Genomic DNA, 55,232 nt, shown 5'->3' with positions numbered 1-55,232 from the left:
AAGTTATCCTCGCTCACAAAGGACAACTCAGCCGGCTAAATCCTGAGATTTGCGTCAAGCCCTGGAGTCTTTACTTGAGCGTGGAAAACCATACAAAACGTCCTGAAACGATCTGCGTCTTTCCCACGGGGTTTTCCACATGACTGCCCACATAGTGCTGGCTTCCGGTTCCGAAATCCGGGCGCATCTATTGCGCCAGGCAGGCATTGAATTTGCCACTGACATCCCTCGGCTTGATGAAGACGCGATCAAGGCCGCGCTTCTGGCTGAACAGGCGCCGCCGCGGGACATTGCCGATGCGCTGGCTGAGGCAAAGGCGCGCAAGATCAGCGGTAAACACCCGGGAAAACTGGTGCTGGGATGTGACCAGGTGCTTGATTTTGAAGGAACCCTTCTTTCCAAACCCATCAGTGAAGAGGTGGCGCTGAAGCAGCTCAAGGCGATGTGCGGCAAGCGGCATATGCTGCTGTCGGCGGCAGTGATCTACCGCGACGGAGAACCTGTCTGGCGCCATGTGGGGCAGGTCCGGCTGGTAATGCGGAAATGCTCCGATGCCTATCTGCAGGACTATGTGTCCCGGAATTGGGACAGCATCCGCCACGCGGTGGGCGCTTATAAACTGGAGGAGGAAGGCGTGCGCCTGTTCACCTCCATTGACGGAAGCTACTTTAATGTCTTGGGATTGCCGCTGATGGAGCTTATCAGTTATCTGGGTCTGCAAGGGGTAATCGAGCAATGACAGAAGCCAAAATCCCGCTGGCCGGCGTTATCGGCTGTCCGGTTGCGCATTCCAAATCCCCGCAGCTGCACCGCCACTGGCTGAACGCTCATGGCATTGCCGGTCATTACGTGCCGATGCATGTGGAGCCTGAGGATCTGGCCGACACCATCCGGATGATGCCGAAAATGGGGTTTGTCGGCGCCAATGTGACGATCCCGCACAAGGAAGCGGTGATGGAAATCGCCGATAAGGTCACCGACCGGGCCAAGCTGATCGGCGCGGCCAACACGCTGATCTTCCGCAAGGACGGCACCATTATGGCCGACAACACCGACGGCTATGGCTTCATCACCAACCTGCAACAGGGCGCGCCGCTGTGGGAACCGCAGTCCGGGCCGGCCGTGGTGCTGGGGGCCGGCGGCGCCTGCCGCGCGGTCGTCGCGTCGCTGTTGGAGGCTGGCGTGCCCGAGATCCTGCTGACCAATCGCACCCGCGGCCGTGCCGAACAGCTGCAAAACGATTTCGGCAGCCGGGTCAAAGTGTCTGATTGGGTCCAGGCCGGCAATATCATCGAAGAAGGCGCGCTGATCGTGAACACCACCTCTCTGGGCATGGTCGGCAAGCCCCGTCTGCGGGTGCCGCTGGACGGGTTGCAGCGAAATGCGGTGGTGACAGACCTGATCTATGCGCCGCTGAAAACCGACCTGCTGCAATCCGCCGAAGATGCCGGCTGCACCGTGGTCGACGGGCTTGGCATGCTGCTGCACCAGGCGGTTCCGGGGTTCGAGCGCTGGTTCGGCCATCGTCCCGAAGTGGACGCAGCCACCCGCGCGGCGGCACTCAGATGAGTTTCAGCCTCGGTCTCACCGGATCCATCGGCATGGGCAAAAGCACAACTGCCAGACTGTTCGCGGCCCAGGGCTGCGCTGTTTGGGATGCTGATGCGGCTGTTCACCGGCTTTATGGCAAAGAGGGTGCGGCGGTCGCACCGATGCAGGCCGCTTTCCCTGAGGCAATTGAGGACGGCGCAGTCAGCCGGGACGCCTTGAAGAAGATCATTGGCGCTGATCCAGACGCATTGAAACTCATCGAAACCATCGTGCATCCGCTGGTTGCGCGGGACCGGGCCGCCTTCCGGGCGCAGGCAAAAAGCGATGTCCTAGTCTTCGACATCCCGCTGCTTTTTGAAACCGGCGGCCACGCCGAAATGGATGCGGTGGCCTGTGTAAGCGTTGACGCGGAAACCCAGCAAAGCCGTGTTCTTTCCCGCGGCACAATGACGGTTGAGCAGTTCCGGCAAATCCTGCAAAAACAGATGCCGATTAAGGACAAAATCGCCCGCGCCGACTACGTGATTGAAACGGACACGCTAGAGCACGCCGAGGCGCAGGTGGCAGAGATCCTCGCAGACATCAGGAGCAAACTGGCCCATGCGTGAAATCGTTCTTGATACCGAAACCACCGGGTTTGATCCCTTTTCCGGCGACCGCATCGTCGAGATCGGCGCGGTGGAGCTCTATAACCACATGCCCACCGGCAAGACGTTCCACGAGTACATGAACCCGGAACGCTCCATGCCGGCTGAGGCGTTCTCGGTGCATGGCATTGGCCCGGATCTTCTGGAGCCGCCGCAAAAACCGGAACCCGGCGCGGTGACGCTGCGGGACAAGCCGGTGTTTGCCAAGATCGGTCAGAAGTTCCTGGATTTTGTGCAGGATTCCAAGCTGGTCATCCACAACGCCAGCTTCGACATGAAATTCCTGAACGCGGAGCTCGGCTGGATGGGATTGCCCAAACTGCCGATGGATCAGGCCATCGACACCCTGGCGATGGCCCGCCAGCGGTTCCCGGGCTCGCCGGCAACGCTGGATGCGCTCTGCCGCCGTTTCAATATCGACAACTCCAACCGGACCCTGCACGGCGCGCTGCTCAACTCCGAGATCCTGGCTGATGTCTACCTGGAGCTGATTGGCGGCCGTCAGCCGGATTTTGGCTTGTCGACGCAAGCCTCCTCCAGCTCGGTCCAGGTGGAAGATGATTGGCGCCCTGCCCCGCGGCAAACGGCCCTGCCGGCGCGGATCACAGCTGAGGAACAGGCCGCGCATGACGCTTTTGTGGCCAAGATGGGCGATGATGCTTTGTGGAAGGCCTCCTGACCTAAGCAGCATGGGCCACGAAGGTTGACCCAAGCCGGCCCGGAAAAAGAAAAACGCCGCTGATATTCAGCGGCGTTTTCTGTTTCAAAACTCTGAACCCTTACTGGGTCGGGGCAGCTGCCGCTGCCTCTTGCTGACGGCGGGCCAGCTCGTTACGGTAGATCGCCACGAAATCAATGTTGTCCAGGTTCAGCGGCGGGAAGCCGCCGTCGCGGGTCACGTCGGACACGATACGGCGCAGGAACGGGAAGGTCATGCGCGGGCATTCGATCAGCAAGAACGGGTGCAGCTGGTCTTCCGGCACGCCCACGATGTTGAACACGCCGACATATTCCAGTTCCAGCACAAACAGAACCTCGCCGCCTTCCTTGTTTTTGGACTCGACGGTCAGCTTGGTGACGACTTCATACTGGTTTTCAGCTGAGCGCTTTTTCGCATCCAGGTTCACCTGAACGCTGACATCGGGCTGAACGTCGCCGCCGGTGCCTTTCTGCGCCATCACGTTTTCAAACGACATGTCGCGGATGAACTGGCCCAGAATGTTCATCTGGACCTGTGGCTGCTGCTGGGCTTCGCCGTTTTCGGCCATGGAGATACTCCTGAAAATATGCTTTTGACCGTGCTTAGCAGCTTGGTCCGGCTAGCTCAACGGGGGCCTTCAACCCAGCCCGAAGGGCCTTCGGGACGCTTCCCTGGGGTCACATCTTCGTAATCGCCATCAATAATGTCATCCGGTTTTCCGGCAGCTCCGGGGTAGTGCCGCCCGTGCATGCTGCCAGGACCCATTTGGAACTGGGCCACAGTGACACGGGCGCGCAGATACCAGTACACAGCCAGCCGCACTGGCGGCATAAGCAAGGCAAAGCCGAAGGCATCCGTAAAGAATCCCGGCGTCAGCAGCAGCGCACCGGCAAACAGGATCATGGCTCCGTGGGCCAAAGGCTCCGCAGGATCTGACAATTGCTGGAAAGACGACCGCAGCTGGCCCATTGCCATGCGCCCCTGGGTTTTCACCAGCCAGGTGCCCAGCACGGCGGTCAGAACAACGATGGCCAGGGTCGGCCACAGCCCGATGGCGCCCCCAACTTGAATAAACAAAGCGATTTCAATGATGGGAACCATCAGAAAGGCCAGGAAAAGATACATCAGGGTTTCCTTGCGATCATACACCCGGGCGGTAGACTTGCCCCCGCCCGTCACCTACATAAGACGTGACCGCTTTGGTTTCAAACAAAGTACGAACGCCTAGCATGAGGTATCCATGGAGTCGCCTGTGATTCAGCTTTTGGTTCTGGCCGGTATTGCCGTGTTTCTGATCCTGCGCCTGAAAAGCGTATTGGGAACACGTGAAGGCTTTGAAAAGCCGCCGTTGCCGCAATCCGAAGCGCGGGGACGCCGCCCCGACCTGGAAGTGATCGAAGGCGGCCCTGACCGCGACATCACTGACTATGTGGCTGAAGACAGCCCGCAAGCTGCCGCTCTTGCGGCGATGAAACGGGCGGAGCCATCGTTTCAGGTGCAGGACTTTGTGCAAGGTGCGCGTGGCGCATACGAGATGATCCTGATGGGGTTCGAACATGGAAACCTGGACGAAATCCAGCCCTTCCTGGCGGAAGACGTGTTTGACAGTTTTGTTGACGCCGTTGCGCAGCGCGAAGATCAGGGATTGAAGATCGAGGCTGAATTCATCGGCGTCCGGGAAACGTCTCTGGCAGATGCCCAATTCAACCCGTCAACCGGCCGCGCGGAGATCACCATGCGTTTTGTGGGTGAGCTGACTTCTGTAGTACGTGACCGCGGCGGCGATATCGTCGAAGGCGATCCCAAAGCTGTGAAACGCCAGAAGGACACATGGGTCTTTGCGCGCGGCATGGGAAGCGACGATCCGAACTGGCAGCTGGTCGCGACGGACGCATGATTGCGGCGCTTCGGGGGGCACTTGGGGCAGCTGCAATTGCAGGTGCCGCGATGACCGCCTCTGGGGCGCAATCCGAAGCCGTGTCCAGCCTGCTGGATTTTGCTCAGCTAGACGGTTGGGCAGACGATGACCATGCAGCGGCTCTGACCGTTTTCCTGGAAACCTGCGGTGATCTGAGGGATCCGGATTGGACTGCTCTGTGCAAGGCGGCTCAATCACAGGCGCCCGAAGGCGCCCGGGCATTCTTTGAACTGTTCTTCCGCCCGGTGTTGATTGAGGATGGCAATCCGGCCCTGTTCACGGGCTATTTTGAACCCGAGCTGGACGGCTCCCGCTATCCCACAGGACGCTACCGGTATCCGGTCTATAAGATACCGCCAGAGGCGCGCCGCACGGATCTTTGGCTGCCGCGCCGGGACATTCTGACCAGCGATGTGATGCAAGGCCGCGGGCTGGAAATTGCCTGGGTGGACGACCCGGTTGAGCTGTTCTTTCTGCAAATTCAGGGATCGGGGCGGATCCGCCTTCCGGATGGAACAATGATCCGCGTTGGCTACGGCGGGGCCAATGGCCATCCGTATAAATCTATTGGCAAAGAACTGGTGCGCCGGGGCGTGTACAATGTCCACCAGGTAAGTGCCCAGGTGATCAAATCCTGGGTGCGCCGGAATCCAGCCGATGGCAAGGAGCTTTTGTTCCACAACCCGTCGTATGTGTTTTTCAGGGAAGTGCGCAAAGTTGCTGCTTCCAAGGGGCCGCTTGGTGCAATGAACCGCTCGGTAACGCCGATGCGGACCATTGCGGCGGACCCTGCATATACGCCTTTGGGCGCGCCTGTTTGGGTCGAAAAGCAAGGCAATATGCCGCTGCGCCGTTTGATGGTTGCACAGGATACCGGATCTGCCATCAAGGGCGCGCAACGTGCAGATATTTTTGTTGGCACTGGCGATGTGGCCGGCGAAACCGCCGGTACAATGAAAGATCCCGGCCGGATGGTGGTTCTGCTGCCGATCCAGCGGGCCTATGCGATGCTGCCGGAAGATCTTTGAATGACACGGCGGAAACTGACAGGGGAGGAAATCGACCTTTGGCATAAGGTCGTGAAGCACACTGAGCGGTTGCATCCGGGCGCACATTCAACGCCCCCTGCCCCGCCGATGCCAAAACCCAAGCCAGTCAAGCAGCAGGAGCCGCGCCTGGCGGCCTTTGAGATTGGCAGCAGGGCAAAACCCAAACCTGTTAAAAACGACCTGAAACCCTCGATCGCACGCAGCCTGGCCAGCGATCCGCTGCAAATGGATGAAAAAGCGTTCCGGCGCATGAAGCGGGGCAAGATCAGGCCTGAGGGAAAACTGGACCTGCACGGTATGCGTATCGACACGGCGCACCCGGCCCTTACACGGTTCATTCTGTCTGCGCAGGCGTCAGGAAAACGGCTGGTGCTTGTGGTGACTGGCAAGGGCAAGGACCGGGATGAGCCAGGCCCGATGCCGGTGCCGCGCGGGGTGCTGCGCCACAAGGTTCCCCAATGGCTGGCGCTGCCGCCATTGTCACAGGCAGTATTGCAGGTAACGCCAGCCCACATCAGCCATGGCGGCGAAGGCGCTTATTACATTTATCTTAGGCGGAACCGCTGACCGCCTGCTACCGGCTGTCTGCAGCTGTGTTTTCCAGTGCCACCTTTACCGCGTTGTCGCGAATAACGATTTGCCCGGGCAAAATCTTCTGCAATAGGTCCTGGCCTTGGGTAAAGGTGTCAGCCGTCTGCCGGGCGCCGTTGAGCAGAGCCAGAAGCGCAGGGGAGGACGCAGCCACGAAATGCTGCGATTCCGCTTCATCGGCAAAGGCAGTTGTGTCGATGACTTCAACCGGCAACCCCTTTATCTCCTCAATATTGTCGAGATTACCCAGCCTCTCACGCCCATCAAGCCCCCGCAGCCGCTGGGACAGGGTCAGCACATTATCCTTGCGTGAAACAAAGATCAGAAATGGCTGCGGCACTTGGGTAAACCGCTGCATCTGGGATTTGAAAACATCGACGTCCAGGTCCGGTGACATGAGAACAACGCCGCCCAGGTTCCGGGCTGTCCACCCAGGCGTTTTGATCTCCATCTGCCGCAGTGCTTCCATGGTGAGCAGCCCGCCCATGGAATGGGCAACCACAACAATCCGTTCAACGCCGGATGAGCGCAGTTTACGCAACAGCATTTCCAAACCGTCGCGGGCGAACAGCACGCTATCACCATCATAGGCATAGCCAAGCGGACGGCCTTTGCTTGGCCAGGAATAGATCACCGTTGCGCCGGGAACATCTATATCGTGGGTCAGCTGTGCAGCGCGGAAAGCCGTCTCCGCCTGGGTCGAATTGAAGCCGTGGACAAAGACGGTAACATCTCGTTCTTGCGGCGGGAATTTAGCCAGTTCCTGTTTCAGGCGGGCAGAAAACGCGTCTTCATCTTCAAACTTCCTGCGGCCTGCCATGGTGAACTCTGTGGCAGGATCCGGGTCGTTGTAGCCGAATTTCAGAGACCCGGGCTTGTGGTCCGGCGGAATGGAAACTGTCAGCTCCAGCAGGCTGAAACCGTCTGTCCGGTCAGTGCCAAAGGTGCCGTCCGGCAACGCATCCCGGTTGGTTGCCGCAAAGATCGTTTTTGGGGTGCCCAGTTGCAGCGCTTCTGGAACTGTTGGGGAAAGGGATCTGTCAGTACAGGCGGACAGAAACAACAGAAATCCCCCAAAAAACAGCTTCAGCACCTGCATTTCATCCCACCTCAATCAATGGCGGCAGGCTACTGTGCCAGCCGCCAAAGTCCATAGCGGGTGCGAGGCAGAATGCTATTTAAAGCACGTACCGGCTGACATCTGCTGAACGGCCAAGCTCGCCCAGGTTCTTTTTGACGAAAGAGGCGTCAACGGTGACGGCCTCACCGGAGCGGTCAGGTGCGGTAAAGGACAGCTCCTCAAAGACACGCTCCATCACGGTGTACAGCCGGCGCGCACCGATGTTTTCGACAGTCTGGTTCACTTCCGCCGCGATCTTGGCCAGCGCCGCGATCCCGTCTTCGGTAAAAGTCACCTCGACCTCTTCCGTGCCCATCAAGGCAGTGTATTGGCGGGTGAGAGCATTGTCAGTTTCAGTCAGGATCCGGACAAAGTCATTTTCAGTAAGAGCACGCAGGTTGACCCGGATCGGCAAACGGCCCTGAAGTTCCGGCAGCAGATCCGATGGCTTGGCTATGTGAAAGGCGCCCGAGGCGATAAACAGGATGTGGTCGGTCTTTACGGGGCCGTGTTTGGTGCTGACGGTGGTGCCCTCGATCAGCGGCAGCAGGTCGCGCTGCACCCCTTCGCGGCTGACATCGCCGCCGCGGACCTCCTGCCTGGCGCAGACCTTGTCGATCTCGTCAAGGAACACGATGCCGTTCTGTTCGACAGCCTCCAGCGCGGTGCGGGTGACGGTTTCGTCATCCAGCAGCTTGTCCGCCTCTTCGCTGATCAGCACCTCATAGCTTTCGGCGACGGTCATCTTCTTGCGGGTGGTGCGCCCGCCCATTGCTTTGCCGAACAGGTCGCCCAGGTTCAGCATCCCCATATTGCCGCCGCCGGGCTGGCCGGGGATGTCGAACATATTGCCCATCGGGTTGGAGGTATCGGCCACGTCCAGCTCGATCACGGTGTCGTCCAACTCACCCGCCTTCAGCTTCTTGCGGAACATCTCGCGGGTGGCATCGCGCGCCTCTGTACCGGCGATGGCCTCAACCACCCGGTCCTCGGCGGCCTTGTGGGCGTTGGCCTTCACCTCTTCCCGCATGAACTCGCGGGTTTGGGCAATGGCGCTGTCGACCAGATCGCGGATGATCTGCTCCACGTCGCGGCCGACATATCCGACCTCGGTAAACTTGGTGGCCTCGATCTTGATGAACGGCGCGCGCGCCAGTTTCGCCAGCCGGCGCGAGATCTCGGTCTTGCCGACGCCGGTGGGGCCGATCATCAGGATGTTCTTAGGATAGACCTCGTCGCGCAGGTCATCGGCCAGCTGCTTGCGCCGCCAGCGGCTGCGCAGCGCCACGGCCACGGCACGCTTGGCCTCCTTCTGGCCGATGATAAAGCGGTCCAGTTCGGAAACGATTTCGCGCGGGGTCAGATCGGTCATGTCACTCAGCTTTCTTGTTTCACCGGGAACCTAGGGTCACGGCCGGCCAATCACAAGCCAATCACGGAAACCTCACGCCGGAACACGGGCGAAACACGCCAGATAATAGGCCGGTGAGCCCCGGTTTCTTTTTAAAACCGAACCTGACCAGATGAGGTCAGCGTTTTGTTCAGGAGCTAAAGGGAGACACAAATGCTGAACCGCCGATCATTCTTTGCCGCCGCCGCTGCAACCACCGCCGCCGTGACCCTCACCGGTGCAACCGCTGCCATTGCCGGCGGCGCCAAAGGCCACTTTGAGGGCCGCTCGAACCACGTGACCTCAGGCGCGGTCAAAGTGGTCGAAGAAGGCGGCCGCTACATCGTCGAGCTGGGCGACGATTTCTCGCTGGACGGCGGCCCGGACCCGCGTGTCGCCCTGGGCAAGGACGGCAAGTATGACCCCGACACCAAACTGGGCGCCCTGCTCAGCCTGACTGGCAAGCAGCGTTACGCGGTGCCCGCCACCTGGGACATTTCCAAGCACAACGAGGTTTACATCTGGTGCGAGGTTGCGGGCGTGCCGCTGGGTGTTGCCAAGATCAAATAACCGGTCCCGCCACTCACGAAGCAAGGCCGAATTGAGGGCTGGGCATCTGCTCAGCCCTCTTTCTTTGCCGGCCCTTAATGGGAGGGCGGCAGCCGGTGCAAGGGCAGCACCTGGGAAAGCGGTGCCAGCAGCGCAGCCCGGATCCGGCTCCAGAAGGCGCCCAGGGCGACCAGGAACACGCCAAGCGCCAGAATGGTGATCGCCGTGCCCTCGCCGTTGAACACGGTGCCCGCCAGGGTGACGCTATAGCCGATGGCGGCAATCAGGAACGACCGCCGGTCGATGATGATCGCGATCAGCGCAAACAGAAGCAGCACGCCCAGCAGCAGCATGTGTGATCCGGAGCCGCCGGTGTCCAGCAAGCTCAGCGCGATGGTGTTGACCAGGGCCGGCGCGGCCACCACGTGCAGCCAGAACCCCTGCGCCGACCGCCGCGTCACCCGATGCGGGTCGCTGAGGTCAAAAGCCATCGCTACGGCAAAGACGGCAAAGCCGACGGCCAGGGTGATCCACGCAAAGGGCCCGCTTGCCGACAGCAGGAACAGTTCGCTGATCCCGGCCGGCGTGCCGCCCCGGATCGCAGCGGTCAGAAAGGCGAAGACAAAAACCCCCAGCGCAATCAGCGCCATCGCAAAGGGCACCCGGAAGCGCAGCCAGAACACTGCAATGGCAGCCGTGCTCAGCGCAAAGGGCAGCGGCAGGCTGGAAAAGTCGTTCTGCGCAATCATGAAGGGCTGCGAGAAATGCGCGGCAAAGCCGGTGCCCGCATTGCCGGCCCACAGCAGCGACAGCGCAATCGCCGGCGCCACCATCCGGCGGCGGCGGATGAAATACTCTGACAGCAGCCATAGAACCGCGGCGCCGGCGACAGCGGAATAGACTGCTTTTTGCTGATAGCCGCCCAGCGAGCCGGCCAGATCCACCGCCGTAAAGGCCATCCAGCCGGAAGCCAGGATCAACAGGCCGATGACAATGAAGATCTCGTTGAACCCTTTGAACAGCTCAAACGGCTCATCGCCCGGGGCCAGGTTCTCCCGCGCGCCGCGGCGGCTGTCTGCCAGTGCCAGCAGTGAAGCTGCCTGGGCCTCGCTCAGCAGGCCGGAGCCAACCGCCGCCCGCAGATCATCCTTGCCGATCTCAGCCACCTCAGCCCTCCTGGCCGATGGTTTCGACGGTCAGATTGCCATTGGTATAGACGCAAATATCAGCCGCAATTGCCATCGCATCGCGGGCCACGCCTTCGGCGGATTTATCGCTGTCCATCATGCCGCGCGCCGCAGCCAGGGCGAAATTGCCGCCCGAGCCGATGGCTGCCACATCATGTTCAGGCTCCAGCACATCGCCGGCACCGGTGATCACAAACATGTCCTTGCCGTCGGTGACGATCAGCATCGCCTCCAGCTTCTGCAGGTATTTGTCGGTGCGCCAGTCCTTGGCGAGCTCAACACTGGCACGGGCCAGCTGGCCGGGGGTGGCTTCCAGTTTCGCCTCCAGCCGCTCCAGCAGGGTGAAGGCATCCGCGGTCGAGCCGGCAAAACCGGCAACCACGTCAAAGCCGCCGGGCGACAGGCGGCGCACCTTGCGGGCGGTGCCCTTGATCACGGTTTGGCCCAGAGACACCTGGCCGTCACCGGCGATGACCACCTCACCACCCTTTTTCACGCCAATGATCGTGGTGCCGTGCCAGCCAGGGAATTGATCGTCTGCCATTCATGCCTCCAAATTTCTGCCTCCTATATGGAACCATCACTTGCAGGGCACAAGGGATAGACGGTGCCGGGATCCGGCCGCATACGCTATGCAATACGTGCAGATCGGGGCTGAGATTCCAGCAATTGTGGGACTCAGGCCCTTATCCTACATGGGGCTCACAACCGGCACAGGGTCGGCTGTTTCTCAGAAGGATATGCGCAATGACTACCGCAAACATCTACGCGCCGCTCGGAGCAGTCACCGTTCTCCGCGTGGTCGATGCACTGATCAACGTGAAAAGCACCATCGTGGAATGGCACGAGACCCGTGAAACCCGCAAAGCCCTGTCGCAGCTGACCGATGCTCAGCTTGCCGACATCGGCCTGGACCGTTCAGACATCGCCAAGATCTGATTTCCAAATGTCCCAGAGCATTGAATGAGCCGCCCGCAGACCGGGCGGCTTTGTTCATTCTGAAGGCACAGCTTTGTATTTTCCCGCCTGATCGGGCAGCCAGGCCTCAATCGCGGCAGTGGCAACCACATGGCGGCTGCCGGCCTCGGCATCCTCCACATCCAGACCGCCCTTGACTGCCCGCACGCTGGCCCGGCCCCGCGGCAGGTCCTCAGCCACCAGACCGCAATCCACCATCTCCGGCTGTTGCACGCCGATGGTCACGTCAACGCGCATTTCGCTGTGGTCGATCCCCAGCTTGGAAAACAGCGTGATCGAGGAATGATGCAGCGCGTCCTGCACTGCGCGTCGTGCGGCCTTGGTATAGTCCTGGCCATACAGGTCATTGCCCATGCCCATTTCCAGGATGATGCGTTTTTCGCTCATTCCGCGGCCTCCATGTCAAAGGACACCACAACGGCCGCATTGGCGATCACCGTGCGCCCGCCGTGGGGTTTCTCAATGTTCAAACCGCCCTCGGCAACCCGGATGCTGGGCCGGCCATATGGAAAGATCTCCTTCAGCGCGTCCGTATCCACCGCCTCCGGCTTCTGCACCCCGATCTCGGCGTCGATGATCATGTCTTCCTTCTGAAACTCAAACAGCTCCGCCATGCTGACGGAGTTGTGCCACAGCGCGTCCTTGATCGCGCGGCGGGCGGCCTCGGTATAGTCTTCGCGCCTCAGCGACGTGCCCATGCCGAATTCCACCAGTACCCGTGTCTTGGCCATAATGCCTCCTGTACCTGTCCTGATGGCGACCGTCGCAGGGCGGATGCGCAATGAAAAGAGCCAGTTTGCCGCCACCTGCAACACCAGTGGACGCGGCACAAAAAAAGGGCTGCCCCCGGGGACAGCCCTCTGATACCCTTCGCAAGGGAACCGGCTCAGATCGCTTCTTCGATCCAGCTCTGCAGCGCGGCCTTGGGGGCGGCGCCGGCGCGGTTCGAGATCACCTGGCCGTCCTTGAAGATGAACAGCGCCGGGATGCCGCGCACGCCCATGGCAGCGGCGGAGTTCGGGTTGCTGTCAACGTCGACCTTGGCAATTTTCACCTTGCCGTCGAATTCCGCGGCCAGCTCTTCCAGAGCCGGGCCGATCTGCTTACAGGGACCGCACCACTCAGCCCAGAAGTCCACCACTACGGGGATGTCTGAGTTCTTGACTTCGGCGTCAAAGGTGGCGTCGGTGACGGCAACGGTGGACATATGCATGTCTCCATAGAGTTATGTGGCAACTGGAGTTGGAACCTAGGTACGGCTTAACGGATCGTCAAGGTTCCATCCGACGCATCAGCGCCGCTGTCACGCGCTCGTGCGGCAGCGGCATCAGCATTGCAGTGCGGGTCCACAAAAGCGCGGTTTCAACGGTGCGGCCGGGAAAAATCTGTGCCAGCGCATGGGCATAGGCGCCCATCTGCCGCAGCAGGCCTTCGGGGCATTGCCCTTCTGTTTCAGGCACTGTGGCGTTGGATTTGAAATCCACCGCGACGATTTTCTCCGGAGTAACTATCAGCCGGTCGATGACGCCATGCAGACGGCTGCCGTGCAGGTCCGCAGTCACCGGCACCTCTGCCAGCGTCTCCGGCTGGAAGATGTGCGCAAGATCCGGATTCTTCAGCACCGCCGAGGCTTCGCTCAGCAGTTCTGCAGTGTTTTCGGCCCCCTGCAGCAGGTTCTGCGCCAGTTGCGGCCAGTCTGCCTCGGCCCGGCCCGGCAGATGCTCCAGCAGCAAGTGCAGCCGGCTGCCGCGGGCCTTGGCGGCGTCCTCATTCAGACCCTGATCACCAGGCAAAGCCTTGGCCCCGCCCAAGTCCGAGGGGCTCAGCGCCGGCGCCGGCGCTTCATAGGAGCGGGCAGACCGGGTGAAGACCTCTGGCAGGGTATGCATTGCGGCCTCATGAACCGGCGGCACTTCCAGCGGCAGCCCGTCCCAATCGCCATGCTGCAGGCGCAGGCCGCTGCCGCCCCCGGTCTCGCATTCGACTGCGCCGCCTTCCCGCATGGCGCCTTCAACCATGCGGTACCAGCTATCGCCGGCGTCTCCAGCATCGCCAGCCGCAGCCACGATCAGCCACTTTTCTGCCCGGGTTAGAGCCACATACAGGAGCCTGAGCCGCTCATTCTGCAACTTCTCCTGCGCTGCCTCGCGGGCTGCCAGCATGGCGGCGGGCATCTGCTCTTTCGGCACCTTCCAAACCGGACTTCCGCCCGCCAGCATGATCTCTGCATCTGTCGGCGGCCGCCGTTTGGCAGTGTCCGGCAGGATCACGATCGGCGCCTCCAGACCTTTGGAGCCATGCACCGACATCACCCGGATCATATCGCCGGCCGCGCCCATCTGGCGCTTGATTTCCAGGTCATCCGTCTGCATCCAGACCAGAAACCCGGTGAGGCTGGGCACATCCGTCCGCTCATAGGCCAGCGCCTGCGACAGCAGCGCATTGATGCCGTCTTCCGCTTCCGGCCCCAGTCGGCCCAGCAGTTTCTGGCGGCCGCCGTGGCGGGTCAGGATACGTTCGATCAGGTCAAAGGGGCGCAGGAAATCGGCATTGGCGCGCAGGTCGTTCAGCACCGCCATGGTTTCCGGGAACTCCCCTGCCCGCTCCCGCAGCGCCGGCCACAGGTACATGGCCTTCCGCCGGTGCGCGAGGTCGAACAGCGCCTGCTCCCTCCAACCGAAGAGCGGCGATTTCAGAGCCTCGGCCAGAGACAAAGAGTCTTCCGGCAGCGCCAGGAACCGCAGCAGCGCGGCAATGTCCTTCACCGCCAGTTCTGCCCCCACCTTCAGCCGGTCGGCGCCGGCGATGGGCAGTTCTGCCTTTTTGCAGGCGCGGATGATCTCCGAAAACAGATCCGAGCGCCGCTGCACCAGGATCAGGAAATCGCCGGCTGTCACGGGCCGGCGCCGGAAGGTGCCGCGCTCCGCGCCGTCCTCGGGGATCGTCACGCTGGTTTCAATCATCTCTTTGATCGACTGCGCGATGCGCTCCGCCAGGATCACCGTGTGGTGGCGGCTGCTGGGGCGGTCGACGGGACTGGTCCAATCGGGGTCCTCGTCATCCTCGACCTTCTCGACCACCGGCCACAGGTCCACCCGGCCCGGCAGATCGGATTTGAAGGCGCGGTGCAACGCCTCCCTGCGGAAACCTGCGCGGGGACTGTCCTTGAACACCAGGTCCACCAGTTTCAGGATCGCGGGGGAGGAGCGGAAGGAGAAATCCAGCGAGGCATCCTGCAGCCCTGCCCCGGTCTCTGCCAGCCGCTTGCCGAACTCCTGCTGCATCCGGTCGAATGCATCCGGATCGGCGCCCTGGAAGGAGTAAATCGACTGCTTCTTGTCTCCGACCACAAAAATGGTGCGCTCCACACCTGAACGCGCGCCCTCTCCGGCGGTAAACTCCTGCGCCAGCTTCTCGATCACGTCCCATTGCACCGGGCTGGTGTCCTGCGCCTCATCCACCAGGATATGGTCGATACCGCCGTCCAGCCGGTACAGAACCCAGGCTGCCACACCCGGGTCGTTCAGCAATTGCCGGGCCTTCAGGATCAGATCGTCAAAGTCGAGCCAGCCGCGCAACTGCTTGCGGCGCTCATACTCCGGCAGGAAGGCGGCTGCAAAGCGGTGCAGATCATGGCTCTTGCGCGCGGCGGTGAGGCCAAGGCGCTTGGCACGGGCATCCTCCACCCGCAGCATCAGCGGCTCCAGCTGGTCCATCAGCGGCAGGTGGGATTCGCGCAGCTTCTTGGTGGGGAACTTGCCCAGTTTGGCCGTAAATGGCTCCTTGGCGCTCGCGCCGGTCAGGAAGATACTCTCCAATGTGCCGAGGTCACCAAGCGTGGGCGTGGTGATGCCCGCCAGCTTGGCGGCGGCCTTCTGATCCGTCGCACCGCCCTGCCCCAGCATGTTGCGGGTACGCTGCAGCAGCTCCTCCTCACCGCCAAGGAACACCAGCGCCTCCAGCGCGGCCTCATCAAAACCTTCGGGCAGCTCAAACCGTTCCAGCAGCCCGGTCCACTCCAGCGGCTCGCCGAAGTCGGCACGGCGCTGGCATATCGCCGAAGTTAGGCTCTCAAAATCGCTATCACTCACATGCCGCGCCAGCGCATCGACCAGCGGCGCCTCCTCCCCTTGGGCAAAATCCCCCATGATTTCGGCCCGCAGCAATTGGCCCGCGCGGTCGTCCATCTCGGAAAACTGCGGGCTGACGCCGGCCTCCAACGGAAAGCGGCGCAAGAGCGACGAACAGAAGGAGTGGATGGTCTGGATCTTAAGCCCGCCCGGTGTTTCAATGGCGCGGGCAAACAGGGTGCGGGCCTTGGCCAGATCCTCGGCCGCGGTGTTGACCTCGCCCAGCTCGGTTAAAGCTCCGATCAGCGCCGGATCGCCCAGCATCGCCCATTCCCCCAGCCGCTTGAACAGCCGGTTCTGCATCTCGCTGGCGGCAGCCTTGGTGTAGGTGAGGCAAAGGATATGCTGCGGCTGCACGCCCTTCAGCAGCAACCGTGCGACCCGGTCGGTCAGCACCTTGGTCTTGCCGGAGCCGGCATTGGCCGCCAGCCAGGTAGAGGCATCGGGGCGGGCCGCGCGGAACTGCGCCTCAGAGGCGGCGTCGCGGATGGTCATGCCAGATCCTCCGGCTGCGGCGTGGCGCTGCGGTCCCATTCTCCGTAGCGCGCCAGGTGGTCATAATCGCCAGCGATGTCGTCGCGATGCACCATGCGCCGGCTCGAATAGCCTTGATCAGTCTCAAAATAGGCCCCGATCAGCGTGCGCAGCTCCTCCCAGACCTTGGAGGGCGGCTCTTCATCCAAGGGCGCGCGCACTTCCTTCATCTTGCTGCCCAATCCTATGAACAGCGCGCGGGCAACTTCGGCTGGGCCAAGATCCTCAAAGGCGCCTTCTTCGGCCATCGCAGCTTCGATCAGCAGCTGCTTTTCGAATTTCTTCTGCTGCGCCTCCGAAGGCGGCGCGCCGGTCTTGTAGTCGTAAAGATGCAGGAAACCGCGGTCGTCCATGTCGATCCGGTCGGCGCGGCAGGCGATGGTGAAATCCAGCGGATCCAGCCGGGCTCTGCCCTTGGCCTCAAACGCAACCGGCCTGGCGCGGAATTGGCGTTCCTGCTCCGCCAGCACAAAGTCGCCGGCAATCTTGCGGATGCGGGTGTGCCACAGAATGCGGGCAACCGGCCAGGGCACATGGGTGTCCAGCAGCTGGCGGGTTTTGTTGATCAGGTGGTCGGCAGTCAGCAGAGAAGGATCGGCCTGGGCCTCCTTGATGAAATGCTCGAACACCTCATGCACCACGATGCCGCGCAGCAGGGCGTCAGGTTCCTGCACCAGCGGATTGAGGGGCTTTAGCCGCAATACATGCTTGGCATAGATCGCATAGGGGTCGCGGATCAGCCTCGGAATTTCGGTGATCGTCAGCCGGCGCGGGCGGCTTGCCACCGGCGGGCGTGGCGAGGGTCGCGGCATCTGCGGGATCGGCGTCGGTTCTTCCAATGCTTCGGTCCAGCCCAGCCATTGGCGGCCCTTGGCCCGCATGACATCCAACGCATCCCGGCCGCCTTGCTCCGGCAGGCCGGACAGCAGGTTGGTCAGCCGGTTCAGCCAGCGCGAGGGCACGGTATCGGCCTCTTCTGACCGCTCAGACCGGGTCAGCCAGACCTCCGGCGCGGCAATCGCCTGCTGAAAATCATGCGCCGACAGGCCGATGCGGCGTTCCGGCAGCAGCAACCCCGCCTGATTGCGCAGCTGGCGGTTCAACCAGGGATCAGGTGCCGCCACCTCGGGCCAGCTGCCCTCGTTCAACCCGCCAAGGATTACCAGATCGGCGCCCTGCACCCGCGCCTCCAGCGTGCCCCAGATCATGATCGAGCCATAGGGCGCATCGCGGTCGCGCACCTCGCCCTGGCTCAGCAAGGCGCCCAGCAAGTCGGCAAAGTCGCGGGCGGTCATCTCGCCGCCATAAGGCGCCTCGGCCTCCAGATTTTCGATGCAGGCAAGGGCAGCTTCGCCGGCTTTCTTGTCCCAAAGGGTGCCGGAGCCCTCAGCCTGGCTGCCCGCGGCAATGCGTTCGGCCAACTCGCGCAGACGCTCGACCCAATCGGTCAGGGGCAGGGTGCCGGCAATCTCTTGATCCGCAAAACAGGCTGACAGCCATGCGGTCCAGCCATGCGTCAGTTCACGGCCTTTCTCAAAACCGGCAAAGGCCGCGGCATCGGGGAAGGGCGGCCCATTGCGGCGCAGGGACAGCTCCAGCTCGCGGGTCTGGCGCAAGTGGTCGCCGCGGCCGACGCCATCATGGGTCAGCGGGTGTTTAAGCAGTGTCAGCAGGCTGTCGCAGGCCAGCGGCTTGCAGAACAGCCCCGCAACATGGCGCAGGAAGCGGCCCGGCGGCGACAGCTGCAAGGGCTGGCCGGCCGAGTCATCAGGCAGGATATCCCAGCGGTCCAGCGCCGCCGAAACCTGGCGGGTCAGCATCCGGTCCGGGGTGATCAGCGCAGCGGTCTGGCCGTCCTCCGCCGACTGGCGCAAGCGCAGGGCAATGGCCAATGCCTCGGACCGGGGGGAGGGCGCCTCGATCAGCGTGACGTTCCCGGTGGCTGTGTCCAATCCGGTCAGCTGCGGGCCTTCGCTCATCCAGGCGTCGGTCACCGGGGCAGGGCGCAGGGCGAGGGACACGAGTTTATTCCGCTCCGGCGAAACCGGCGGAGTTTCAGTCCATGTCTGCACATCCGCCGGCGAAATCTCCAAGTCTTTCATCAGCTTGTGGAACCGGTATTGCGGGTGATCCTCCGAGATCATCGGATCATCCAGCCCGCTCCAAACACGCTCTGGTTGGTCAAAGTCGAAGCCCGGCAGCACCACCGCGCCTTGCGGCAGGCGGGCAATGGCCTGCATCAGCAGCAGCGTCGTCCCGCGTGAGCCGGTGGAGCCGGCCAGAATGACAGGGTGCTGCGGCGGGGTCTCCTGCCATTGCTCGATCAGGTTCAGCACCACTTGCCGCTGACGCGCCTGGGCATCCATCGCGCCCTCATGCAGGCCGGTGAATTCATCGGCGATGCCGATAAAGGCCTGCGCCCGCGCCCAATGGCCGGACATGTCGGAAACATCCAGATCGCGGATCGTATCCGTGCTGACGCCTTCGCCCTGCATCTCGTCGATTAGCGCCGCCAGGCTGTCGGACAGATCATAAAGCGAGGCGCGCGAAGCCAGATCGGGCTGGGCATCCAGCAGTTTCGCGATCAGCTGCGACAGCTCCAGCCGGCGCCGCAGCGGGGGCAGGGCGGGCGGCAGCCCCTCCAGCGTTGCGCGCTGGGCAAGATCCGTCAGCATCAGCATCCGCGGCAGCAGCATGGCGGGACCATCGTCGAACAGCTCCCGCACCCGCCGCGCCATGCGGGAGGTGTTGAGGATCAGCTCGGCCTTTGCCAGCGCCTCGGGCGGCTGGCCTTGGGCGCGGGCGCGCAGGCCTTCGACCAGCGCCCGCGGGAAATCGACGCCGCAGGGCACGGCAAAGACGCGCGGGGTGCTGGAGGGTTCAAACATCATCTGCGGCGATCAGCTCCTCAGCCAGTACAATCCCTTCGGGGTGGCCCACATCGCACCAGCGGCCGGGATATTCCAGCGCAAACAGCCGGCTGTCCGCTGCCATCCGGTTCCACAGCACATTCAGCGAGAACACCCGCTCCGCAACCTGATGCAACCCGTCTGTCTTCAGGATCTGCACTCCGCCATAAACCAGATTGCCGCCGCGGCTGATGCGGCCCTCGGCGTCTGCCGAGAAATCGCCGCCGCCCGCGCGGCCCACTGCCCGTTCCAGCGGCACACAGACCAACAGCGCATCCATACGATCAGGGTCCCAGGCCTCACGCGCCAGTTGCAGCGGGTTCGGGCCTTTCCAGATGGCATCGGTGTTCATGGTGAACACCGGTCCGCTGCCCAGCATGGGCAGGGCCTGACGCAGCCCGCCGCCGGTGTCGAGGATTTCCGGTTGTTCGAGACTGATCTGCACATCTTCAGGCTCTAACAAAGCCTTAAGCGGCTCAGGTTTGTAATGCAAATTCGCCGCAATCCGGGCCGGCCGGATCGCCCTAGCTAGTTCAAGCGCGTGGGTGATCAGCGGCAGGCCGGCAACGTCGATCATCGGTTTTGGCTTGTCGCGGGTCAGCTCCCGCATTCGGGTGCCAAAACCCGCGGCAAACAGCATGACGGCATCGGGGGAGTGCTGCATCAAGGCCTCAGCTTGTCCAGGTTGTCCGCAGTGGGCGCAGGCAGGCTTTCGCGCAAGAGGGTAGCGACCGGCGCCAGAGCGGGATGCTCCAGCCCGCGGATGAAATGGTCCCAAACACGCGGGATCAGGTCGACATAATGCGGCTTTCCATACTCCAGGCTCAGGCGGGCAAAGACGCCGAGAATACGCAGGTTCCGTTGTACGCCAAGAACGGTGTACGCACTGCGAAAGCCGGATTCTTCTACGCCGGAAGCTTCAATATAGCGGTTGATCATCTGCATCTCGATACCCGCCGGCACATCACGGCGGGCGTCCTGCAAAAGCGACACCAGATCATAGGACGGGTGGCCGGAACGCGCGTCCTGGAAATCCAGCAGGCCGACACGTGCAACCCCTTCCCGCTGTGGCAGCCACAGCAGATTTTCTGCGTGATAGTCCCGCTGGACCAGAACGGTGTCACCCTTGACGGTTTCGCGCAGGATATCTTCGAACAGGTTCTCGAACCGGGCCAGCAGATCCGGGTCGCTGCCGCCAAGAATTCCGGCGCGGTACTTTGACAAGGCCAGCCCGGCCATTTCTGCCATCAGCCGTGGACCATAGGGTTCCAGTTCCGGCATCGGCGCCCGGTGGAGCGCGGCAAGCGCGTCGGTTGCAGCTTCATAGAGCTCCCATTCCAATGCCGGCTCCCGGTTAACGACGCGGGCAAAAAGATCGTCGCCCAGATCCTCCAAGAGCAGAAACCCGTGTTCGCAATCCTGGGCCAGAACTTCAGGAGCACTGAGGCCTTGGGCACGCAGATATTCTGCAATGCGGACAAAGGGGCGCACATCCTCGCCCTTTTCCGGCGGCGCGTCCATCAGCACCACGGATTGCCCATCGGTATTAGTCAGCCGTTCGTAGCGCCGGTTAGACGCATCGCCTGCCAGCGGGCCGCGCTGCCAGTTGGCATAGGGTGTTCCCGCAAGGAAGTTATCGCACAAGAAATTGCGGTTGGTCATATGCTGATGCGCTCTATCAGAGGCTGCCATTTTGGATCGCTCCAGTGAAGTGTCAGCTGGCGGCGGTCCTCGTGTCCCGGATCCAGGGCCAAGGTCAAATGCAAGGCATGGGGCGGTGCAAGTTCCGCCAGCCTGTCCGGCCATTCAACAAGGCAGATTGCCGTTTCGAAAGCCTCGGTCAAACCCAATTCCTCCAGCTCATCCAAAGAAGACAGGCGGTAAAGATCTGTGTGCCAGATCTCTCCCGCCGGCAGATCATATGTCTGCACAAGCGTGAAAGTAGGAGAGGGCACGTCTTCGGGAACGTCCATCAGAGACTGGATCAGATGGCGGGCAAAATGGGTTTTGCCTGCACCTATAACCCCCTCCAGCAATAAGCAATCGCCGGGGCGCAGGGCTCCGGCGATATGCTCGGCCATGCGGGCCGTTTCATCGGGTGACTTAAGCGTGTAGACCGCATTTTTCAGTGTCATGGCGGTACAATGGCGCCGCCGTGAAGCTGCTGCAAGCGGGTTTCCTCATTCACCCTTGGCTGATGGCGGGGAAACGCTCCTGGCTTTCCGGAAGAGGGGCGGCTTGCGGTGAATGGAACCTGACCATTGTTGCACCGTTCTGAATGGCTGAGACCATGCAAACCAGCGGGGTTCCGTCCCGTCGCTGTACCTTGGACCACCAGGCTTCCCGCCCTTCGCCACCTGCGACAAAGTCGCGGATTTCTCCCCACACGGGCGTCGGCGCACAGGTGTCCTGCCAAACCCGGCTCGTGTCCATAATCGACACTTTAGCAAAGCTCGCATCAGGGTTCATTTGCCACATGGCATCATAGACACTGTTGGAGAAGGTCATGCTGCCATCGTTGGCAAAGACCGCAATCGCCTCGTCCATCTGGTCCATGATCGATTGGCCCATTTCCAGTTCGGACCGGAATTGCCGGGTCAGGGTGACTTCGGCGGTGATGTCTTCGAACAGGAACGCAATGGCGCCATCCGGATGCGGCCGGCCGGAAACCTTGTAGACCGAACCCGATGGCAGCGACCATGTTTCCTGGTAGCGGCCTTCGGCTGCGGCTTCCAGCAGGTCGGCCATCTGGTGGCGCCAGCTGGAGTAGCTCTTGGGTTCCGGCATCATCCGCTGGTCGCGCAGCCGGTCAAAGAAGGTCAGCAGGTTGGGCCGTGAGCTCAGGAAGTTCGCGGGCAGGGCGGTCAGGTCGATCAGCACCGGATTGAACAGCACCAGCTGGCGGTTGCGGTCGAAAATTGCCAGCCCGATTGACAGCTGGGCAAAAGTCTTGGCCAGGGTTTGCACAAAGTTGCGCTGGGCAACCTCGGCATCGACCACGGCATTCACGTCAACTGCGTAGCACAGCCAGCCGGCTTCCGTTTCAGTGGTCGAGACATTGTACCAAAGCTTCTTGCTGCTGTCGGGCAGCGGGATATTGATTTTCTCCGGCTTGCCGCTGGTCATCGGATCATGGAGATCGGTAAAAAGCGGCTCGGCAAAGTCGGCGCTGCGGCCGCGGATCTTCTGGCTGAGATCGTCATAGGCCAGGTTGGACCAGGTCACATCCCCCTCTTCAGATTGCAGCCACACCGGATAGGGCGCCTGGTGCACGGCAGCGCGCAGGGTGGTCAGTTCCTGGTCCAGGGATTTGTTCTGTTCTTCCAGCGTGCTGCGGCGCAGCTGTACCCGTGTGACGCCGTCAATCCATTCGCAATGTGCTTCCCGGCTTTCAGCAGAGGCGGTTCCGGACAGGACCAAGGGCCCGACATCCTTTAGGAAACCCGGTGATTGCGGCAGCCCGGGGTAGTTGCGTGCGAGCTGATCGCGCAACATGCTCCAATCAAAGTTTTCGGCCTGATCGCCAATGAATTTGCGGGCGCCGGAGGACCAGCCGATCAGGCTGGTGTCATCGAACAGGAAGACCGCGTCGGTGCGGCCATCGCCTGCCAGCAAGTCGTGTTCGAGCCCCTGGCGGCGCGGGGAGGGAGACAGCCACCAGACCGCGGCAGCAGCCGTTGCAACGCAAAGCGCTGCCAGTACAAACCATTCGATCGAAGCGAAGTTCTGCATGTCGTCCTGCCTAGTTCAGCTCTCGTTTAGCCGTATGGTTCCCTAATAATGGTTAAATGAAGTTTAATTGGTTGCCCAAAAGTGAATAGTTAAATTTCTAAAGGTATATTTTTCCCGGTAACAGGCCCGCCGGCAGCGATTGCGTCGATTTTCGTCCGGGGCCAGGCAACTTCAACGATGGCGCCGCGCCTGTCGCCATAGGGGCTCAGGGTCTGAAAAGGGTCGGCGCCATTGGCGAATCTCAACTTGGCCCCGGTCCGCTCAAGCAATGTCTTGGCAATGAACAGGCCCAACCCCATCCCTTCGTATTCCGGCCGCTGCTTCTGCACGGTTTCCCCTTTGCGGCGGCGGACAAACGGGTCGCCGATACGGCCCAAAAGATGCGGAGGAAACCCCTGGCCGTCATCGCATATCCGCAGGATGATCCGGTCGTCGTTCCAGGCAGCATCAATCCACACGGTGGATTGCGCGAAATCCACCGCGTTCTGAACCAGATTGCGCAGTCCATGAATGATTTCCGGCTTGCGCATGACTGTCGGCTGCTGGAAATCTCCGCCCTCCAGCGGTTCTTCATGGTACAGAACTGCTTTGCCGCGGTTCATATGCGGCTCTGCGGCTTCCGTCACAAGCGTTGAAAACGGAGCTTGCCTCAGATGCAGGTCATCATTTCCAGCCCGCCCCATTCCGCGCAGGATATCGCGGCACCGGTCGGCCTGTTCGCGGATCAGGGCGGCGTCTTCGCGCAGGTCGGGGCGGTCGTCCAGCTCCTCGATCAGCTCTGCGCTGGTCAGCTTGATGGTGGCCAGCGGCGTGCCCAGCTCATGCGCCGCCGCGGCAACCACGCCGCCCAGGTCCGTCAGTTTCTGCTCCCGCGAAAGCGCAAGCTGGGTGGCACTCAGCGCGTCCGACATGGACCGCATTTCATTGCTGACACGAAAAGAATAGGCACCGATGAAAAGGATCGCGATAACAATGGCGATCCAGTTGCCGAAGATGAAGACATCCGGGATCCGCAGAATGAACCCTTGTTCCGTGCGCAGCGGAAGGTGAAATTCTGCCATCAGGGTAACAAGGATGATCGCAGTGGCGCCGATGATCAGGGTGGAGCGCAGCCCCATCACCGCTGCAGAGATCGTAACCGGCCCCAGCACCAGCAATGCAAACGGGTTGTTCAGCCCGCCCGTAAGATACAGCAGAAAGGCCAGTTGCAGCAGGTCGAACAGAACCATCAGGAAGTTTTCGAACTCCGTCAGGCGCTTGTTTTCCGGAAAAGCAAAGACGGCAATCAGATTGCCGGCGGCAGAAATGCCGATAGCCAGGTAGCACAGGCCCAGTTCCAGCTGCAGGTTAAACCGGTGCTGCGCAACAGCGATCGCTGTCACCTGGCCGGCTATGGCGACCCAGCGCAATAAGATCAGGGTCCGCAGCCGGATCCAGTGGCTGTGTTCCTGACCGCCTGCTGGTCTGAAAAAACGATCGCTCATGGGGTCCAGTGCTCCCGCAGATGTGACGCCGTGCGCCAGTTGCATCGGCTGTATTTCTTGATAGGTCTGGCGCCGCAAACGATCAACAACCCTTCCTTGATGAAAAGTGTGATCCCATGACCCGCGTTTATGCTCTTTTTGCTGCCGCTTTTGTTGCTGCCCTGGTGGGCGGTGCCTGGTTCCTGACGCAGGGAGGCAACGGGGGCGACAAATTCGCACAGTGCCGCAGCAGCCAGATCGCCGGCGGCGCCGACACCATCGGCGGCCCGTTCGAACTGGTCAACGCCAAAGGTGAAACCGTTACCGACAAAGACGTGATCACCGAGCCGTCAATCGTCTATTTCGGCTATACCTTTTGCCCCGATGTCTGCCCGATGGATTCGGCCCGCAACGCCGATGCCGTCGACGTTCTGGCAGAGCGCGGCATCAGCGTGACCCCGGTGTTCATTTCCATCGACCCGGAGCGCGATACCCCTGAAGCTGTTGGTGATTATGCCGAAAACCTGCATGAAAAGATGATCGGCCTGACCGGTTCATTGGACCAGGTGAGGGCGGCCAGCAAGGCCTACAAAACCTATTTCAAAAAGAACGAGGGGGACGAGGATTACTATCTGGTCGATCATTCCACCTTCTCTTACCTTGTGCTGCCGGAAGACGGGTTTGTGGAATTCTTCCGCCGTGACGAAACCGCCGAACAGATGGCGGACAAAGCTGCCTGTTTCATCGGGAAAACTTGAGGCGGGATAGCTGTTTGACCTTTCCCCTTGCCCGGACATATTCTTGCGTGAACTGAAAAACTTCGCGGAGGACCGGGCATGGCCGAAACTGCTCTGCAGGACATTGGACCCGACAAAACGCTGCTGCTGGTCGATGACGACGAGCCGTTTCTGCGGCGTCTTGCCAAGGCAATGGAGAAGCGCGGATTCGAGGTGGAAACCGCAGGGTCCGTTGCGGCAGGCAGTGCCATAGCCACGGCACGGCCGCCGGCTGTATGCGGTAGTCGACCTGCGGCTGGAGGATGGCAATGGCCTGGACGTGGTCGAGGTGCTGCGCGAGAAGCGCCCTGACAGCCGGGTGGTGGTTCTGACAGGCTATGGCGCCATTGCCACCGCAGTGGCCGCGGTCAAGATCGGGGCAACCGACTATCTGTCCAAGCCGGCTGATGCCACCGACATCATGAATGCGCTGCTCACCAGCGGCGATGAGCTGCCGCCGCCGCCGGAAAACCCGATGAGCGCTGACCGGGTGCGCTGGGAACACATCCAGCGTATCTATGAGCTTTGCGACCGCAATGTCTCGGAAACTGCCCGGCGGCTGAACATGCACCGCCGCACCCTGCAGCGGATCCTGGCCAAGCGCAGCCCGCGCTGAACCTTCCACTTCAGACACGGGGCACTGCCCCTCAACGTAGGGTGTTGCGCACCCTGCGTACGCTGGTCTCACGGGATCTTAAGCGGCCTGCGGCATAGTCCCAGTCGATCGCGGTCACTGCCGGGCCTGACACCCCCGGCAACCAGGAACCGGGCCCTTTGGCACGGGCACGCACAGACGACGTTTCGCGTGCGGGAGTGACCCTCCCGTCCCGCCTCCGCCCTTTGGCGGCGCCGCCATACTTACCTTGCTATCCATTATACGCAGGACAGGCAGCAGAGTAACGATTGGAACCACCGGCATGGCAGCGGCCATAGCTGGGTGAAACCCGTTGCCGGCGACATCCGCTGCAACAGGGCCTGGTGCCGGGCAATGAAATCCTGCCGCACTTCGACCGGCGGGCGCAGGCGGATGTGCAGCCCCTCGGCAATCTCTGCTTTCGGGCGGCCGAAGAACTTGCTGGCTTCTGCCTCTGAAAACCCTGCAATCTGCACCGCCTCCATCCAGGCGCTGATTTTGTCCGCCCGCTTGATCTGCGCCTTGACGGTCTTAGGCAGGGCGGCAGGCAGCCCGAACCGCAGATGGATGGCAGCGGTCAGCCGCTGATCCAGATCGCCGTATCCCGGACCCACGGCCGCCTTGACCGGGGAAATCATATCTCCGATCACATATTCCGGTGCGTCATGCAGCAGCGCGGCCAGCCGCCATTTGACCGGCGCCTTGGGCTGCATCCGGCTGAAAATGTCCTCAACCAGCAGCGAATGCTCAGCCACGGAATAGGCAAAGTCCCCCATCGTCTGGCCGTTCCAGCGCGCCACAAAGGCCAGCCCATGGGCGATGTCTGCGATCTCGATGTCTACGGGCGTCGGGTCCAGAAGATCGAGGCGGCGCCCCGATAGCATTCTCTGCCAGGCGCGGACGGTTTTGGCGGGCATGACGGTGCATCCTGTCACTGCAATACGCTTTTTGACTACCTGCTGAGGCAATGCCGGGCAATGCCTGCCGACACTTTGCAAACACGGATGAAAACGGGGTGTTTATGTTCCGTGAGTTTGAAATAGAGCGCTTCAGACCCAATATTATAGGTACACAAGGGGCACCGCCCCCTCTCTGCGGCAACCCCCTTCTGCGACGTGACACGCAACAGAAAGGAGTTTGTCATGTTCAAGCGTCTACTTGGTCTTTCCCTGCTTTTCGGCATGGCTGCAACAGCGCCGCCTGCCCTGGCTGCAAGCTGCGGCGACCGTGAGGTCATGACCCAGAAACTGGAAAGCGGATATTCCGAACGGCTGACCGCCGGCGGACTTCAGAAAAGCCGCCCAGAGGCCACAGTGATTGAAGTTTGGTCTTCAGATGAAACCGGTACTTTCACCGTTTTGGTTACACATGCAAACGGAATCAGCTGCGTTGTGGCAACCGGTTCCTCCTTCTTCCACATAGCGGAAAAAACGCCGGATCCGGGCACGCCAAGCTGACTTTGGCAGCCTGACAGGCTCCCCCCAACAGCCTGACCACCGTTAAAAAGCCAGAGCCGCCGGCTCCGGTTGCGGGTATCTTCGTTGAATATCAACAATTGCAGTGTTAGGCCCTGCTGCAAGTGTACTCGTAACCGGAATGGAGCAGACTATGGCCGGGGATTATATCGTCAAAGACATCGCGCTGGCCGGGTTTGGCCGCAAAGAGCTGGACATCGCCGAAACCGAAATGCCGGGCCTGATGGCGCTGCGCGAAGAATACGGTGAAAGCAAGCCGCTGAAAGGCGCCCGCATTGTCGGCTCGCTGCACATGACCATCCAGACTGCGGTTCTGATCGAAACGCTGGTGGCGCTGGGCGCCGATGTGCGCTGGGCATCCTGCAACATCTTCTCGACCCAGGACCACGCCGCCGCGGCCATCGCCGAGGCCGGCATTCCGGTCTTTGCGATCAAGGGCCAGACCCTGGAAGAGCATTGGGACTACCTGGACAAATCCTTCATGTTCCCTGAAGGCGCCAACCTGATCCTGGATGATGGCGGCGACGCCACCCTCTATGTGCTGCTGGGCGCCCGCGCCGAAGCGGGCGAGGACATCATCCCGGTGCCGCAGTCCGAGGAAGAAGCCGTCATCAAGGCGCAAATCTTCAAGCGCATGGAGGCATCGCCCGGCTGGTTCACCAAGACCCGCGACGCGATCCAGGGTGTCTCGGAAGAAACCACCACCGGCGTGCATCGTCTGTACGAACTGGTAAAACAGGGCCAGCTGCCCTTCCCGGCGATCAACGTGAACGACAGCGTCACCAAGTCGAAGTTTGACAACAAATACGGCTGCAAGGAATTGCTGGTCGACGGCATCCGCCGCGCCACCGACACCATGATGGCCGGCAAGGTGGCCGTGGTCTGCGGTTACGGCGACGTGGGCAAAGGCTCCGCCGCCTCCCTGCGCGGCGCCGGCGCCCGGGTGAAAGTCACCGAGGCCGACCCGATCTGCGCCCTGCAGGCCGCCATGGACGGTTTCGAAGTCACCCTGCTGGAAGACGAAGTTGCCACCGCCGACGTGTTCATCACCACCACCGGCAACAAGGACGTGATCCGCATCGAGCACATGCGCGAGATGAAGGATATGGCGATCGTCGGCAACATCGGCCACTTCGACAACGAAATCCAGGTCGCAGCGCTGAAGAACCACAAGTGGACCAACATCAAGGACCAGGTCGACATGATCGAGATGCCTTCGGGCAGCCGCATCATCCTGCTGTCCGAAGGCCGTCTGCTGAACCTTGGCAACGCCACCGGCCACCCGTCCTTCGTGATGTCGGCCTCCTTCACCAACCAGGTGCTGGCCCAGATCGAACTGTGGACCCGCGGCGACAACTACGAAAACGACGTCTACATCCTGCCCAAGCACCTGGACGAGAAAGTCGCCCGTCTGCACCTGGGCCGCATCGGCGTTAAACTGACCCAGCTGAGCGCCGAACAGGCCGCCTATATCGGCGTCAAGCCCGAAGGCCCCTTCAAGCCGGAGCACTACCGCTACTAAGCGGTTTCGCTTTTGAAAAGTCAGCGCCGCTGGAGCAATCCGGCGGCGCTTTTCTTTTGCCGGCTCGGCAGGCTCAACCCGGGTTCGGCATGTGGCTGCCGCGGCCTTCGGGTGTCAGGTCGAACAGGCTCCACAGCGGCCACAGCGCGTCTATGTGGCGCGGCTGCCAGGGGCTGGGCTCAAAGAACATCTCAGACCCCCAGAAATGCCGGATGGCATCCCCGGAGCGGGTGAAGACATGCAGCATCGGCAGCTGCGCACCGGCATCATTCTCGGCCAGGTAATCCTGCTGATAGCTGGTGCCTGCCGCAGAATAGAGCGGGAGCGCCTGCCAGCCCATTTCCTCTTGCAGCGCCGCCAGCCGCTCAGGCGCAGACTGGGCGACCACTGCAAATCCCATCCGTTCCTGCACATGGGCTACCTGTCCGCGCCAGCCATCCAGGAAGGCGGAACACATCGGGCAGGCGGCCTTGGCCTCCGGGCCGTACATCAGCGAATAGATGGCAAGGGTGCTGTGGCCGCCAAACAGCTCCCGCATGGATACCTCAGCCCCGCTGGTGCTGCGGAAGGTATAGTCCTGCGCAACCAGCCCGCCTTCCGGCAGGGCGCGGCGAAGGGCGGCGACCTCTTCAGTCTGTGCCCGCAGCGCAAGCTCAGCTTTCAGCAGTTCATTGCGGGCCGCCCGGTAGGACGCGCTTTCATTGGGGAGGTTTACAGGCATAAATCACCCTTTCCGGCTGGCAAGCTTTAAATTTAACAATATTGTTAAATAGTAGATCATTCCTGTCAAGCCGGACACCGGCCTCGGCATGCCTTTCCCATTTGTCTCGCATTGTCCGGGTTATTGCTTTGCGGAATCGGCGCCGGGCAGCCTATACCTAATGTCACGGTCAGGACGGCCAAGACACAGATTTTCATACGCGTGTGGTGGATATGGGCACGCGGGGTGGAAGGGAAGGTCTTGTTTGTCCACAAGACCTTCCCTTTTTCAATTCAGACGCCGCAGGCTCAGAACAGCCCCAGCACAGCCCCAGCGGCAGCACAGGCCAGCGTCGCATATCCGCCGTCAATCAGCGTCAGCTTAACCGGCCGCATCCCGTACATGTTGTTTAGCGCGATCCAGGGGCTGATGAAGAACAGCCCGACACCGGCGCCGCCCACCAGGCCCGCGCCAAGGGACTCGATGCCCGACAGGGTGAACACATGGCGCATCATGCCAGCGACGATCAGCTGCAGAACAAAGGCCATGGCAAAAATCGCCGGGCTCTGGCCGCCCTTCGGTTTGCCGTTCTCGTCGCATTCCACACCTGCGGCCTCGACCCAGGGTTTGGCCAAGGCGCCGTAGTAGACCGCGCCCAGCACAAATGCTGCCGCCGCCGCTGCAATCACACTGACAAGTTCCATAATGCTCTCCCTGATTGTTCTGCCTGTGGAGAGCAGAGTGGCAGATCAGCCGGGGTCTGTCTCCCCCAGCGCGCAGATGGCGGTCCACTCCTCCTTGCTCACCGGCTGCACCGACAGGCGGGAGTTCTTGACCAGCACCATTTCCTCGAGGCGCGGATCGGTCTTGATCTGATTCAGGCTCACCGGCTTGGCAAAGGGGCGCACCGCCTTGATGTCGACGCATTCCCAGCGGTCGTCCTCTGTGGTGCTGTCGGGATGCGCCTCGGCGCAGACCTCAACGATGCCGACCACGGATTTCTCTTTCTGAGAGTGATAGAAGAACCCGCGCTCGCCGATTTTCATCTCGCGCATGAAATTGCGCGCTTGGTAGTTGCGCACGCCGTCCCATTCCTCACCCGCCTCGCCTTTGGAGACCTGGTTATCCCAGCTCCAGGTGGAGGGTTCGGATTTGAACAGCCAGTAACGCATCAGCCGATGACCTTTTTCCAGGTGATCAGTTCGACAGCTTCAAACAGGCCCGCCTTGTTGTAGGGGTCGTTGTCCGCCCAGGCCTGGCCGGCTGCCATGTCTTCGACGTCCAGAATAACCAGAGAGCCGGCCATATTGCCATCCTGATCCAGCAGCGGGCCGGCCTGTGCCACAACGCCAGTGTCGTTGATATAGGCCAGATGTGCGTCGCGGTTATCGAGACGGGTCTGCAGGGCACCGGGTTTGTCGCGGGCAATCAATGCGATGAGCATTTTATTCCTCTTTTAATGGTCTTTTAAGCAAATGTGCCGCTGCCTCGCGGATCGTCAAGCGCTGATCGAGCAAATTGGTTACCGTGAGCGTGATCGGCATGTCCAATCCCATCCGCTGGGCCTGTGCCGCCACGGCCCGCGCAGTGGCAGCGCCTTCCACCGTGATGCTGGAATCAAACTCCTCGCCGCGGCCGATGGACAGGCCCAGACGGTAGTTGCGGGAGAGGTCCGAACTGCAAGTGAGCGTCAGGTCACCAAAGCCGGAAAGGCCCGCCAGCGTTTCCGCCTTGGCACCGCAGGCCAGCGCCATGCGCTGCATCTCGGCGTAGCCGCGGGTCATTAGCGCTGCGCGGGCACTGTCGCCAAGGCCCGCACCGATGACCGCGCCGCAAGCGATCGCCATGACGTTCTTCAGGGCGCCGCCAGTCTCGGCACCAATGGTGTCCGTGGTGCGATAAAGACGCAGGTTCGCCGTGGTCAGCTGCTCTTGCAGCGCCTTGCACCGCTCTGCATCATTGCAGGCAAGGGTCAGTGCGGTGGGCAGGCCGCGGGCAATATCGGCGGCAAAGCTTGGGCCGGTCAGCAGGGCGGCGCTTGCATCTGGCAGGACTTCCTGAATGACCGCAACCGGGCCCAGGCCGGAGTCCAGCTCGATCCCTTTGCAGCAGGCAACCAGTGTCTTGCCGGTGAAGAGATCACGATGCGCTTCCAGCACCCCGCGCAGTGTCTGCATCGGCACCGCCAGCAGCAGCACCTCCGCGGCGCAGGCTTGGGCAATATCCGCGGTTACGGCCAGGTTCTCCGGCAGTGCCACACCGGGCAGGCGGGTGCCGTTGCGGCGGCTGTCCTGCATCGACTGCGCCTTCATGGGGTTACGCGCCCACAAGGTCACCGGCCCGTTGCCAGCCAGTGAAATTGCCAAAGCGGTGCCGAAGGCGCCCGATCCCAGAACGGAAATACTCATGCCTTGGCTCCCTTGCGGCCGGATCCGATCAGTGCCGGGCTGCTTTGGTCCAGCGGCCAGCGCGGGCGGGCGGTCAGGTCCAGCCCGTCGCGTGCGCCCGCCTTGAACCGTTCAAGGCCCGCATAGGCGATCATCGCCGCATTATCCGTGCACAGCCGCAGGGGCGGCGCGGTGAAGACCGCGCCGGCCTCGGCGCAAACAGTCTCTAACGCAGTGCGAATGGCGGTATTTGCCGCCACACCGCCAGCCACGGCAACAGTTGGCTGTGCAGGCTGCTCTTCCAGATACAGGCGGATTGCGCGGCGGGTTTTCTCTGCCAGCGTGTCCACCACTGCGGCCTGGAACCCGGCACACAGATCGGCGCGGTCCTGACGCGTCAGCCCGCCTTTCTCGGCCACGATCTGATCCCGCATCCGCATCAGCGCGGTCTTCAGGCCGGAGAATGACAGGTTGCAATCCGGCCGGTCCAGCAGCGGCCGCGGGAAGCGGAAGCGTTTGGGGTCGCCCGCTTCCGCTTCAGCCTGCACCGAAGGGCCGCCGGGCTGCGGCAGGCCCAACAGGCGCGCGGTTTTGTCAAACGCCTCGCCCGGCGCGTCGTCGATGGTACCGCCGAGGCGGGTGAAATCCTCCGGCCCGCGCACCAGCAGGTATTGGCAATGCCCGCCAGAGACCAGCAGCATCAGGTAGGGGTAAGCGATGCCATCGGTCAGCCGCGGCGTCAGCGCATGGCCCGCCAGATGGTTCACGCCCACCAGCGGCAGGCCGGTGGCGGCGGCGATCCCCTTGGCGCACATCACGCCCGACATCACGCCGCCGATCAGGCCGGGGCCGGCCGTCACCGCAACCGCATCCATGTCCTTCAGTGTCAGCCCGGCCTCGGCCAGCGCATCGCGCACGCAGAGGTCCAGCTTCTCGGCATGGGCGCGGGCTGCGATCTCGGGCACCACGCCGCCAAAGGCGCTGTGCAGCTCGGTCTGGCCGAACACGATCGAGGACAGAACCTCAGGCTGCGCGCCCTCAGCCTGCCGCATTACGGCGGCGGCGGTGTCGTCGCAGCTGCTTTCCAGCCCCAGAATGGTCAGGGTCTTAGTCATGGCCTTACCGTTGCATCGAATTGCCGCCGGGGCTACCACCTAAGCTGCCTGCAAACAATCCCGGGAGCCCTGCGATGGTGCCATTGCTGATGACACGCCCGCTGGACGCGGCCAAGCGGTTCGCGGCCGGGCTGCCTGCTGATGCGCGCGCCGGGCTGCAGGTTGTCCATGCACCGCTGATTGAGATCCGGCCTGCGGGCACCCCGGTCCAATTAGATGGTGCGAAGGGGGTCATCTTCACCTCTGCAAACGGGGTGGAGACCGCTTCACGTGAAACCACCGCCCGCCTGCCTGCCTATTGCGTGGGAGAACGCACTGCGCAGGCCGCTATGGAAACGGGCTGGACGGCGTCCTGCGCAGGCATATGCGCGGATGAGCTGGTTGCAGCCCTTTTGCAGCAGCGCCCTGAAGGACCGTTGCTGCACCTGCGGGGTGCGCACGCACGGGGAAACATTGCACAGAGGCTTGAGGATGCGGGGCTGCCGTGCCGGGAGCAGGTGGTCTATGATCAAGTGCTGTTGCCGCTGACGGAGGAGGCCCAAGCTGTTCTTTCTGCGCAAAAGGATGTGATCGTGCCGCTTTTCTCTCCCAGAACTGCGCGCCATTTTGCCAATCTGTGCGGGGATGGGGCGAATTTGCATCTGATTGCGCTGAGCCCAGCGGTGGCGGAGCCATTGAAAGGCTTGAATTGCAAGACGTTGCGCGTAAGTAGGGCTCCGGATGCCAAGGCAATGGGCGAAGCCGTCCTTGATGCCGCAGCGCAGCTGTCCCGGCTTGAGGGCGGGGATCGCGCAGAGTAGTGTCCAGCGTGTTCGCGAGAATGTATTTTTTAGGAATTGAGGGGGGAGGCCGGCGTGGCTGACAAGAAAAATCCGGAAGACGTGATTGAGCCCGGCCCCGGCGAGACCCAGCCGGTTGAAGAAGTTGTGGAGACTTCGGAACAGGACGTGAGCGCGGAAACTGCCGGCGCGGCGGTTGACGCGGCTGACGAAACAGAATCCCCGGTTTCCGAGACCGAGACCGAGACCGAGACCGAGACCGAGACCGAGACCGAGACCGAGACCGAGACCGAGACCGAGACCGAGACCGAGACCGAGACCGAGACCGAGACCGAGACCGAGACCGAGACCGAGACCGAGACCGAGACCGCCGCTGAGGATGCGGCGGTTGAAGAGGCGCTTGCAGATCCGGTTGAATCAACTGCCGCCAAGCCTGTGCGCGAGGTGGAGCGGGTTGTCGAAAAACGCGGCGGCTTCGGCTCTGCGGTTCTGGGCGGCGCCGTGGCCGCGGTAATCGGCTTTGTGGCCGGCCAGGGCGGCTGGCTCGACAACGTGCTGCCTGCCTCTATGCGCGGCGGTGTTGATCTGACCGCGCTTGAGACCGGCCAGGCAGAGCTGGAAACAGCCCTTGCCGCTTTGAAACAGCAGGTGGAAGCCAATCAGGCGCCCGACCTTGCGCCGCTTGCGTCCCGCATTGATGCCCTGACCGCTGAAATTGAGCCGCTGAAGAGCGCGCCGGCACCGGATGCGGCTTTGCGGGCGGATCTGGACGCACTGGCCGCCCGCGTGTCCGCATTGGAAACCCGGCCGCTGGAGGGGGCCTCGCCGGAGGCAGTGGCCGCGTTTGAAACCGAACTGGCCAAGCTGCAGGACAGCCTTGCCGCACAGCGCGCGGAAGTCGAGCAGATGCTGGCCGAAGCCCAGGCGATGGATGCCGCCAGTGCCGAGGCCGCGCGGATCGCCAGCGCCCAGACCCAGCTGGCACAGCTGCGGTCCGCATTGGACAGCGGCAACAGCTATGCCGCTAATGTGCAGGAGCTTTCGAACCTCGGCGTGGACGTGCCGGCGGTCCTGTCAGGTCCGGCCGACAGCGGTGTCGCCACCATTTCCGCCCTGCGCGACAGCTTTGCCCCGGCAGCGCGGCTGGCGCTGGCCGCAGCCCGCGAAGAAACCAAGGGCGGCGGCGGCCTGCTGGATTATGTGAACCGGCATCTGGGTGCGCGGTCTGTGACGCCGCAGGAAGGCGATGGCGCGGATGCTGTTCTGTCCCGGACTGAGGCAGCGGTGGCCGCAGGCAAGCTTCAGGATGCACTGAACGAACTCACTGTATTGCCCGAAACGGCCCGTGCCGCCCTGTCCAACTGGGAAGCCGCGGCAAATGCGCGGGTGGCTGCCGTGACGGCAGCTGCTGAACTGGCTCAAAGCCTGCAAGCCAAATAAGGAAGCCGCCATGCTCTGGTCGTTGTTGAAGATCCTCGTTTTTGTCGCAATCGTCGCGCTTCTTGCCTTTGGCGCGGGTTTGCTGATGGAAACAGCCGGCGGTGTGCAGGTAACCGTCGCCGGCACGGAATATACCCTTGGCGCCTTGCAATCGGTTATTGCGCTGGGCGTTCTGGTTTTTGGCGTTTGGCTGTTCCTGAAGCTGCTGTCGCTGCTGGTTGCGACTCTGCGGTTCTTGAATGGCGATGAAACTGCTTTGTCGCGCTACTGGGACAAGGGCCGCGAACGCAAAGGCTATCAGGCGCTGTCGGACGGGCTGATGGCGCTTGCCTCGGGCGAGGGGCGCCTGGCGCTGGCCAAGGCGGCGCGGGCCGAAAAGTTTTTGCAAAAGCCGGAGCTGACCGATCTGCTGGTGGCGCAGGCGGCAGAGATGAGCGGTGACACCCACAAGGCGGCGGAGGCCTACAAGCGCCTTCTGTCCAACCAGCCGACCCGCTTTGTCGGGGTGCGCGGGATCATGAAGCAGAAGCTGTCCGAAGGCGACACGGACACCGCCCGCCAGCTGGCGGAAAAGGCACTGGCACTGCGGCCCAAGCACGAAGAGGTGCAGGACACGCTGCTGCGCCTGCAGGCTCAGGCGGAAGACTGGGCCGGGGCGCGCAAGACGCTGTCGACCAAGCTCAAGACCGGAACCCTGCCGCGCGATGTGTTCAAACGGCGCGATGCGGTTCTGGCACTGTCAGCGTCCAAGGGTCTTCTGGATGAAAGTGCAACCATCGAGCAGCAGGAGCAGGCCATAGAGGCAAACCGGCTCTCTCCGGATTTGGTGCCCGCCGCAGCCATGGCCGCCCGTGCATATATTGCCAAAGGAAAGAAACGGCCGGCAGCCCGTCTGCTCAAGAAAACCTGGGAAAGCCAGCCGCACCCCGATTTGGCCCATGCCTTTGCCGGAATTGAACCGGAGGAAACGGCGGCTGATCGCGTCAAGCGTTTCGACCAGCTGGCCCGTCTGAAGCCGCAGGATGACGAAACCCGGCTGATCATGGCGGAACTGAACATCGTGGCCGAAGATTTTCCTGAGGCCCGCCGCTGGCTGAGCGATCTTGCCGAAAGAGCTTTGGATGCCCGTGCGCTGACACTGATGGCCGCAATCGAACGCGGCGAAGGCGCCGGCGACAAAGTGGTGCAGGGCTGGCTGGCCAAGGCGCTGACCGCGCCGCGCGGGCCCCAGTGGGTCTGTGACAGCTGCAACCACATTCATGCCGAATGGGCGCCGGTCTGCGAGCACTGCTCCAGCTTTGACACGCTGTCCTGGAAACGCCCGGAAACGCCTGAAGTGGCCAGCGTGGCGGCTGCCCACATGCTGCCGCTGATCACCGGTGCGCTGGAGGACAAGAGCGCGGAGCCGGTTGAGGACGCTGAGATTGTCGAAGAAGCTGCGGAGGAAGCCGGCGTATCACAGAGCCCGGCCAAAGAAGCAGGCTGACGGCAGTTTCTGGTCAATACCAGTCATGATGAACGGCAGGCGCGTCCTGCCGTTTTTCATTTCAGGCGCTTGCGCGGTGTGCTGAAGACGATGCAGCAGAATACCGCGTTTACAGTGTTTCTGAATGTTTGGGAGAATGGTGCCCAGGAGAGGACTCGAACCTCCACGTCCATACGGACACTAGCACCTGAAGCTAGCGCGTCTACCAATTCCGCCACCTGGGCAGGTGTCGTGAGACCGGCATATAAGCGGAGTCGCAGACAGCGTCAAATGGAAACCTGCCGCCAAAGATAGCTTTTTCTGCCAGGCCGGTAAGAATCCGCTCCGGACATTGCAAAGCACTGATATGCCGTGTGATTGCAAAACCGGGGAAAGTGGTGCCGCTGAAGGGACTCGAACCCCCGACCCCATCATTACGAATGACGTGCTCTACCAGCTGAGCTACAGCGGCACAGTTTCTGCCAGCGGCAGAAACCAGTGCAGACCGTTTAAACACTGAGCCTGCACCGTGCAAGCAGGGATCATCCGGATCTTTGCAGATTTCCCAGTGCGGGAGAGGTGTCTCTGGGAAGCTCGCCAAAGCGGTCGCGGTAAAGCCGGGAAAACCGGCCCAGGTGGGAAAACCCGCAGTCATAAGCGATACTGCTGACCGGTGTTCCGGCGGGCTGGGACAGCAGCAGGTAGCGCGCCATGTCCAGCCGGACAGCGCATAGGTATTGCATCGGCGTCAGGCTGAGCTGGCTGCGGAAACCGGCTTGCAGTGACCGGATGCTGCAACCGGCTGCAGCGGCAATGGCAGAAACGGTCAAGGGCTCGGAAGCATTGGCATGAATGAAGTCCCTGGCGCGGCGCATTTGGCAGTTTGATGGCGCCGATTTTGGCTTCATCAAATGACGGATATTGCTGTCCTGATGCGTCAGCAGCCCCAGGATCAGCTGCTCTTCGATCATCGTCTGTTGCATTGAATTCCAAGACCCGAAGCCCGCCTTGTTTTCCGTTGCGGCGACACAGGCTGAAAACTGGCGCATCCAATCCCGCAGGGCGCCGTTTTCCAAGGGAACCGCAGTACGGAACATGACGCCTTCGCAAAGCGGCAGACCGGTGGCGCGTTCTGCAGTTGCATGCAAAGCTTCACGGCTGATCTGCAGAAGCAGCATCCGGCAACCGGTGTGCCATGTCATCCGTGTTTCCCGGGACGGGTTGAGCACTGTGGCCAGGCCAGGGTCAGACACAGCGGGTTCCGCACCATTGGCGACCAGTGCCTGCCCGCTGACCGGCAATTGCACCAGGTAGAAATCCTGGAGCTCTCCCGGATTGATCTCAACTGCTGACCCATAGCTCAGATAGTTGAGCGACAGCGCCTGTCCGCGCACATGGTTGTACCGCATACTGGTGTTTTGCGGGGCACCAAGGGGTCTCAGGCTGTGGTCGCAGAATTTTCCCGCGACCAGGGCGCGCACTTGGTCAAAGTCATGGCCCTCAAACTGCCGCCATGCGCGCAAGGGTTCATGCTGCTCTGTTGTCTGCGGACGGGTCATACCGGCAGCCTAGCACGCCGGTGCCGTCAGGCAATCACACGGTCCTGCGCTATTTTGCGCATTCTGGATAATCCTTTTTCCTGACCCGCCGTAGGCTTGATGGATGAGCTGCATGAGGGAGGAAAACATGGCTCTCGATCAGGGAATTACGAAGGCCGCGGATGGGCTGGACAGCCGGTCCTGGAATGTGGTCGGCCACACCTACACGCCTAAACTGCACAGCGAAAATGCCTTTGTGTGGCACGCGGTCATTCCAGACGGCACCTTTGTTCCGCCGCATGTGCATCCGACCCAGGATGAATGGATCACGATGCTTGAGGGCACGCTGGAGGTGGAGTTTGGCGGTGATGTGTTTCAGGCAGGCCCGGGCGACACGGTGCGGATGCCGATGGGCGTGGCGCATGGTATATTCAACCGTTCCGGTGGCACTGCCTCCTGCGTGTTTGGCGTAGCGCCTTCGCGCAAGCTTTATGATTTGTTCTGCGCACTGGACGGGGTGACCGATCCTCAGGAACTGGTGCGGCTTTCTGCCTTGCACGAGGTCGACTTCCTGCCGCCGCCTTCGGAATAAGGGGGCGGAGATGGTAAAGCGTAAAACGGTCGCGGTCATCGGCGGCGGAGTAAGCGGGCTTGCCGCCGCCAAGGCATTTGCCGAGAAGGGCCATCAGGTTCTGGGGTTTGAGCGCAGCCAGGACCTGGGGGGAGTCTGGGAGCCGTCCCGCTCTTACCCCGGTGTCCAGACACAGTCCCCCAAGGATCTCTATTGCTACACGGACCTTCCAATGCCGAAGGAGTATCCGGAATGGCCAAAGGGGCCTCAGGTCCACGCCTATTTGCATTCCTACGCGGCCAGGCATGGGCTGCATAAGCTGTTTCAGCTGAACAGCAATGTGCTGGAAATGGACCGGCGGCCGGATGGACAGCCGGGCTGGCGGCTGCTCATAGAAACCGGTGGCGAACGCAAGGTGCTGGACACCGACTTTACCGTGATCTGCACCGGTCAGTTCTCGGAAAAGAACATACTGACCCACCCCGGACAGGACGCCTTTGTCTCGCAGGGCGGTGAGGTGATGCACTCCTCCGAATACCTGGACCCCGAACAGGCGCGCGGCAAACGTGTTGTTGTGCTGGGCGGATCCAAATCCGCCACGGACGTTGCAGTAAACGCGGCGCAAAACGGTGCCCGGCAGGTGCATCTGGTCTACAGGCAGAATGTCTGGCGGGTGCCGTATTTCGTCGGAGGCATCAATTTCAAGAAGCTGCTGTACATGCGGGCACAGGAAGCGCAGTTCAACGGCTGGGGCCGCAGTTTTCTGCACAAGGCTTTGTACAGCCTTGCAAAACCGCTCATATGGGCAAATTTCCGCGGTCTCGAGACCTTGCTGAAGATGCAGCTGGGGCTGAAGAAATGGGACATGGTGCCGGACATTCCGATTGAAAAGGATGTGTCCTGCTCAGTGCCAATTGTGACGCCGGGTTTGTTCGAAGGGTTCAAAGACGGCTCTATCATCCCGCGCCGCACAACCTTTTCGCGCTACGAAGGGGATGAAATTGTGCTGGAGACCGGCGAAAGAATAGGTGCTGATCTGGTGATTTCAGCGGTTGGCTGGAAACTGGGCATCCCGTATCTGGCGCAGCCCTATTTGGACAAGCTCATCGAGGCGGACGGCCAGTACCGGACGTACCGCCTGGCAGTGAACCCGGACCTGCCGGAGATGGGGTTTGTTGGCTTCAACTCCAGCTTCTGTACCATCTTGTCGGCGGAGATGGTGGCCAACTGGCTTGTCCGCTTTGCCGATGGGAAACTGGCGCGGCAGCCCTCCCGGGCCGAGATGGAAGAGAACATCCAGATGATGCTTGATTGGCGCCGCAAGGAAAGGCCGGCAGCTCAGATCTATGGCGGGCTTTGCTCGGCTCCCTTTCATTTCAAGCATTTCGATGAATTGCTGATCGACATGGGCGCGTCGCAATGGAAGCGGTCCAATTTTCTGACGGAGCAATTCGCGCCTCCCGATGCCAGTGCCTACGGGCGGTTTCTGGCAACAGCGCCGCAGTATCAAGCGGCTTGAGGTCTCACTGCTGCGCCCGCTGGAAACGGTGGGCGCGGTGCCTTGGGACGCAAGCAAGCCAAATTCGCCGCAATCTGTTTCGATGGGTTTTAGAGGGAATGGTGCCCAGGAGAGGACTCGAACCTCCACGTCCATACGGACACTAGCACCTGAAGCTAGCGCGTCTACCAATTCCGCCACCTGGGCAGGTGTCGTGAGACCGGCGTATATGGCGGTTTCCTGAGGGCGTCAAACGGAAAATTGGCGCAGCTTGGCGAGGGCCGGAACCCTGGGCAGAGCCCATTGCCGCGGCGTGTTATATCCGGGTCATGAAATTCATCTTGCAAGCAATATCAGTCAGAAAAACGACCCAGGCAGCTTGGGTTTCATCATTCCAGTCAGTCCCCAGCGTACTCGCCAGGGCGCCGGTGAAACTGGATATGAAACCTTCGAAATGGGCGTCGGACACTTCCAGCTTGCGGTGTTTTTTGCCTTGCTGCTGAAGGATTGAATCCAGCCGGCGGGAATCATCCAGTGCTTCGGCAATATGGGTGAGCGACGCCAGCAGCTTTTCCTCTTGCTGTGACAAGTCATCTGGAAACAGATCGCGGATGTCCGGGCAGGTTTCAAAGAACTTCCGGTAGAACGCCGGCACGAAAGCTTCGAGGTCCATCCGCTCGCTTTCGATGCTCTTCCGGATCAGGGCTTTGTCCTTTTCGCTGACCATTTGAATAAGTCTCCTGAGCACTCATCAGAATAAGAGTATTAAACACACCATTTTGCCTTAACGCCCCGGGGCTGAAGGGAAGGTTAAGCAAACCGTAAAAAGCGCAGCTCCCAGCCTGCGGAGGCGGCGGTTTCTGATGCCAATGCTGTGGAATATCCACGTTTTGCGCCTTGTTTGACGCCTCATGCGGCGCTACAGCATAGAGGCAGCTAAATTCAGGAGCCTAAAGATGTCCAAACTGGTCACGATCTATGGCGGATCCGGTTTTGCAGGCCGTTACATTGCGCGGCGCATGGCCAAGGAAGGCTGGCGTGTGCGGGTGGCCGTGCGCCGGCCAAATGAAGCCATGCATGTGAAGCCTTATGGTGTTCCGGGCCAGGTGGAGCCGGTTTTCTGCAATATCCGCGACGACATGTCGGTCGCCTCTGTCATGCAGGGGGCGGATGCGGTGGTGAACTGCGTCGGCGTGCTGAATGAGTTGGGTAAGAACACTTTTGGATCAATCCACGCTGAAGGTGCAGGGCGTATCGCCCGTATTGCAGCGCAGCAGGGTGTTGCCCAACTCGTGCATATTTCCGCAATCGGCGCTGACGCGAATGCTGCCAGCGAATATTCCCGCACCAAGGCCGCAGGCGAAGCCGCAGTGCTGCAGAATTTCCCGGATGCAATGATCCTCCGCCCCTCCGTGATCTTCGGGGCCGAAGACGGGTTCTTCAACCGTTTTGCCGCGATGTGCCGGCTGTCTCCGCTGCTGCCGATTGCTGCGGGCGCAACCAAATTCCAGCCTGTCTTTGCCGATGATGTGGCCAAGGCCGCTGTTATGGGCGTTTTGGGCGAAGCAGAAAGCGGCATCTATGAGCTGGGCGGGCCGGAAGTGAAGAGTTTCCGGGCGCTGATGGAGCAAATGCTGGGCGTGATTCACCGCCGCCGCATCATTCTGTCGCTGCCGGGGTTTGTGGCAAAGCTTGTGGCGTTTGGCTTTGACATGGTTCAGGCCGCCAGCTTCCAGCTGATTGAAAACAAGGTTTTGACCCGCGATCAGCTGAAAAGCCTTAAGGCAGACAATGTTGTTTCCGAAGCGGCCAAGGGATTTGCTGATCTGGGCATCAGCCCGGTTTCCGCCGGGTCTGTGCTGCCGGATTACCTGTGGAAATTCCGTCCTTCCGGGCAATACGACGAAATGACAAATTCGGCGCGCAACCTGCGCAATGGCGCCTGAACAGCCAGTCAAGGCCAAGGGTTTGAAAGCGCGGAAGCAATTCCGCGCTTTTTTGCATCCCGGTTCAGCTGCTGTAGGCGATGGCCAGCAGCACCAGGCCCAGGATCACCCGGTAAATCACGTAGGGCGTGAAGCTGACGGAGCGCAGCAGCCGCATCATCAGGCTGAGCGCCGCCAGGGCGGAAAGCATGGCCAGCACCGCGGCGATCCCGGCATCGCGCATCAGCGCAGTGTTGGCCTCTAGTGCCACTTCGGTTCCCAGCAGTGCGCCGGAGGCGATGATCGTCGGGATCGACATCAGCATGGCAATCCGGGCGCCGTCTTCGCGGGTGTAGCCGAGCTGCCGCGCGCCGGTGATAGTGATGCCGGAGCGCGAGGTGCCGGGGATCAGCGCCAGCATTTGCCACAGTCCCATGATCAGCGCGTCGCGTAGGCCCCAATCACCGGCCTGTTTCACTTCGGCGCCTTTCTGGTCGGCCCAGTAGAGCACCAATCCAAAGCCAAGCATGGTCCAGCCGATTACGGTGATCGACCGCAGCGCATCGCTGAGGCCGGTGAAATGCAGTGCTGCGCCGAACAGGATGGTGGGGATGGTGGCCACGATCAGCCCCGTAGCAAGCCGGGAGCCCGGCGTGTCGGTGCGGCCGGTCAAAGCGCGGGGCAGACCGGCCAGCCCTTTGCGCACATCGCTCCAGAAATAGACCATCACCGCCGCCAGGGTGCCCACATGCACGGCGACGTCGATCACCTGGCCCTGGTCATTGAGTCCTGTGAGGCCAGGCAGCAGAATCAGGTGGCCGGAGGAGGAAACAGGCAGGAATTCGGTAATGCCTTGGATCAACGCAACCAGGATCAGCTGAAAAAGCGGCATGCTGAAATCATCCTTCGCTGGCCGCGGATGGGCCGTAAACTGTCGCGACTCTGTATAAATCCCGGCTCTGGATTGGAAAGCGGTTATTCGGGTCCGATACGGACCTAAAATTTCTGTACATTTCCGCGAAAAACGATATCAGAAGTAAAGCGCTGGCAAAATAGGTCAGCAAAGTTGACATAAAAGCGTAACCGTACCTGCAGGGGTGCCTGCGCAGCCAGACAAACGATGGAGTCCAGCCCGTGGCCAAGCAACCGATGCTGAAATTTGTGCAGATCGAACGCGACATGCCGGAGAAGCGTGACGCGAGTGTACGCAAGGAAGACTTCAATGAGATTTACGCAGAGTACGCTGCTGCCAAGGCCGAAGAACAGGCCAGCCGCTGCAGCCAGTGCGGTGTGCCCTATTGCCAGAGCCACTGCCCGCTGCACAACAACATCCCCGACTGGCTGCGCCTGACCGCCACCGGCCGCCTGGAAGAGGCCTATGCCACCAGCCAGGCCACCAACACCTTCCCGGAGATTTGCGGCCGCATCTGCCCGCAGGACCGCCTGTGCGAAGGCAACTGCGTGATCGAGCAGTCCGGCCATGGCACCGTGACCATCGGCTCGGTCGAGAAATACATCACCGACACCGCCTGGGAAAACGGCTGGGTGAAGCCCGCCGCGCCGCTGGCCGAGCGCAGCGAGAGAGTTGGCATCATCGGCGCAGGCCCCGGCGGCCTGGCGGCGGCGGATATGCTGCGCAAGGCGGGGGTGCAGGTCACCGTTTATGACCGCTATGACCGCGCGGGCGGGCTGCTGATGTACGGTATCCCCAGCTTTAAGCTGGAAAAGGACGTGGTGGAGCGCCGCAACAAGCTGCTGGCCGACGGCGGCGTGACTTTCGTGCTGAACTGCAATGTGGGCGAGGACATCTCGTTTGAGGAGATCCGGGCCAAGCATAACGCGGTGATCATCGCCACCGGCGTCTATAAATCGCGCGATCTGGCGATGCCGGGCAGCGGGTCCGAAGGCATTGTTAAGGCGATCGATTTCCTGTGCGCCTCCAACAAGAAGAGCTTTGGCGATGAGGTTGCCGAGTTCGACAACGGCGACCTGAATGCCGAAGGCAAAAAGGTTGTGGTGATCGGCGGCGGCGACACTGCGATGGACTGCGTGCGGACCTCGATCCGCCAGGGCGCTACATCGGTCAAATGCCTCTACCGCCGCGACCGCGCCAACATGCCGGGTTCGCAGCGCGAGACCCAGAACGCCGAGGAAGAAGGCGTGGTTTTTGAGTGGCTGTCGGCGCCCAAGGGCTTCACCGATGAGGGCGGCAAGGTGTCCGGGGTGATGGTGCAGAAGATGCGCCTGGGCCAGCCGGATGCCTCGGGCCGCCAGGCGCCGGAAGTGATCGAAGGAGCGGATTACGTGGAAGAGGCGGATCTGGTGATCAAAGCCTTGGGCTTTGAGCCGGAAGAGCTGCCGACCCTTTGGAACCAGCCGGAGCTGCCGGTGACCCGCTGGGGCACTGTCAAAGCCGCGTTCAAAACCGGTGCGACCGAACTGGACGGCGTCTATGCGGTGGGCGACATCGTGCGCGGTGCCTCGCTGGTGGTTTGGGCGATCAAGGACGGCCGCGACTGCGCCGAGGCGATCCTGGAGAACTTCAACAGCAAGGCCGCGGTGGCGGCGGAATAAGGCGGCACCCCCCGTACACCGTCTGTGCACCCCCTGTGCACCGGCGGCGCAGCGGGCCAACCGCAGCAAGGTCAGCATTGCTGACCCAGCCAGCAGAAGGAACATGGATATGAGCGAGTTGAAGGGACAATGCATGTGCGGCGCGGTGACCGTCACCGCCACCCCGGCGCGCGCGTCCGTTTCCGCCTGCCACTGCGAAATGTGCCAGCGCTGGGCCAGCGGGCCGTACCTGAGCTTTCAGGCGGCCAGCGGCTATGCGGCGCTGGGGCCGGTGCAGACCTATCAGTCCTCCAGCTGGGCCGAGCGGGCGTTCTGCGGCAAGTGCGGATCGTCGCTGTGGTACCGGATGACCTCGGGCGAGCATAAGGGCCAGACGCAGATGTCGGCTGGCCTGTTTGAAAATGCTGGCGGCAATGCGCTGGGGCTGGAGATCTATGTCGACAAGAAGCCCGCGGGCTATGCCTTTGACAGCAGCTGCCGCAAGCTGACCGGTGCCGAGGTGATCGGCATGTTCACCCAAGCCAATAAGGAAGAGGCGTGAGGCCCCGGGCCCCGCGCTGATTGCCATGCGGCTGAAGCTACGCAAATCCCTCCGCCAGGCCATGTTCCGCCTGCGATCCCGCCGCCTCCACGCGGATGCAGCGCTGGAGATCCGTGCGCTGGAAGGGCGCGGGGACGGCGGCATGATTGTGTTCACCAGCTATCACGCCAATGCCGCCAAGCGCGGGCTGCTGGAGTTTGCGGCCAGCGCCTCGGACGGGGGCGCGCGCCATTGCATCTTTGTCACCGACCGCCGCCAGGGCTGGTTCCAGGGCGCAGGCGTTGCGGCTGCGATTCTTCGGGCCGTGTCCGGTTATGTCCAGCAGCGCGGCTTGCGGCGGCTGATGACGGTCGGGGTGTCGATGGGCGGATATGGCGCGCTGTCCTATGCCGCGGAGCTGGGGGCCGGCCGCGCGCTGGCGCTGGCGCCGCAATACTGCCCGCGCCCGGAGACGTTTCCGGCGGACCGCCGCTGGATCGGGGCGCGCAGCCGGATCGCGGACTTCAGCCGTCCGGCGCTGGATCAGGCGATGGGCGGGCAGGTGCAGTACACCCTGCTGCATGGGCGCCATAATGCCGAGGATGCGCTGCACTGGCAGGCCTTCCCGCAGGGGCCGGGTATCCATCATTACCTGGCTGAGCGCGACAGCCACGATGTTGTCGACCCGCTGCGCGACGCGGGAGCGCTATATCCGGTGATCGGCGCCGTCTGGCAGGACGATCAGGACCACGTGAAAACCCTAATGCAACGGATCCGCGCGGTGCCCCGCGCCTGGGGCGAACGCGCCCTGGATCTGCACACACAACCGGCCGCAGCTGCATGCTGCGCCATCAGTTAATCGGAGAACGTCATGACCAAATTTGATGCCGCATGGGTCAAGGCCGAGGAAAACAAGCGCAAATGGATGGCCGAAAATGGTCTCTATTCCGAGGAGGAAGAGCATTCCTCCTGCGGCGTGGGCCTGGTGGTTTCGGTTGACGGCAAGAAAAGCCGCAAGGTGGTTGAGGCCGGCATCGACGCGCTGAAGGCGATCTGGCACCGCGGCGCGGTGGATGCCGACGGCAAGACCGGCGACGGCGCGGGCATCCATGTGCAGATTCCGGTTCCGTTCTTCTATGACCAGATCCGCCGCACCGGCCACGAGCCGCGCCAGGATGAGCTGATGGCTGTGGGCCAGGTGTTCCTGCCGCGCACCGATTTCGGCGCCCAGGAGCGCTGCCGGACCATCGTCGAGACCGAAGTTCTGCGCATGGGCTATTCGATCTACGGCTGGCGCCATGTGCCGGTGGATGTGACCTGCCTGGGCGAAAAGGCCAATGCGACCCGCCCGGAAATCGAGCAGATCCTGATTTCCAACGCCAAGGGCGTGGATGAGGAAACCTTTGAGCGCGAGCTGTATGTGATCCGCCGCCGGATCGAGAAGGCAGCCAATGCCGCGGCGATTTCGGGCCTGTACATTGCGTCGCTGTCCTGCCGCTCGATCATCTACAAGGGGATGATGCTGGCGGAGCAGGTTGCGGTGTTCTACCCGGACCTGATGGATGAGCGGTTTGAGAGCGCCTTTGCGATCTATCACCAGCGCTATTCCACCAACACATTCCCGCAGTGGTGGCTGGCGCAGCCGTTCCGGATGCTGGCGCATAACGGCGAGATCAACACGCTGAAGGGCAACCTGAACTGGATGAAGAGCCATGAGATCCGCATGGCTTCGGCGACCTTTGGCGACTATGCCGAGGACATCAAGCCGATCGTGCCGGGCGGGGCGTCGGACTTTGCCGCGCTGGATGGGGTGTTCGAGGTTCTGGTGCGCGCGGGCCGGTCGGCGCCGATGGCGAAAACCATGCTGGTGCCGGAAAGCTGGTCCAAGCAGGCGGTGGAGCTGCCGCAGGCGTGGCGCGACATGTATTCCTACTGCAACTCTGTGATGGAGCCCTGGGACGGCCCCGCGGCGCTGGCGATGACCGACGGCCGCTGGGTCTGCGCGGGCCTGGACCGCAACGGGTTGCGCCCGATGCGCTATGTGGTGACCGGCGACGGGCTGGTTATTGCGGGCTCTGAGGCGGGCATGGTGCCGATTGACGAGGCATCGGTGGTTGAGAAGGGCGCGCTGGGTCCGGGCCAGATGCTGGCCGTCGATATGCAAAAGGGCAAATTGTTCAACGACCAGCAGATCAAGGACAAGCTGGCGCGCGCGCTGCCGTTCGGCGACTGGGTCAAGCGGATCAACGATCTGGACGCGACTTTGGCGCAAGTGACCGAACAGCCGCTGTTCAGCGGCGAGGAGCTGCGCCGCCGCCAGGTTGCGGCCGGCTATTCCATTGAGGAGCTGGAGCAGATCCTGGTGCCGATGGCCGAGGACGGCAAGGAAGCGCTGGCCTCGATGGGTGATGACACCCCGTCTGCCGTGCTGTCCAAGATGTACCGCCCGCTGAGCCATTTCTTCCGCCAGAACTTCAGCCAGGTGACCAACCCGCCGATCGACAGCTTGCGGGAATTCCGGGTGATGTCGCTGAAAACCCGCTTTGGCAACCTGAAGAACGTGCTGGATGAGGACAGCTCCCAGACTGAGATCATCGTGCTGGAAAGCCCGTTTGTGGGTAACGCCCAGTGGGACAAGCTGGTGGAGCAGCTGAATGCGCCGCTGGCAGAGATCGACTGTACCTTTGAACCGGGCCGCGGGTCCCTGAGTGCCGCGCTGGAGCGGATCCGGTCCGAGGCCGAGGAGGCGGTGCGTTCCGGTGCCGGCCACATCGTGCTGACCGACCAGCATTCCGGTGCTGACAGGGTGGCAATGCCGATGATCCTGGCGACCTCTGCCGTGCATTCGCATCTGACCCGCAAGGGGCTGCGCACCTTCTGCTCGCTGAATGTGCGGTCGGCGGAATGCATCGACCCGCATTATTTTGCGGTGCTGATCGGCTGCGGCGCCACCGTGGTGAACGCCTATCTGGCCGAGGATTCGCTGGCTGACCGTATCGAACGCGGGCTGCTGGACGGCTCGCTGACCGACAATGTTGCGCGCTACCGCGAAGCCATCGACCAGGGTCTGTTGAAGATCATGGCCAAGATGGGGATTTCGGTGGTGTCCTCCTACCGCGGCGGGTTGAACTTTGAGGCGGTGGGTCTGTCCCGCGCCATGTGTGCGGAGTATTTCCCGGGTATGACCAGCCGCATTTCCGGCATCGGCGTGACCGGCATCCAGACCAAGGCGGAGGAAATCCACGCCAAGGCCTGGAAGACCCAGGAAGGCATCCTGCCCATTGGGGGCTTCTACAAGGCGCGCAAATCGGGCGAGACCCACGCGTGGGAAGCGACCTCCATGCATATGATGCAAATGGCCTGTAACAGAGCCTCATATGAGCTGTGGAAACAGTATTCGGCGAAGATGCAGAGCAATCCGCCGATCCACCTGCGCGACCTGTTGCAGATCAAGCCGCTGGGCAAGGCAGTGCCGATTGAAGAGGTCGAATCGATCACCTCGATCCGCAAGCGGTTTGTCACCCCGGGCATGTCGCTCGGCGCGCTGTCGCCCGAGGCGCATAAGACGCTGAACGTGGCGATGAACCGGATCGGTGCCAAGTCGGACTCCGGCGAGGGCGGTGAAGATCCGGCGCATTTCGTGCCGGAGCCGAATGGCGACAACCCGTCTGCGAAGATCAAGCAGGTGGCCTCGGGCCGCTTTGGCGTCACTGCCGAATACCTGAACCAGTGCGAAGAGCTGGAGATCAAGGTGGCCCAGGGCGCCAAGCCCGGCGAGGGCGGCCAGCTGCCGGGGATGAAGGTGACCGACCTGATTGCCCGCCTGCGCCACTCGACCAAGGGTGTCACGCTGATCTCGCCGCCGCCGCACCACGATATCTACTCGATCGAGGACCTGGCGCAGCTGATCTATGACCTGAAGCAGATCAACCCGCGCTGCAAGGTGACGGTGAAGCTGGTGGCGTCTTCGGGTGTTGGCACCATCGCCGCGGGCGTTGCCAAGGCGAAGGCTGACATCATCCTGATCTCGGGCCACAACGGTGGCACCGGGGCGTCGCCTGCGACCTCGATCAAATATGCGGGCCTGCCGTGGGAGATGGGCCTGACCGAGGCGCATCAGGTGCTGGCGATGAACAACCTGCGCGAGCGAGTGACGCTGCGCACCGACGGCGGCCTGCGCACCGGGCGCGATATCGTGATGGCAGCGATGCTGGGCGCCGAGGAATACGGCATTGGGACAGCTGCCCTGATCGCCATGGGCTGCATCATGGTGCGCCAGTGCCAGTCCAACACCTGTCCGGTCGGGGTCTGCACCCAGGACGAGAGCTTGCGCGCCAAGTTCACCGGCAACGCGGACAAGGTGGTGAACCTGATCACCTTCTATGCCCAGGAAGTGCGGGAAATCCTCGCCTCCATCGGCGCCCGCAGCCTGGACGAGGTGATCGGCAGGGCCGACCTGCTGGCGCAGGTATCGCGCGGGTCCGCGCATCTGGATGATCTGGACCTGAACCCGCTGCTGATCACCGTCGATGGCTCCGCCAATATCGTCTATAACCGTGACAAGGAGCGCAACGCGGTGCCGGACACGCTGGATGCGGAGATCGTGCGCGATGCCGCCCGCTTCCTGCAGGATGGCGAAAAGATGCAGCTGTCCTATGCCGTGCAGAACACCCACCGCACCGTGGGCACCCGCACCTCCAGCCATATCGTGCGCAACTTCGGCATGCGGAATTCGTTCCAGCCGGACCACCTGACGGTGAAGCTGCAGGGGTCTGCCGGCCAGGCGCTTGGCGCCTTTGCGGCGCCGGGGCTGAAGCTGGAAGTGTCGGGCGATGCCAACGACTATGTCGGCAAGGGCCTGTCGGGCGGCATCATCGTGGTGCGCCCGCCGCAGGTGAGCCCGCTGGCGGCGAGCGAGAACACCATCATCGGCAACACCGTGCTGTACGGTGCCACCGATGGCTACCTGTTTGCGGCGGGCCGCGCGGGCGAGCGCTTTGCGGTCCGCAACTCCGGTGCATCGGTGGTGATCGAGGGCTGCGGCTCCAACGGCTGTGAATATATGACCGGCGGTGTTGCGGTGATCCTCGGCTCAATCGGCGCTAACTTCGGCGCCGGCATGACCGGCGGCATGGCATACCTCTATGACCCTGAGGGCAAGGCCGCGGATCTGATGAACATGGAATTGCTGGTCACCTGCCCGGTCACCGTTGCCCATTGGGAAGCAGAGCTGAAGGGCCTGATTGCCCGCCACCTGGATGAAACCGGCAGCCGCAAGGCCGCTGAAATCCTGCAGCATTGGGACATCGAGAAGGCGAACTTCCTGCAGGTCTGCCCGAAAGAGATGCTCGACAAGCTGCCGCATCCGGTGATGCAGGAGCAGGCGGCCGTTCCGGCGGAATAAGCCTGGTTAGAGACTGAAATCAGAACCCCGCAGGCAAATGCTTGCGGGGTTTTCTTTTTGGCAGTTGGTTCCCGGGTACATGCTGGCCTATAGAGAGGCATGGCAAAGGCAGTTGCAAAAAAGAAGAAAACCAAGAGCAGCAAAAAGACGGCGAGGCTGAAGATCCAGCCGCTGCGCTGGCTGCGGCGCTGGGTTTTGCGGGGGGCGCTGGGCGTTGCTGCGGTGTTCCTGTTTCTGATCCTGCTCTATTCGGTGGTGAACCCGCCGATCACCCATACCATCTGGGCCGAGCAGCGCCGCCTGGGCGAAGTGGACCGGATGTGGGTGCCGCTGGAGGAAACCGCGCCGGTGCTGGCGCGCTCTGTGGTGGCGGCGGAGGATGCGCAGTTCTGCCGCCATTGGGGGTTTGATGCCCGTGCCATTCAGGCGGCAATCGAGGCCGGCGGCAGCCGCGGCGGCTCCACCATCTCGCAGCAGGTGGTGAAGAACGTGTTCCTGTGGCAGGGCCGCAGCTGGCCGCGCAAGGTGCTGGAAACGCTGCTGACTCCGGTGGTGGAGATCGTCTGGAGCAAGCGGCGCATCCTGGAAGTCTATTTGAACGTGGCCGAAATGGATGAGGGCGTCTTTGGCGCCGAAGCGGCGGCGCGTAAATATTTCGGGGTTGGCCCGGAGGATCTGAGCGCCCGCCAGGCGGCGCTGATTGCCGCGGTGCTGCCCAACCCCAAGGAGCGGTCGGCCCGCAAACCGTCAAGCTTTGTGCAGCGGAGGGCGCGGCAGATCCAGGACGGGGCGGCCACCATTCGCGCAGACGGGCGGGCGGATTGTTTCGAGGATTGAATCTTCCGCCCACCCAAGGCATTGCTGAAACAACCGTTGTAAGTTTTCTGGAGACCCCCTGTAGCCATGGCGCGCCTGTACCACGTTCCCCTGTCCCCCTATTGCCGCAAGGTGCGGTTGTCGCTGGCAGAGAAGAAGATCGAGGTTGAGCTGGTCGAGGAGCGCTATTGGGAGCAGGATCCGGACTTTCTGCGCCGCAACCCGGCCGCCAAGGTGCCGGTGATCCGGCTGGACGGGCAGATGATGGCCGAAAGCGCGGCGATCTGCGAATACCTGGAGGAAACCCGGCCCGAGCCGCCGCTGATGCCCAAGGATGCCGAGGGCCGCTATGAGGTGCGCCGCCTGGTCAGCTGGTTTGACGACAAGTTCCACCACGAGGTGACGTCAAAGCTGCTGTATGAGCGGGTGAACAAGAAGATCACCGGCGAGGGCTACCCGGACAGCCGCAACGTCAAGGCCGGCGCCAAGGCGATCAAGTACCATTTGGATTACATGGCCTGGCTGCTGGATCACCGGCGCTGGCTGGCAGGGGACATGATGACGCTGGCGGATTTTGCTGCCGCCGCGCATCTGTCTTCGCTGGACTATATCTCGGATGTGGACTGGAACCGCTCGGCGGTGGTCAAGGACTGGTATGCCAAAATCAAATCGCGGCCTGCCTTCCGGTCGATCCTGGCTGATCAGGTGCCGGGGTTCCGGCCGCCGCCGCATTACACCGATCTGGATTTCTGATATCAACGGGGTTAGGGGGCGCTGCCCCCGCGGCCCGGCGGGCCGCTCCCCCGGAGTATTTTTGGCAAGATGAAAGAGCGAGCCGGCATCAAGGATAAACTGGTGGCGCAGGCGCTGGCAGAGGGGTTTGTCTCCTGCCGGATCTGCCGCCCGTGGGATGTGCCGCAGGTGCCCGAGCGGCTGCAGGCCTTTCTTGAGGCCGGGTATCACGGTCAGATGGGCTGGATGGCGGAACGGACCCATTGGCGCGGCGACCCGGCTGAGCTGTGGCCGGAGGCGCGCTCAGTGATCATGCTGGCCGAGAGCTATACGCCGGAAGAGGACCCGATGGCGGTGGTGGGGCAGGCGGATCGCGGCGCGGTGTCTGTCTATGCCCGGAACAAGGATTATCACGATCTGGTCAAGAAACGGCTGAAACGGCTGGCGCGCTGGCTGATTGCGGAGGCCGGGGAGGACTGTGAGGTCAAGGTTTTTGTCGACACCGCACCGGTGCCGGAGAAGGCATTGGGTCAGGCGGCTGGGCTGGGCTGGCAGGGCAAGCACAGCAATCTGGTGAGCCGGGATTGGGGCAATTGGGCCTTTTTAGGCTCTGTTTTCACCACGCTGGAGCTGCCCGCGGATGAAGCCGAGCCGGACCGCTGCGGGTCCTGCCGGGCCTGTCTGGACAGTTGCCCGACCGATGCCTTTCCGGCGCCCTACCAGGTCGATGCGCGGCGCTGCATTTCCTACCTGACCATTGAGCATAAAGGCCCTGTGGAAGAGGAACTGCGCGGCAAGCTGGGCAACCGGATCTATGGCTGCGACGATTGCCTGGCGGCCTGTCCCTGGAACAAGTTTGCAGTGGCGGCGAGCGACATGCGCTATGCCGCGCGCGAGGAGCTGAAGGCGCCGCGGCTGGCGGAGCTGGCGGTGCTGGATGATGCGGCGTTCCGGGCGATGTTCTCCGGCTCGCCGATCAAGCGCATCGGGCGCGACCGCTTTGTGCGCAATGTGCTGTATGCGATTGGCAATTCCGGCCTGGTGGAGCTGCGCGAAGTGGCGCGCGGGCTGGCGGAGGATCCGGACCCGGCGGTGGCGGATGCGGCGGCTTGGGCGGTTCAACGGCTTTCGTGACGCAAACAGGATGGACGGGCCGCAAATAGGCGTTACACCCGGTCCGGCGAACAGAATTAGAAGGGGCTGGGCATGGCGTTGCTGCTGGGAGTGGACACGGGCGGAACCTATACGGATGCGGTGCTGATCCGCGACGAGAAGGAGGTGATCGCCTCAGCCAAGTCGCTGACCACGCGCCAGGATCTGGCAATCGGCGTTGGCGGCGCAATCCGGGCGGTGCTGGAGCAGTCCGGGGTGCAGCCGCAGGAGGTGTCGCTGGCGGCGCTGTCCACCACTTTGGCCACCAATGCGCTGGTCGAGGGGCAGGGCGGCCGGGTGGCGCTGATCTATATCGGCTTTAAAGAGGACGATCTGGACCGGCACGGGCTGCGGGACGCGCTGAAGGGCGATCCGGCGCTGGTGATCGGGGGCGGCCACACCCATGCGGGCAGCGAGGCGGCGCCCCTGGACACGGAGGCGCTGGAGATGTTCCTGCGCACCGAAGGGCAGGGGGTGACCGGCTTTGCCGTGGCCAGTGTTTTTGCCACCCGCAATCCGGCGCATGAGGTGGAAGCGGCGCGGATCATCCACGAGCTGACCGGCGCGCCGGCCACCTGCTCGCACCAGCTGTCGGCCAAGCTGAACGGGCCCAAGCGGGCGGTGACGGCGGTGCTGAATGCCCGTCTTATCGGCATGATCGACCGGCTGATCGGGCGGGCGCAGGATACGCTGCGTGATCTGGGGATCGAGGCGCCGATGATGGTGGTGCGCGGTGACGGCGCGCTGATGAGCGGCGAGCAGGCGCGCGAGCGGCCGATTGAGACCATCTTGTCCGGGCCCGCAGCCTCTATCGTCGGGGCGCGCTGGATGACCGGGGCGGACCATGCGCTGGTCAGCGACATTGGCGGAACCACGACGGATGTGGCGTTGATCAAGGATGGTAAGCCGGCGATTGATCCGGCGGGCGCGCGGGTCGGGGCCTTCCGCACCATGGTGGAGGCGGTGGCGATGCGCACCACCGGCCTAGGCGGTGACAGCCAGGTGCATCTGAACACCAGCGGGCTGTCGGGCGGGCTGACCCTGGGGCCGCGGCGGGTGGTGCCGGTTTCGCTGATTGCCGCTGACGCGCCGGAGGTGGTGCATGCGGCGCTGGATGAACAGCTGCGCAATCCCACCGTGGGCGAGTTTGACGGGCGCTTTGTGCGGGCGGTGCCGGGAGTGCCGGTGGCGGGGCTGAGCGAACGCGAGGCCGGGCTGCTGGCGCGGATCGGGATGCAGGTGCATCCCCTGGGGCAGATCCTGCGCACCCGGATGGAGCATGGCTCCTTAGGCCGGCTGGTGGACCGCGGGCTGGTGCAGGTTTCCGGCGTGACGCCCTCGGATGCCAGCCACGTGCTGGGCCGGGTGGAGGCCTGGGACCGGGAGGCGGCAGAGAAGGCGCTGACTCTGTTTGCACGGCGCCGGGTTGGCAGCGGCGACATGGTGGCCAAGGACGCGACGGCATTGGCGCAAATGATCATTGATCAGCTGACAGAACAGACCGCATTGACCTTGTTAGAGTCTGCTTTTTCCGAGGAAGCCGAAGATTTCGGTCTGCCTGCGGATCAGCTGGCGCGGCATGTTCTGATGCAGCGCGGGCTGGCAAAGCACCGCGGCCTGCTGGCGCTGGATGCCGCGCTGAATGTGGATGTGGTGGGGCTGGGCGCCTCTGCCCCCAGCTATTACCCGGCGGTGGGGGAGCGGCTGCATTGCAATATGATCCTGCCGGAACATGCCGGCGTGGCGAATGCCATCGGTGCT

The 55,232-nt window shown here is 62.3% G+C and carries 52 protein-coding genes, 3 tRNA genes and 1 pseudogene (1 of these 56 only partly in view); 27 read left to right on the top strand and 29 right to left on the bottom strand.

Annotated features, from left to right (window positions below; all coding sequences use genetic code 11):
- The first annotated feature begins 139 nt into the window (after window positions 1-139).
- From ACXAEK_RS04430 to dnaQ, 4 genes are read left to right on the top strand one after another with little or no spacing between them, the layout of a single operon-like run.
- Complete coding sequence (locus ACXAEK_RS04430; RefSeq protein WP_475040120.1) at window positions 140-739, top strand: Maf family protein; 600 nt, start codon at window positions 140-142, stop codon at window positions 737-739.
- Window positions 736-1,569, top strand: coding sequence for a shikimate dehydrogenase (locus ACXAEK_RS04425; RefSeq protein WP_475040119.1), 834 nt, complete (start codon window positions 736-738; stop codon window positions 1,567-1,569). Before ACXAEK_RS04430 ends, ACXAEK_RS04425 begins: the two co-directional genes overlap by 4 nt.
- Window positions 1,566-2,159 carry a dephospho-CoA kinase gene (gene coaE / locus ACXAEK_RS04420; RefSeq protein ID WP_475040118.1) on the top strand — a complete coding sequence of 198 codons (594 nt, stop codon included), beginning with the start codon at window positions 1,566-1,568 and terminating at the stop codon, window positions 2,157-2,159. Before ACXAEK_RS04425 ends, coaE begins: the two co-directional genes overlap by 4 nt.
- Window positions 2,152-2,877, top strand: coding sequence for a DNA polymerase III subunit epsilon (dnaQ, locus tag ACXAEK_RS04415; RefSeq protein ID WP_475040117.1), 726 nt, complete (start codon window positions 2,152-2,154; stop codon window positions 2,875-2,877). The genes coaE and dnaQ overlap by 8 nt, the downstream gene beginning before the upstream one ends.
- A gap of 100 nt (window positions 2,878-2,977) precedes the next feature.
- On the opposite strand, the gene secB is transcribed toward dnaQ, so the two are convergent.
- Together secB and ACXAEK_RS04405 are read right to left on the bottom strand one after the other, a co-directional pair.
- The gene (gene secB, locus ACXAEK_RS04410) at window positions 2,978-3,466 is read right to left on the bottom strand and encodes a protein-export chaperone SecB (RefSeq protein WP_475040116.1); all 489 of its coding nucleotides are present in this window, start codon (window positions 3,464-3,466) and stop codon (window positions 2,978-2,980) included.
- Between the two features lie 56 nt (window positions 3,467-3,522).
- On the bottom strand, window positions 3,523-4,023 hold the full coding sequence (locus ACXAEK_RS04405; protein WP_475040115.1) for an FxsA family protein: 501 nt from the start codon (window positions 4,021-4,023) through the stop codon (window positions 3,523-3,525).
- Window positions 4,024-4,138: 115 nt separating this feature from the next.
- Here ACXAEK_RS04405 and ACXAEK_RS04400 point away from each other — a divergent pair, with 115 nt between their 5' ends.
- Genes ACXAEK_RS04400 through ACXAEK_RS04390 form a run of 3 tightly spaced genes read left to right on the top strand, consistent with a single transcriptional unit; the run spans window position 4,139 to window position 6,432 of the window.
- Window positions 4,139-4,795, top strand: a complete 657-nt coding sequence (locus tag ACXAEK_RS04400) for a Tim44/TimA family putative adaptor protein (RefSeq protein ID WP_475040114.1) — start codon at window positions 4,139-4,141, stop codon at window positions 4,793-4,795.
- Window positions 4,792-5,844 carry a murein transglycosylase A gene (gene mltA / locus ACXAEK_RS04395; RefSeq protein ID WP_475040113.1) on the top strand — a complete coding sequence of 351 codons (1,053 nt, stop codon included), beginning with the start codon at window positions 4,792-4,794 and terminating at the stop codon, window positions 5,842-5,844. Before ACXAEK_RS04400 ends, mltA begins: the two co-directional genes overlap by 4 nt.
- Window positions 5,845-6,432 carry a Smr/MutS family protein gene (locus ACXAEK_RS04390; RefSeq protein WP_475040112.1) on the top strand — a complete coding sequence of 196 codons (588 nt, stop codon included), beginning with the start codon at window positions 5,845-5,847 and terminating at the stop codon, window positions 6,430-6,432.
- Window positions 6,433-6,439: 7 nt separating this feature from the next.
- On the opposite strand, the gene ACXAEK_RS04385 is transcribed toward ACXAEK_RS04390, so the two are convergent.
- Window positions 6,440-7,555 (bottom strand): alpha/beta hydrolase, encoded by a 1,116-nt coding sequence (locus ACXAEK_RS04385; protein ID WP_475040111.1) that lies wholly within the window; start codon window positions 7,553-7,555, stop codon window positions 6,440-6,442.
- A gap of 79 nt (window positions 7,556-7,634) precedes the next feature.
- Window positions 7,635-8,948, bottom strand: coding sequence for an ATP-dependent protease ATPase subunit HslU (gene hslU, locus ACXAEK_RS04380; RefSeq protein WP_475040110.1), 1,314 nt, complete (start codon window positions 8,946-8,948; stop codon window positions 7,635-7,637).
- A gap of 192 nt (window positions 8,949-9,140) precedes the next feature.
- Here hslU and ACXAEK_RS04375 point away from each other — a divergent pair, with 192 nt between their 5' ends.
- On the top strand, window positions 9,141-9,536 hold the full coding sequence (locus ACXAEK_RS04375; RefSeq protein ID WP_475040109.1) for a DM13 domain-containing protein: 396 nt from the start codon (window positions 9,141-9,143) through the stop codon (window positions 9,534-9,536).
- A gap of 74 nt (window positions 9,537-9,610) precedes the next feature.
- Here the strand turns inward: ACXAEK_RS04375 and ACXAEK_RS04370 are convergent, their stop codons facing one another.
- Together ACXAEK_RS04370 and hslV are read right to left on the bottom strand one after the other, a co-directional pair.
- The gene (locus ACXAEK_RS04370) at window positions 9,611-10,681 is read right to left on the bottom strand and encodes a hypothetical protein (protein ID WP_475040108.1); all 1,071 of its coding nucleotides are present in this window, start codon (window positions 10,679-10,681) and stop codon (window positions 9,611-9,613) included.
- 1 nt (window position 10,682) lies between these two features.
- Window positions 10,683-11,246: an ATP-dependent protease subunit HslV gene (gene hslV, locus ACXAEK_RS04365; RefSeq protein ID WP_475040107.1), complete on the bottom strand. Its 564-nt coding sequence runs from the start codon at window positions 11,244-11,246 to the stop codon at window positions 10,683-10,685.
- Between the two features lie 203 nt (window positions 11,247-11,449).
- On the opposite strand from hslV, the gene ACXAEK_RS04360 reads away from it, so the two are divergent.
- Window positions 11,450-11,641 carry a DUF1127 domain-containing protein gene (locus ACXAEK_RS04360; protein ID WP_475040106.1) on the top strand — a complete coding sequence of 64 codons (192 nt, stop codon included), beginning with the start codon at window positions 11,450-11,452 and terminating at the stop codon, window positions 11,639-11,641.
- Between the two features lie 54 nt (window positions 11,642-11,695).
- Here the strand turns inward: ACXAEK_RS04360 and ACXAEK_RS04355 are convergent, their stop codons facing one another.
- The 10 genes from ACXAEK_RS04355 to regB form a co-directional block, all read right to left on the bottom strand.
- Window positions 11,696-12,067 (bottom strand): Lin0512 family protein, encoded by a 372-nt coding sequence (locus ACXAEK_RS04355; RefSeq protein ID WP_475040105.1) that lies wholly within the window; start codon window positions 12,065-12,067, stop codon window positions 11,696-11,698.
- A complete protein-coding gene (locus ACXAEK_RS04350; protein ID WP_475040104.1) occupies window positions 12,064-12,411 on the bottom strand; it encodes a Lin0512 family protein in 348 nt (115 codons plus the stop codon). The genes ACXAEK_RS04355 and ACXAEK_RS04350 overlap by 4 nt, the downstream gene beginning before the upstream one ends.
- A 155-nt stretch (window positions 12,412-12,566) precedes the next feature.
- Window positions 12,567-12,887, bottom strand: a complete 321-nt coding sequence (gene trxA, locus ACXAEK_RS04345) for a thioredoxin (protein WP_475040103.1) — start codon at window positions 12,885-12,887, stop codon at window positions 12,567-12,569.
- 64 nt (window positions 12,888-12,951) lie between these two features.
- Window positions 12,952-16,305 carry a double-strand break repair helicase AddA gene (addA, locus tag ACXAEK_RS04340; protein ID WP_475040102.1) on the bottom strand — a complete coding sequence of 1,118 codons (3,354 nt, stop codon included), beginning with the start codon at window positions 16,303-16,305 and terminating at the stop codon, window positions 12,952-12,954.
- Window positions 16,302-19,235 (bottom strand): double-strand break repair protein AddB, encoded by a 2,934-nt coding sequence (addB, locus tag ACXAEK_RS04335; protein ID WP_475040101.1) that lies wholly within the window; start codon window positions 19,233-19,235, stop codon window positions 16,302-16,304. Before addB ends, addA begins: the two co-directional genes overlap by 4 nt.
- On the bottom strand, window positions 19,225-19,917 hold the full coding sequence (locus ACXAEK_RS04330) for a nucleotidyltransferase family protein (RefSeq protein WP_475040100.1): 693 nt from the start codon (window positions 19,915-19,917) through the stop codon (window positions 19,225-19,227). The genes addB and ACXAEK_RS04330 overlap by 11 nt, the downstream gene beginning before the upstream one ends.
- Window positions 19,917-20,915: an aminoglycoside phosphotransferase family protein gene (locus ACXAEK_RS04325; protein ID WP_475045180.1), complete on the bottom strand. Its 999-nt coding sequence runs from the start codon at window positions 20,913-20,915 to the stop codon at window positions 19,917-19,919. The genes ACXAEK_RS04330 and ACXAEK_RS04325 overlap by 1 nt, the downstream gene beginning before the upstream one ends.
- Window positions 20,912-21,388 (bottom strand): tRNA (adenosine(37)-N6)-threonylcarbamoyltransferase complex ATPase subunit type 1 TsaE, encoded by a 477-nt coding sequence (gene tsaE / locus ACXAEK_RS04320; RefSeq protein WP_475040099.1) that lies wholly within the window; start codon window positions 21,386-21,388, stop codon window positions 20,912-20,914. The genes ACXAEK_RS04325 and tsaE overlap by 4 nt, the downstream gene beginning before the upstream one ends.
- A 49-nt stretch (window positions 21,389-21,437) precedes the next feature.
- Complete coding sequence (locus ACXAEK_RS04315) at window positions 21,438-22,985, bottom strand: PAS-domain containing protein (protein ID WP_475040098.1); 1,548 nt, start codon at window positions 22,983-22,985, stop codon at window positions 21,438-21,440.
- Window positions 22,986-23,074: 89 nt separating this feature from the next.
- Window positions 23,075-24,469: a sensor histidine kinase RegB gene (gene regB / locus ACXAEK_RS04310; RefSeq protein ID WP_475040097.1), complete on the bottom strand. Its 1,395-nt coding sequence runs from the start codon at window positions 24,467-24,469 to the stop codon at window positions 23,075-23,077.
- Between the two features lie 116 nt (window positions 24,470-24,585).
- Here regB and ACXAEK_RS04305 point away from each other — a divergent pair, with 116 nt between their 5' ends.
- Both ACXAEK_RS04305 and ACXAEK_RS04300 read left to right on the top strand, forming a co-directional pair.
- Window positions 24,586-25,206, top strand: a complete 621-nt coding sequence (locus ACXAEK_RS04305) for an SCO family protein (protein ID WP_475040096.1) — start codon at window positions 24,586-24,588, stop codon at window positions 25,204-25,206.
- A 78-nt stretch (window positions 25,207-25,284) separates the two neighbouring features.
- Window positions 25,285-25,840: pseudogene (locus tag ACXAEK_RS04300) on the top strand (ActR/PrrA/RegA family redox response regulator transcription factor).
- 257 nt (window positions 25,841-26,097) lie between these two features.
- On the opposite strand, the gene ACXAEK_RS04295 reads toward ACXAEK_RS04300, so the two are convergent.
- Window positions 26,098-26,775 carry an HD domain-containing protein gene (locus ACXAEK_RS04295; RefSeq protein ID WP_475040095.1) on the bottom strand — a complete coding sequence of 226 codons (678 nt, stop codon included), beginning with the start codon at window positions 26,773-26,775 and terminating at the stop codon, window positions 26,098-26,100.
- Between the two features lie 225 nt (window positions 26,776-27,000).
- Between ACXAEK_RS04295 and ACXAEK_RS04290 the strand changes: the two genes are divergently transcribed.
- Window positions 27,001-27,315 (top strand): hypothetical protein, encoded by a 315-nt coding sequence (locus ACXAEK_RS04290; RefSeq protein WP_475040094.1) that lies wholly within the window; start codon window positions 27,001-27,003, stop codon window positions 27,313-27,315.
- Window positions 27,316-27,466: 151 nt separating this feature from the next.
- Window positions 27,467-28,855, top strand: coding sequence for an adenosylhomocysteinase (gene ahcY, locus ACXAEK_RS04285; RefSeq protein ID WP_475040093.1), 1,389 nt, complete (start codon window positions 27,467-27,469; stop codon window positions 28,853-28,855).
- Between the two features lie 73 nt (window positions 28,856-28,928).
- Here the strand turns inward: ahcY and ACXAEK_RS04280 are convergent, their stop codons facing one another.
- The 6 genes from ACXAEK_RS04280 to tsaD all read right to left on the bottom strand — a co-directional run bounded on the left by ACXAEK_RS04280 (window position 28,929) and on the right by tsaD (window position 33,057).
- Window positions 28,929-29,576, bottom strand: a complete 648-nt coding sequence (locus tag ACXAEK_RS04280; protein WP_475040092.1) for a DUF899 family protein — start codon at window positions 29,574-29,576, stop codon at window positions 28,929-28,931.
- 287 nt (window positions 29,577-29,863) lie between these two features.
- Window positions 29,864-30,259, bottom strand: coding sequence for a DUF1761 domain-containing protein (locus tag ACXAEK_RS04275; RefSeq protein WP_475040091.1), 396 nt, complete (start codon window positions 30,257-30,259; stop codon window positions 29,864-29,866).
- 45 nt (window positions 30,260-30,304) lie between these two features.
- Window positions 30,305-30,727 carry an EVE domain-containing protein gene (locus ACXAEK_RS04270; protein WP_475040090.1) on the bottom strand — a complete coding sequence of 141 codons (423 nt, stop codon included), beginning with the start codon at window positions 30,725-30,727 and terminating at the stop codon, window positions 30,305-30,307.
- The gene (locus tag ACXAEK_RS04265) at window positions 30,727-30,999 is read right to left on the bottom strand and encodes a YciI family protein (RefSeq protein WP_039126373.1); all 273 of its coding nucleotides are present in this window, start codon (window positions 30,997-30,999) and stop codon (window positions 30,727-30,729) included. Before ACXAEK_RS04265 ends, ACXAEK_RS04270 begins: the two co-directional genes overlap by 1 nt.
- Before the next feature lies 1 nt (window position 31,000).
- Window positions 31,001-31,963 carry an NAD(P)H-dependent glycerol-3-phosphate dehydrogenase gene (locus ACXAEK_RS04260; RefSeq protein WP_475040089.1) on the bottom strand — a complete coding sequence of 321 codons (963 nt, stop codon included), beginning with the start codon at window positions 31,961-31,963 and terminating at the stop codon, window positions 31,001-31,003.
- Window positions 31,960-33,057, bottom strand: a complete 1,098-nt coding sequence (gene tsaD, locus ACXAEK_RS04255; RefSeq protein WP_475040088.1) for a tRNA (adenosine(37)-N6)-threonylcarbamoyltransferase complex transferase subunit TsaD — start codon at window positions 33,055-33,057, stop codon at window positions 31,960-31,962. The genes ACXAEK_RS04260 and tsaD overlap by 4 nt, the downstream gene beginning before the upstream one ends.
- Before the next feature lie 74 nt (window positions 33,058-33,131).
- Between tsaD and ACXAEK_RS04250 the strand changes: the two genes are divergently transcribed.
- The 3 genes from ACXAEK_RS04250 to ACXAEK_RS04240 are packed head-to-tail and all read left to right on the top strand — an operon-like array spanning window position 33,132 to window position 36,762.
- Window positions 33,132-33,857, top strand: a complete 726-nt coding sequence (locus tag ACXAEK_RS04250; RefSeq protein ID WP_475040087.1) for a uroporphyrinogen-III synthase — start codon at window positions 33,132-33,134, stop codon at window positions 33,855-33,857.
- Window positions 33,858-33,911: 54 nt separating this feature from the next.
- A complete protein-coding gene (locus ACXAEK_RS04245) occupies window positions 33,912-35,276 on the top strand; it encodes a COG4223 family protein (protein WP_475040086.1) in 1,365 nt (454 codons plus the stop codon).
- A 10-nt stretch (window positions 35,277-35,286) separates the two neighbouring features.
- Window positions 35,287-36,762, top strand: coding sequence for a heme biosynthesis HemY N-terminal domain-containing protein (locus tag ACXAEK_RS04240; protein WP_475040085.1), 1,476 nt, complete (start codon window positions 35,287-35,289; stop codon window positions 36,760-36,762).
- 137 nt (window positions 36,763-36,899) lie between these two features.
- Here the strand turns inward: ACXAEK_RS04240 and ACXAEK_RS04235 are convergent.
- From ACXAEK_RS04235 to ACXAEK_RS04225, 3 genes are all read right to left on the bottom strand, one after another.
- A tRNA-Leu gene (locus ACXAEK_RS04235) sits at window positions 36,900-36,986 on the bottom strand.
- Window positions 36,987-37,137: 151 nt separating this feature from the next.
- Window positions 37,138-37,213 (bottom strand) — tRNA-Thr (locus ACXAEK_RS04230).
- Window positions 37,214-37,283: 70 nt separating this feature from the next.
- Window positions 37,284-38,300 carry an AraC family transcriptional regulator gene (locus ACXAEK_RS04225; RefSeq protein WP_475040084.1) on the bottom strand — a complete coding sequence of 339 codons (1,017 nt, stop codon included), beginning with the start codon at window positions 38,298-38,300 and terminating at the stop codon, window positions 37,284-37,286.
- A 127-nt stretch (window positions 38,301-38,427) separates the two neighbouring features.
- Between ACXAEK_RS04225 and ACXAEK_RS04220 the strand changes: the two genes are divergently transcribed.
- A complete protein-coding gene (locus ACXAEK_RS04220) occupies window positions 38,428-38,871 on the top strand; it encodes a cupin domain-containing protein (protein ID WP_475040083.1) in 444 nt (147 codons plus the stop codon).
- A 10-nt stretch (window positions 38,872-38,881) separates the two neighbouring features.
- Window positions 38,882-40,369, top strand: a complete 1,488-nt coding sequence (locus tag ACXAEK_RS04215) for a flavin-containing monooxygenase (RefSeq protein WP_475040082.1) — start codon at window positions 38,882-38,884, stop codon at window positions 40,367-40,369.
- Window positions 40,370-40,468: 99 nt separating this feature from the next.
- On the opposite strand, the gene ACXAEK_RS04210 is transcribed toward ACXAEK_RS04215, so the two are convergent.
- Window positions 40,469-40,555 (bottom strand) — tRNA-Leu (locus tag ACXAEK_RS04210).
- 109 nt (window positions 40,556-40,664) lie between these two features.
- Window positions 40,665-41,075, bottom strand: coding sequence for a globin domain-containing protein (locus tag ACXAEK_RS04205; protein ID WP_475040081.1), 411 nt, complete (start codon window positions 41,073-41,075; stop codon window positions 40,665-40,667).
- A 229-nt stretch (window positions 41,076-41,304) separates the two neighbouring features.
- Between ACXAEK_RS04205 and ACXAEK_RS04200 the strand changes: the two genes are divergently transcribed.
- Entirely contained in the window at window positions 41,305-42,294 is a 990-nt protein-coding gene (locus tag ACXAEK_RS04200; protein ID WP_475040080.1) for a complex I NDUFA9 subunit family protein, read from the top strand.
- Window positions 42,295-42,358: 64 nt separating this feature from the next.
- On the opposite strand, the gene ACXAEK_RS04195 is transcribed toward ACXAEK_RS04200, so the two are convergent.
- Window positions 42,359-43,165, bottom strand: a complete 807-nt coding sequence (locus ACXAEK_RS04195; RefSeq protein ID WP_475040079.1) for an undecaprenyl-diphosphate phosphatase — start codon at window positions 43,163-43,165, stop codon at window positions 42,359-42,361.
- Between the two features lie 242 nt (window positions 43,166-43,407).
- Here ACXAEK_RS04195 and ACXAEK_RS04190 point away from each other — a divergent pair, with 242 nt between their 5' ends.
- The 8 genes from ACXAEK_RS04190 to ACXAEK_RS04155 all read left to right on the top strand — a co-directional run.
- Window positions 43,408-44,847 (top strand): NAD(P)-dependent oxidoreductase, encoded by a 1,440-nt coding sequence (locus ACXAEK_RS04190; protein ID WP_475040078.1) that lies wholly within the window; start codon window positions 43,408-43,410, stop codon window positions 44,845-44,847.
- 109 nt (window positions 44,848-44,956) lie between these two features.
- Entirely contained in the window at window positions 44,957-45,388 is a 432-nt protein-coding gene (locus tag ACXAEK_RS04185) for a GFA family protein (protein WP_475040077.1), read from the top strand.
- Between the two features lie 25 nt (window positions 45,389-45,413).
- Complete coding sequence (locus tag ACXAEK_RS04180) at window positions 45,414-46,226, top strand: alpha/beta fold hydrolase (protein WP_475040076.1); 813 nt, start codon at window positions 45,414-45,416, stop codon at window positions 46,224-46,226.
- Between the two features lie 12 nt (window positions 46,227-46,238).
- Window positions 46,239-50,771 carry a glutamate synthase large subunit gene (gltB, locus tag ACXAEK_RS04175; protein ID WP_475040075.1) on the top strand — a complete coding sequence of 1,511 codons (4,533 nt, stop codon included), beginning with the start codon at window positions 46,239-46,241 and terminating at the stop codon, window positions 50,769-50,771.
- Between the two features lie 99 nt (window positions 50,772-50,870).
- Window positions 50,871-51,608: a monofunctional biosynthetic peptidoglycan transglycosylase gene (gene mtgA, locus ACXAEK_RS04170; RefSeq protein WP_475040074.1), complete on the top strand. Its 738-nt coding sequence runs from the start codon at window positions 50,871-50,873 to the stop codon at window positions 51,606-51,608.
- 66 nt (window positions 51,609-51,674) lie between these two features.
- Window positions 51,675-52,340: an FtsZ-binding protein FzlA gene (gene fzlA, locus ACXAEK_RS04165; protein ID WP_019297524.1), complete on the top strand. Its 666-nt coding sequence runs from the start codon at window positions 51,675-51,677 to the stop codon at window positions 52,338-52,340.
- A 69-nt stretch (window positions 52,341-52,409) separates the two neighbouring features.
- Complete coding sequence (gene queG, locus ACXAEK_RS04160; RefSeq protein WP_475040073.1) at window positions 52,410-53,453, top strand: tRNA epoxyqueuosine(34) reductase QueG; 1,044 nt, start codon at window positions 52,410-52,412, stop codon at window positions 53,451-53,453.
- Between the two features lie 72 nt (window positions 53,454-53,525).
- Window positions 53,526-55,232, top strand: partial view of a hydantoinase/oxoprolinase N-terminal domain-containing protein gene (locus tag ACXAEK_RS04155; protein ID WP_475040072.1) — the 5' portion only. The gene runs 300 nt beyond the window's last position; the window shows 1,707 of its 2,007 coding nt (coding positions 1-1,707); it begins with the start codon at window positions 53,526-53,528; the stop codon falls past the right edge of the window.

The sequence above is a fragment of the Leisingera sp. ABM4_101 genome (assembly GCF_056158725.1).
This window is presented reverse-complemented; position numbering and strand designations above follow the sequence as displayed.

Excerpts from the sequence above, each read along its gene's own strand:
- ACXAEK_RS04430 (WP_475040120.1), top strand. The coding sequence starts at position 140 with ATGACTGCCCACATAGTGCTGGCTTCCGGTTCCGAAATCCGGGCGCAT.
- ACXAEK_RS04425 (WP_475040119.1), top strand. The coding sequence starts at position 736 with ATGACAGAAGCCAAAATCCCGCTGGCCGGCGTTATCGGCTGTCCGGTT.
- coaE (WP_475040118.1), top strand. The coding sequence starts at position 1,566 with ATGAGTTTCAGCCTCGGTCTCACCGGATCCATCGGCATGGGCAAAAGC.
- dnaQ (WP_475040117.1), top strand. The coding sequence starts at position 2,152 with ATGCGTGAAATCGTTCTTGATACCGAAACCACCGGGTTTGATCCCTTT.
- secB (WP_475040116.1), bottom strand. The coding sequence starts at position 3,466 with ATGGCCGAAAACGGCGAAGCCCAGCAGCAGCCACAGGTCCAGATGAAC.
- ACXAEK_RS04405 (WP_475040115.1), bottom strand. The coding sequence starts at position 4,023 with ATGTATCTTTTCCTGGCCTTTCTGATGGTTCCCATCATTGAAATCGCT.
- ACXAEK_RS04400 (WP_475040114.1), top strand. The coding sequence starts at position 4,139 with ATGGAGTCGCCTGTGATTCAGCTTTTGGTTCTGGCCGGTATTGCCGTG.
- mltA (WP_475040113.1), top strand. The coding sequence starts at position 4,792 with ATGATTGCGGCGCTTCGGGGGGCACTTGGGGCAGCTGCAATTGCAGGT.
- ACXAEK_RS04390 (WP_475040112.1), top strand. The coding sequence starts at position 5,845 with ATGACACGGCGGAAACTGACAGGGGAGGAAATCGACCTTTGGCATAAG.
- ACXAEK_RS04385 (WP_475040111.1), bottom strand. The coding sequence starts at position 7,555 with ATGCAGGTGCTGAAGCTGTTTTTTGGGGGATTTCTGTTGTTTCTGTCC.
- hslU (WP_475040110.1), bottom strand. The coding sequence starts at position 8,948 with ATGACCGATCTGACCCCGCGCGAAATCGTTTCCGAACTGGACCGCTTT.
- ACXAEK_RS04375 (WP_475040109.1), top strand. The coding sequence starts at position 9,141 with ATGCTGAACCGCCGATCATTCTTTGCCGCCGCCGCTGCAACCACCGCC.
- hslV (WP_475040107.1), bottom strand. The coding sequence starts at position 11,246 with ATGGCAGACGATCAATTCCCTGGCTGGCACGGCACCACGATCATTGGC.
- ACXAEK_RS04360 (WP_475040106.1), top strand. The coding sequence starts at position 11,450 with ATGACTACCGCAAACATCTACGCGCCGCTCGGAGCAGTCACCGTTCTC.
- ACXAEK_RS04355 (WP_475040105.1), bottom strand. The coding sequence starts at position 12,067 with ATGAGCGAAAAACGCATCATCCTGGAAATGGGCATGGGCAATGACCTG.
- ACXAEK_RS04350 (WP_475040104.1), bottom strand. The coding sequence starts at position 12,411 with ATGGCCAAGACACGGGTACTGGTGGAATTCGGCATGGGCACGTCGCTG.
- trxA (WP_475040103.1), bottom strand. The coding sequence starts at position 12,887 with ATGTCCACCGTTGCCGTCACCGACGCCACCTTTGACGCCGAAGTCAAG.
- addA (WP_475040102.1), bottom strand. The coding sequence starts at position 16,305 with ATGACCATCCGCGACGCCGCCTCTGAGGCGCAGTTCCGCGCGGCCCGC.
- addB (WP_475040101.1), bottom strand. The coding sequence starts at position 19,235 with ATGATGTTTGAACCCTCCAGCACCCCGCGCGTCTTTGCCGTGCCCTGC.
- ACXAEK_RS04330 (WP_475040100.1), bottom strand. The coding sequence starts at position 19,917 with ATGCAGCACTCCCCCGATGCCGTCATGCTGTTTGCCGCGGGTTTTGGC.
- ACXAEK_RS04325 (WP_475045180.1), bottom strand. The coding sequence starts at position 20,915 with ATGACCAACCGCAATTTCTTGTGCGATAACTTCCTTGCGGGAACACCC.
- tsaE (WP_475040099.1), bottom strand. The coding sequence starts at position 21,388 with ATGACACTGAAAAATGCGGTCTACACGCTTAAGTCACCCGATGAAACG.
- ACXAEK_RS04315 (WP_475040098.1), bottom strand. The coding sequence starts at position 22,985 with ATGCAGAACTTCGCTTCGATCGAATGGTTTGTACTGGCAGCGCTTTGC.
- regB (WP_475040097.1), bottom strand. The coding sequence starts at position 24,469 with ATGAGCGATCGTTTTTTCAGACCAGCAGGCGGTCAGGAACACAGCCAC.
- ACXAEK_RS04305 (WP_475040096.1), top strand. The coding sequence starts at position 24,586 with ATGACCCGCGTTTATGCTCTTTTTGCTGCCGCTTTTGTTGCTGCCCTG.
- ACXAEK_RS04295 (WP_475040095.1), bottom strand. The coding sequence starts at position 26,775 with ATGCCCGCCAAAACCGTCCGCGCCTGGCAGAGAATGCTATCGGGGCGC.
- ACXAEK_RS04290 (WP_475040094.1), top strand. The coding sequence starts at position 27,001 with ATGTTCAAGCGTCTACTTGGTCTTTCCCTGCTTTTCGGCATGGCTGCA.
- ahcY (WP_475040093.1), top strand. The coding sequence starts at position 27,467 with ATGGCCGGGGATTATATCGTCAAAGACATCGCGCTGGCCGGGTTTGGC.
- ACXAEK_RS04280 (WP_475040092.1), bottom strand. The coding sequence starts at position 29,576 with ATGCCTGTAAACCTCCCCAATGAAAGCGCGTCCTACCGGGCGGCCCGC.
- ACXAEK_RS04275 (WP_475040091.1), bottom strand. The coding sequence starts at position 30,259 with ATGGAACTTGTCAGTGTGATTGCAGCGGCGGCGGCAGCATTTGTGCTG.
- ACXAEK_RS04270 (WP_475040090.1), bottom strand. The coding sequence starts at position 30,727 with ATGCGTTACTGGCTGTTCAAATCCGAACCCTCCACCTGGAGCTGGGAT.
- ACXAEK_RS04265 (WP_039126373.1), bottom strand. The coding sequence starts at position 30,999 with ATGCTCATCGCATTGATTGCCCGCGACAAACCCGGTGCCCTGCAGACC.
- ACXAEK_RS04260 (WP_475040089.1), bottom strand. The coding sequence starts at position 31,963 with ATGAGTATTTCCGTTCTGGGATCGGGCGCCTTCGGCACCGCTTTGGCA.
- tsaD (WP_475040088.1), bottom strand. The coding sequence starts at position 33,057 with ATGACTAAGACCCTGACCATTCTGGGGCTGGAAAGCAGCTGCGACGAC.
- ACXAEK_RS04250 (WP_475040087.1), top strand. The coding sequence starts at position 33,132 with ATGGTGCCATTGCTGATGACACGCCCGCTGGACGCGGCCAAGCGGTTC.
- ACXAEK_RS04240 (WP_475040085.1), top strand. The coding sequence starts at position 35,287 with ATGCTCTGGTCGTTGTTGAAGATCCTCGTTTTTGTCGCAATCGTCGCG.
- ACXAEK_RS04225 (WP_475040084.1), bottom strand. The coding sequence starts at position 38,300 with ATGACCCGTCCGCAGACAACAGAGCAGCATGAACCCTTGCGCGCATGG.
- ACXAEK_RS04220 (WP_475040083.1), top strand. The coding sequence starts at position 38,428 with ATGGCTCTCGATCAGGGAATTACGAAGGCCGCGGATGGGCTGGACAGC.
- ACXAEK_RS04215 (WP_475040082.1), top strand. The coding sequence starts at position 38,882 with ATGGTAAAGCGTAAAACGGTCGCGGTCATCGGCGGCGGAGTAAGCGGG.
- ACXAEK_RS04205 (WP_475040081.1), bottom strand. The coding sequence starts at position 41,075 with ATGGTCAGCGAAAAGGACAAAGCCCTGATCCGGAAGAGCATCGAAAGC.
- ACXAEK_RS04200 (WP_475040080.1), top strand. The coding sequence starts at position 41,305 with ATGTCCAAACTGGTCACGATCTATGGCGGATCCGGTTTTGCAGGCCGT.
- ACXAEK_RS04195 (WP_475040079.1), bottom strand. The coding sequence starts at position 43,165 with ATGCCGCTTTTTCAGCTGATCCTGGTTGCGTTGATCCAAGGCATTACC.
- ACXAEK_RS04185 (WP_475040077.1), top strand. The coding sequence starts at position 44,957 with ATGAGCGAGTTGAAGGGACAATGCATGTGCGGCGCGGTGACCGTCACC.
- ACXAEK_RS04180 (WP_475040076.1), top strand. The coding sequence starts at position 45,414 with ATGCGGCTGAAGCTACGCAAATCCCTCCGCCAGGCCATGTTCCGCCTG.
- gltB (WP_475040075.1), top strand. The coding sequence starts at position 46,239 with ATGACCAAATTTGATGCCGCATGGGTCAAGGCCGAGGAAAACAAGCGC.
- mtgA (WP_475040074.1), top strand. The coding sequence starts at position 50,871 with ATGGCAAAGGCAGTTGCAAAAAAGAAGAAAACCAAGAGCAGCAAAAAG.
- fzlA (WP_019297524.1), top strand. The coding sequence starts at position 51,675 with ATGGCGCGCCTGTACCACGTTCCCCTGTCCCCCTATTGCCGCAAGGTG.
- queG (WP_475040073.1), top strand. The coding sequence starts at position 52,410 with ATGAAAGAGCGAGCCGGCATCAAGGATAAACTGGTGGCGCAGGCGCTG.